Raw genomic sequence first — 55829 nt, 5'->3', positions numbered from 1 at the left:
GCTCGATCCCGGCGGCACGCAAGACATCCAGCCGCGTCCCATCGCCGAAATAGATGCGGAAGCCGAAGGTCGCGGCCTGGCGAACGCGCGCCGCGGAATGATCGATGATCGTCACCTCGCGGCCACCGGCCAGCAGGATCTGCGAGGCGATCTGGCCGAAACGCGAAAAGCCGATCATCAGCACGTCCGCGCCGGCGCCGTCGAAATCCTCCTCGAGTTCCTCCGCCACTTCGTCCTGTTCCTGGATCAAAAGATTGGCGAGCGCCGATGCCGGCGGCGTCAGCGCCATGGACAGCGTCACGATGACGATCAGCAGCGAGGCCCAGCCGCCGGAAAACACGCCGGCTGCCGCCGCCGCTGTGAACAGCACGAAGCCGAACTCCCCTCCCTGCGGCAGGAGCAGTCCGATGCGCACGGCATCATTGTGCGTCGAACCGGTCATGCGGCACAGCGTATAGATGATCACGGCCTTGACCAGCATCAGCGCCGGGACGGCGATCAGGATGATCTCGTAATTGTCGAGGATGACGTCGATCTTCAGCGAAAGCCCAACGGCCATGAAGAATAGGGCCAGCAGCAGGCCACGAAACGGCTCGATATCGGCTTCCAGTTCATGGCGGTATGAGGATTCTGCGAGCAGGACGCCGGCGAGGAAGGCACCCATGGCCATCGATAGACCGGCAAGCTGCATCAGCGTTGCCGCGCCCAATACCACCAGAAGCGCTGCCGCGATCATCACCTCGCGGGCGCCGGTACGGGCAATGATCTGGAACAGCGGATTGATCAGATAACGTCCGGAGATGACCATGATCAGGATGGCTCCAACAGCGATGCCGAAATCCTCCAGTGGCGGACTGGTATCTTCCGGCGCCTGCAGCGCCAAGAGCGGAACCAGCGCCAGCAGTGGCACGATCGCCAGATCCTGCAGCAGCAGCAGCGAGAAGGCTCGCTGTCCGTAACGCGTATTGGTGTCGCCTTTTTCGTCGAGGATCTGCAGGGCAAAGGCGGTGGACGAGAGTGCCAGGCCGAAGCCGGCCATGACGCTGCCGCCCCAATCCAAGAGACCGGTCGCAAAGACGATGGCGGAAACTGCAGCACCCGTCACCAGCACCTGCGCGGTGCCGAGACCGAAAATATCGCGGCGCATCTGCCAGAGGCGGGATGGTTTGAGCTCCAACCCGATGACGAACAGCAGGAAGACGACACCGAGTTCGGCGACGCCAAGAATCTGCTCGCCATCACTGATCTGATGCAGGATCGGACCGATGATGATGCCGGCTGCGAGATAACCGAGAACGGTGCTGAGGCCGAGCTTCTTGAAGATCGGCGCTGCCACGACGGCGCCGCCAAGCAACACCAGGGTTTGTGTATCGATGGCTGTTGTCGTGGACATGCGTCTGTTCTTTCTCGGGCCGCGAACATGTCCGCGGGTACTGTTCATTGACATTGGGATTGCCCGAAATCCGCGATTTCAGGCGGGTACCGGTGAAGAATCAGGATATGCCCTTGATGCCCGTGTCACTGCACAATAAATGGAGCGGGAATGAAAGGCTAAATCATGTCCGATACTCTCGATTCCGGTGTTCTCCAGACCGACGTTTTGCAGGCAAGGGCCGCCGAACTTCTCGATCTCGCGCTGAAGGCCGGTGCCGATCAGGCCGATGCCGTCGTCATCCGCGGCCGCTCCCGCTCCGTGTCGGTACGGCTTGGCAAGGTCGAGGGAACGGAAGCATCGGAAAGCGATGATTTCTCGCTCCGCGTCTTTGTCGGTCGCCGCGTCGCCAGCGTCTCGGCCAATCCGGGCTTCGACCTGAAGATGCTGGCCGAGCGCGCCGTCGCGATGGCCAAGGCGTCTCCTGAAGACCCCTACGCCAGCCTCGCGGACGCAAGCCGGTTGGCGCAGTCCTACCCGGATCTCCAACTCCACGATGCAACCGAAGTCTCCACCGAGGCCCTGACCGCTGCCGCGCTTGAGGCCGAAGAGGCCGCGCTTGCCGTTTCCGGCGTGACGAATTCCAGCGGCGCCGGCGCGTCCGCCGGCATGGGCGGACTTGTTCTCGTCACGTCGCATGGCTTTTCCGGTTCTTACATGGGTACCCGCTTCGGCCGCTCCGTCAGCGCCATTGCCGGTGAGGGCACCCGGATGGAGCGCGACTATGATTTCGACAGCCGCCTCTATTTCGCCGATCTGAAACCCGCCTCCGAGATTGGCCGCACGGCCGGAGAACGCGCGGTGGCGCGCCTCAACCCACGTCAGGTGCCGACCCAGAAGGATGTGACCGTCGTGTTCGATCCGCGCATGGCGCGCGGCTTTGCCGGCCATATTGCCGGCGCGATCAACGGTGCCTCCGTTGCCCGCAAGACGACCTTCCTGCGTGACATGATGGGCAAGCAGATCATGAAGTCCGGTATCCGCGTCACCGACGATCCGCTGATCGTGCGCGGCTCCTCCTCGCGTCCCTTCGATGGCGAGGGGGTCACCGGGCAGAAAATGTCGATGATCGAGGACGGGATGCTGCAGCATTGGTTCCTGTCGACCTCCACCGGCCGCGAACTCGGGCTGGAAACCAATGGACGCGGCGTGCGCGGCGGTCCGTCCGTTTCCCCGGCTTCCACGAATTTTGCACTGGAACCAGGCGATATCTCGCGTGAAGACCTGATCCGCAATGTCGGGACGGGGTTCTATGTGACCGAACTGATCGGTCATGGCGTCAACATGCTGACTGGCGAATACAGCCGCGGTGCATCAGGTTTCTGGATCGAGAATGGCGAGTTGACCTTCCCGGTCTCGGAAGTCACGATTGCCTCGAACCTCAAGCGGATGTTCATGGCCATCACTCTGGCCGACGATATCGATCGCAAATTCGGTGTTGCGGCCCCGACGCTTGCCATCGAGGGCATGACATTGGCGGGCAAATAGCCGCCGCCAGCCAATCTTCAACGCGGCCGGTGGGCCGCGGGAAATGGAAAGATCGATATGAATGCCGTCCGCCCGTCGCCGGAGCAATGGACCAGCGATCTGGAATTGATCACCGTGGCGGCGAAGGCTGCGGGCGAGAAGGCGCTGTCCTATTTCCGCAAAGACCCCGACGTCCAATGGAAGAACGAGGGACGTTCGCCGGTCACCGAGGCGGACTATGCAGCCAACGACGTCCTCAAGGAAAAGCTCCTGACGGCACGGCCGAACTATGGCTGGCTGTCGGAGGAGACCGATGACGACAATGCGCGGCTCGGCTGCGATACCGTCTTCGTCGTCGACCCCATCGACGGAACGCGGGCCTTCATCGCCGGCAAGGACGTGTGGTGCGTCAGCGTTGCCGTCGTTCATCTCGGCCGTCCGGTGGCCGGTGTCCTGTTCGCCCCCGCGCTCGAAGAGCTTTTCCAGGCAAGCGCGACAGGGCCGGCGATCAAGAACGGTGCCGCAATCGAGGCGAAGGCCAGGAACGGCACCGAGGTCCGGATCGCGCTCGCCGAGGACACCGTGAAATTGCTCGAGCCTACCTACAGGACGAGCGTATCGCGCACGCCGCATGTACCCTCTCTCGCCTACCGGATCGCCATGATCGCCGATGGCCGGATTGATGGCACAGTGGTGAAGAAGAACTCGCATGACTGGGATCTCGCGGCCGCCGATCTGATCCTGCAGCGGGCAGGCGGTGGACTTTTCAACCTTGACGGTCAGCCGCTTTCCTACAATCGCCCAAATGTTAGCCATACCGTCCTGTGCGCCGCTGCCATGCCCGCTTTGCCGGCCTTGATTGCCGCTGCACAAGGGTTGGAGGGCCATTGACCTTTCCAGTCGAATGCCGCAAACCACAGGAAAATACGTCAAGAAGAATGGAAGATCTGATGGCTCAGGATTCGGAAAAGAAACAGCGGCTGCACCTGGTGTTCGGCGGCGAACTGACGACGCTGACCGGCGTGGAGTTCCGCGACCTGGAAAAGCTCGATATCGTCGGCATTTACCCGGACTATGACACTGCGCTGACCGCCTGGAAGTCCAAGGCCCAGTTGACGGTCGATAATGCGCATATGCGTTATTTCATCGTGCACATGCACCGGCTGCTGGACCCGGAACAGGCTTGATGCCGTTACAATCCGGACAGATCGGCGCCGGGTCTGAAAAGGCCATGGCGGCAAGTGCGGCGGTTCCTTTGACGGTCGGCCGCGCCAGCGGAGATTTTCTGTCATGAGCCGTACGCTCGCCCGGCTGGCGCTGTCCAGCTATCGCTGGATCGGTTCGGCGATCTATCCCTTCGTCTGGTCCTATCTCGCGGCCCGTGCGGCCAAGGGCAAGGAGGATTCCACCCGTCGCCAGGAACGGTACGGGCACGCCAGCGCTGCGCGGCCCCAAGGCCCGCTGGTCTGGTTCCATGCCGCCAGTGTCGGCGAGACGACGGCGGTCATTCCGCTGATCAGGGAAGTCGCCCGCCGTGGTATTTCGGTGGTTTTGACAACCGGCACGAAAACCTCGGCGCATGTCGCCTCCGAGCGTCTCGGGTCCAACATCATCCATCAATACGTCCCGCTCGATTTCAAGCCGGCCGTCGCCCGCTTCCTCGATTACTGGGAACCGGATCTCGCGATCATCGCCGAATCCGAAATCTGGCCGATGACCATCGTCGAGCTCGGGCATCGCCATATCCCGCAGGTTTTGGTCAATGGCCGCCTGTCGGACCGGACCTTCGGCCGCTGGAAGAAGCGTTTGTGGCTGGCCGATGCGCTGTTCGAGAACCTGGCACTGGTCATCGCCCAGTCGGAACTCGATGCCGACCGCTTCCGCACGCTAGGTGCCCTGCCGGTCATGGTATCCGGCAACCTTAAGGTCGATACCGACGCGCCGCCGCATGACGGCCATGCGCTTCGGCATTATCGCCAGCAGATCCGGGACCGGAAGACCTGGGCGGCAATCTCGACATTCGAGGGCGAGGAGAATGCCGCCGGGATCGTTCATCGCGCCCTGAAGGAGCGCACGGGCCTTCTTACCATCATCGTGCCGCGCCATCCCGAGCGTGCCGATGCGATCGAGTCCATGCTGACGTCGAAGGGCCTGAAGGTCGCGCGCCGTACCCGCAACGATCCGATCACGCCGGAAACGGATATCTTCCTCGGCGACACGATCGGCGAAATGGGGCTTTACCTGCGCATGACGGAAGTGGCCTTCGTCGGGCGCTCGCTGTTTGCCGAGGGCGGTCAGAACCCGCTGGAGCCGGCCATGCTCGGCTGCGCCATACTGTCGGGCGGCAATGTCCAGAATTTCCGCGACACCTACCAGATGCTTGCCAAGAACGGCAGCGCCAAGATCATCCGCGATGTCGAGATGTTGGCGAAGGGCGTCAACTATCTGCTCGTCAACGACGAGGTGCGTCGCAAGATGATCGATGCCGGGCTCGAAACCGTGCATGAAATGCGCGGTGCGCTGTCGGCGACGATCCGGGGACTGGAGCCCTACATCAATCCGCTGACGGTGAAGGCGCGGTTGCAACCGCGCGGCGACAACTGATCTCCATTCTTTTCAAGCGGGATGCCCATGACGACCGACAAGACCATCACCGGCATCCTCTTCGACAAGGACGGCACGCTGCTCGATTACGCGAAAAGCTGGGTGCCGGTGAACTATGAAGTGGCGAGCATCGCCGCCAATGGCGATGACGCTCTGGCGCGCCGCCTGCTGGTCGCGGGTGGTATGGATCCCGACACCGGCTACGTGACGCCCGATAGTCTGCTTGCCGCCGGAAACACGATGGAGATCGCCACCGGCATGGTCGCCGCCGGCGCGCCCTATACTGTCGAGGCGCTGACGGTAAAGCTCGACGGGCTGTTTGCGAATTCGGCCGCCTATGCCGTCCCGGTCACCGATCTCTCGGCCTTCTTTGCCGGCCTGCACGCCAAGGGCTACCGGCTCGGCGTCGCCTCCAGCGACAATGAGCGCTCGATCCGTGAAACCGCCAAGCGCTTCGGCTTCGACGGCTATCTGCATTATGTCGCTGGTTATGACAGCGGCTTCGGCACCAAGCCGCAGCCCGGCATGGTCATCGGCTTCTGCGAGGCGACGGGGCTTGCACCCCATCAGGTCGCGGTGGTCGGCGACAACAATCACGATCTGCACATGGGCCGCAATGCCGGCGCGGGCATGACCGTCGCCGTTCTGACCGGCACCGGCTCGCCGCAATCGCTTGCGGCGGCCTCGGACCATTGCTTGAACGACATCACCGAACTGGAAACGGTCCTGCGCTAGCCGCACCGTTTCCTTCGATCCTATTGGAACAGCTGCATCAGCAGCGACGGTGCATTATTGGCGATGTTCAGCGCCTGCACGGCCAGCTGGACCTGCGACTGGATGGCCTTGAGCTTGGTTGAGGCATCGCTCATGTCGGCATCGACGAGCCGTCCCACACCCTTCTGAATCGTGTCCGTCAGGGTCTTGTTGTAGTCCGTCTGCATGTCGATGCGCATGCTGAGCGAGCCGAGCGTCGCGGCACGGTCCGTCAGGGTCGAATGGATGCCCTCATAGCGCTCGAGCAATGTATCCACCGCGTAATCGACGAGATCGTCCGGGATTTCGCCCATATGGGCGGCGCTGAACATGTCGTCGGTCTGGGCGCCGTTGATGAAAGAAATCTGGGTGTGGCCGTTGAAGGCCGGCAGCCAGGCCGTGGTCTTGGCGGGATCGTCATGGGGCACGCCATTGGTCATGCCATCGGCCTGCGGGGTGTCGACAAGGCCATTCTCGGCGGAAATGGCGCTGTTGGCGTTCTTGTAGCTCGCCGGCCCGAAGACGTTGAGATTGCTGTCGCCGTAGATGTTGATGACGCCGATCCGGCCCTTCGTATAGCTGGCGACGATGCCGCCGAAGACGATATTGGCGTCCGGTGGCGTCATCTCGATATATTTCAGTGTCTTGCCATTACCGTCGACATAGCTTTTCTCGGTGAAGTTCAACTCACCCGGCGCCAGAAGGTTACGGCCGTTGAACGAGGCGGATTGCGTGGTCGAAAGGAACTGCTTCTGCAGCTCGTAGATCTCGGCACTCATCTTGTAGCGATCGATGCCGGGTTCGCGCATGGCAACGATCTTGCTCTTGATGTCGGAGGTGATGTCGACCAGGTCTTCCATCGCCTGGTAGGAAACATCGACCAGGGCTGCGCCCAGTTCCAGCGCGTCAATAACCGTGCTGGTCGCCCTGGTGGTGTTGCGCATGTCGGTGGCGATCGACCAATAGGCCGCATTGTCAGCCGCTTCGGAAATGCGCATGCCCGTCGTCATGACATTTTGAAGCTTGTCGTGGGTTGAATCGTTATGGCGCAGAATCGCCAAAGCGGCGGTGGCCGCCGAGTTGAAGCTGATATTCGTCATGTAAGGTCCGCTACGAAAAACAAAAAACGGAGGTTACCAAGTGTGGTTAATCCAGAGTGCCGCAGACTGGTTAATACTCGGTATAGGCGAGCTTTCTTCCCGCTTGGCGAGAGGATGTTTGTCGCGCCTGGATCGGCGTCGTGACCTTCCCGGCAAGGTGCAAGGCTTGCAATTCCCGTCAAACTGCCGTTTTGTGTCGCCGATCGGGTCAGCTTTTCCGTTGGAAAAAATGTTTCGGCGATGACAGGAATTTTGCCGCGCCCAGAACCCTGAACCGGTGACAGCCGGCGGCGCGGGGAGGATTGATGGTTTCTGATGCACCACCGTTCTGGTGGACCAAGGCGGACTGGCGTGCCTATGGCCTTTGGCCATTTTCCTGGGTTTACGGGCGTATTTCCGGCTCACGCATGGACCATGCCCGCCGTGCTTCCGTTCCTGTTCCGGTCATCTGCGTCGGCAATTTCACCGTCGGTGGCGCCGGCAAGACGCCGACCGCGATCGCGCTTGCCCGGGCAGCCCGCCAGAAAGGGCTGAAGCCCGGATTCCTCAGCCGTGGATATGGCGGGTCGCTCGATGTGACGACCGTGGTCGATCCGGCGCATCACCGCGCCCGCGATGTCGGCGACGAACCGCTGCTGCTGGCGCGCGAAGGGTTGACCGTCATCTGCCGCAAGCGGGTCGAGGGTGCCCGTAGGCTGGTAGCCGAGGGGGCCGATCTCATCATCATGGATGACGGTTTTCAAAGCGCCCGGCTGACCTTCGATTTCTCGCTGCTGGTGATCGACAGTCGTCGCGGGATCGGCAACGGTTTCCTCATTCCGTCCGGTCCGGTGCGCGCGCCGCTCCGCCAGCAGATCCGTCATGCCTCGGCTTTGCTCAAGATCGGCAATGACGACAGGGCCGACGACCTGATCCGCCGCTCCGCCCGCGCCGGCAAGCAGATTTACGAGGCGACGGTCGAGCCGATCGACGATGGCGGTTTGAAGGACGTCCCGGTTCTGGCCTGGGCTGGGATCGCGGACCCCGAGAAATTCTACCGCACGGTGCGAGATATGGGCGCGGTGCTGGCCGAAACCCGCAGCTTTCCCGACCATCACCATTTTTCCGACGACGAGATCGCCGATCTCGTCGACCATGCGGCCGCCAACGGCTACCAGTTGGTGACAACCGCCAAGGACATCGTGCGGCTGGAAGCCGGACATGGCCGCGCCGCGGAACTGTTGAAAAACAGCCGGGTGGTGGAGGTGGAAATCCGGTTCGACGATCCGGCTTCACCGGCCAAGATCATCGACGCCGCGGTGAAGGCGGCGCGACTGCGCAACCTGCGCAAGTCTCCGGCTTGATCCGAAGTCTGATCCGGTTCAGCGTCAGGCCTTCTGGTTGGGCAGGATGCCGGCGCGCTTGTCAGCCTGGAAGGAGGCTTCGGCATCCGCATAGGGCTCCTGCCGGGCGACGCTCCAGTAGCGCAGTTCGTCGACCGCGATGGCCGCACCGGTCACGGCGCAGGTAACATAGGAGCCTGGCAGCACGATCTGGAAGTCGCCGTCGAGATAGCGGATCTTGGCTTCCCGATTGCTGCCGCCTTCAAATCTGTTCATCATCCTTCGACCTCGCATCTCTGTGTCCGCTTTTCCGGATGCGTCCCCGCCGGCATCGGTCACGATGCTATCCGAGGCGCTTGCGTCTTCGGACATCATCTATCGCGATCACCCCTTTGCACGCAACAGCTTCGGCCTTGTGGTGTGCCCAATCGCTTCACCCACGCGCGAAAAATCGCCGTGGTTTTCAAAGAGCAGTTCGGCCGGGACACATCGAGTGCCTGATTGAGTTGGTAAGTAAATGACACGCGATGTGTCCCGTCTCGGTGGTTTTTACCTGCAATTCCGGTTTCTCTGNTCGGCCGGGACACATCGAGTGCCTGATTGAGTTGGTAAGTAAATGACACGCGATGTGTCCCGTCTCGGTGGTTTTTACCTGCAATTCCGGTTTCTCTGCCAGAACGGCACCCCTTGCGGGGGACCACCAGGGTCTGGCGGCATTTGCGCCGCCATCCGGTCTGTTGTGTGCCTCACAGGCACGCCCCGATCGTGTTTCAAACGGGAGGGAAACCACTCTGCAGGCCCTCCGGATCGTGCCTGTGTTTCAAACACAGATCAGGAGCACCGGCCCCACCTCGCCGGCAACGCTTTCCGGTGTATCCGATGGCAGGACGAGGGGAGTATGGCACGGGTAATGGCGGCGGGGATTTTCGTGTGTGGCGAAGATCCCCTCACCAACAAAATCTAACACTTAGCCTTTGGCTAAGATGTTGATTTTGTGTCCTCTCCCACTGGGGGAGATGTAAAGATGCCGGACCTTCGAGCGCTAAAACGTCCCCGTCGTGTGGGATTTTTCTCATCGGTGCAGTGCCCAATCCGCAAAGCCGACTGTTTCCGGCGCGCGTGCAATGCCAGACTCAAAACGCTAACGTTTTTTCGTTACGCAGGGGCATAAGATATGAGCCGGGGTGATCGCACATGAACGCACTTCGCGTTTTCTGGAAATACACGACTGTGAAGGATAAGTTTGCAATAACTTTCTTCGCTTTTTTCATGCCCGCGCTGATCGTTTCTGACGCCTTGGAAAAGCAGAGCCGGGGCGCGGTTGCCAAGGGCTTTTGGGCGTTCAGCGCGTTAGTGTTTTTCTTTTATTATATGGGTATTTTTGCTCTGATTTTCGGTCTTTACCGACAGGCCAAGAAAGCAAAGAACGTTGCTGATCTAACCTGATGTGGGTAACGCAGGAAGATTTCGACTTTCGCCGTCTGTGAGGGCTATGGGCAGCAATGGCATCCTGCGAGACTGGATAAGAGGCAATTTTTTTCCGTTGGGATATCGGCACGGGTCAAAGATCCCCTCAGCAACAAAATCTAACACTTAGCCTTTGGCTAAGATGTTGATTTTGTGTCCTCTCCCACTGGGGGAGAGGTAGAGATGCCGTGCCTTCGCGGCCTACACGTGTCCACGGTTTTGACAAGGAGTTGGCCGCGGATTACCTCTCCCTTTGTGGGAGAGGAAGCAATTTCAACATCTTAGCTTCAGCTAAGTGTTAGAAATTGCAGGTGAGGGGGCGCGCCCCTCGAACCGGACGAACCTAACTCCGCCCGAACAGCCGTTCGATGTCCGAAAGCTTGAGTTCGATATAGGTCGGGCGGCCGTGGTTGCATTGGCCGGAGCCAGGGGTGACTTCCATCTGGCGCAGGAGCGCGTTCATTTCCTCCGGCCGCAGTCGTCGGCCTGAGCGGACGGAGCCGTGGCAGGCCATGGTGGCGGCGAGGTAGTCGAGGCGGCTGGCAAGGCCGTTGGCCGTGTCCCATTCTGCGAGTTCGTCGGCCAGTTGCCGAACCAGCCCGGCGGCGTCGATTTCACCCAGCATGGACGGCGTCTCGCGGATGGCGATGGCGCCGGGGCCAAAGCGTTCGATGCCGAGGCCCAGACGGGAAAACTCGGTGGCGTGGCTGATCAGCCGGTCGCAATCGTCCTCGGGCAGGTCCACGATCTCAGGGATGAGCAAAGCCTGCGCCGGGATCGGGCGTGAATTCAGGCCCTTTCGCAGTTCCTCGAACACCAGCCGTTCATGGGCGGCGTGCTGGTCGACGATGACGAGGCCGTCCTCGGTCTGCGCGACGATATAATTTTCATGCAGTTGCGCCCGCGCCGCGCCCAACGGATGTGGCTTTTCGGGTTGCGGGGCGGAAACGGTTTCTGTCTCGAAGACGGCCGCGCGGGCAGAGGGCGCGGCCATGGTGGCGAAGGCGGCCTGCGGCGCTTCCCTGAAGGCCGGTGACGGCGTGCCGAAATCCATCGGCCGGTAGGGGGATGCGGCGGGGCTCCAGGGCGTTGAAGGGCGGGGTTGCTCCGGACGGAAGGCGCGCATCAGGCCGCTACCGCCGGTGGTCGAGGCGCGGTCGCCGCCTTCGGCCAGCGCCTGGCGGATCGCGCCGATGATCAGGCCGCGGATCACGCCGGGATCACGGAAGCGGACATCGGACTTGGCGGGATGGACGTTGACGTCGACGACATCGGGATCGACCGTGAGCGACAGCACCGCGACGGGATAGCGCCCCTGCGGGATGGTTTCGGCATAGGCGGCGCGGAGCGCCGACCAGATCAGCTTGTCCTGCACCGGGCGCCCGTTGACGAAGGCATATTGCTGCAGCGAATTGCCGCGATTGAAGGTCGGCACGCCGGCAAAACCGGTCAGACGCGCCCCCCCCCGCTCGGCATCGATCTCGATGGCATTGTCGCGGAAATCGCGGCCGAGAACCTGGGCGATGCGCGCCAGCCGGTCATCGCCGGTCGAGGGAAATTCCAGCGTGGTCCGGTCGGAGCCGGACAGCACGAAGCGCACGCCTGGAAAGGCGATCGCCATGCGGCGCACGACATCGGAAATGGCGGAGGCTTCCGCCCGTTCCGTCTTCATGAAATTCAGCCGGGCAGGGGTGGCGAAGAACAGGTCGCGGACTTCGACCACCGTGCCCTGGTTGACGGCTGCCGGTTTCACCGGCTGAAGCTTGCCGCCGAAGACGCCGATTTCGGCGCCATGGCTGGCGCCGGCCGGCCGGCTGGTGATCGTCAGCCGCGCGACGGAGCCGATCGAGGGCAGGGCCTCGCCGCGAAAGCCGAGCGTGCGGATATCGAGAAGGTCGTTGTCGAGCTTCGAGGTGCAGTGGCGGCGGACGGCCAGTTCCAGATCGTCCGGCCCCATGCCGGAGCCGTTGTCGACCACCCTGAGCAGCGTCTTTCCGCCGCCGGCTGTTGCGATCTCGATGCGCGTCGCGCCGGCATCGAGCGCATTCTCGATCAATTCCTTCGCAGCGCTGGCTGGCCGTTCGATGACCTCGCCGGCGGCGATCTGGTTGATGAGCGTTTCGGAGAGCTGCTTGATTGGCATGGCCCTATTGTCCGGGATTCGCGGGCGGATGAAAAGCGGTGAAGGCGGTCTATCCCCGGCTGTGTCGAAGCCGCACACGCGCGACAAAGTCATTCGAATTTAATCTGCCTTTAATACAAAGCTGCGACTTTCGCCAAGAACCTGAATGAGCACGGGTTTTGTCATTTGGAGCCTGCAGCGCAGCTGACCGCGCAGGATTTCGTTCCAGACACGGCCGTTGAAGGCCGTTGGTCAGCATGTCCCGGAACAGAAGCCGCAAGCTTATATGAGGGCTATGCAATGAATGATGTAGCGTCACTCGGCGCGAACATCCAGAAAACCGTGCTCGAAGCGACATCAGACGCGCTCGGCCTCGCTATTCTTGTCTGCGACAAGAATGACGAGATTGTTTTCGCAAGCCGACACATTCTGCAGTTCTATCCTATCCCGGCGCAATTCCTGGAGGCCGGCACGCGGCTGAAGGATTTTCTCGGCGCCATCTTCGATTCCGGCGTACGCAGCGGCACGGCCCCGGAAACCAGCCGCCGACACGCCAATCGCGACGAATGGATTTCCGAAAACCTGTCCCATCACTGGCGCGAACGTTTCGAGGTCGTGGAACGCATCGCCCGCCATCGCTGGATCAGCGTACGCAAGCGCCGTCTTTCGAGTGGCCTTGGCATCGTCGCCATCACCGACGTTTCCGAACAGAAGAAGCGCGAAGAGCAGATCCAGCTCGACATGGAGCGCGTCGAACTGACCGAAGGCATTCTCGACAGCCTGCCGAATCCGATCTGCGTCAAGGATCGCAGCCTCAACTATATCGCCGTCAACAAGGCCTTCTGCGCCATTCACGGCATGACGGCGGAAGCCATTCTCGGACGGTCCGTCTGGGATCTGCTGGAGCCGGAACTGGCCGAGAAGTTTGAACGCTACGATCGCCAGACGCTTGATACCGGAGAGATTCACTTCCTGCCGGAACAACTGGTCCAGGCCGATGGTGATGATCTCTGGGTCGTGACACGCCGCTTCCGGGTCGGTGATCCCGGCAAGTATCTGCTGGTCACCTGCATGAACGATGTGACCGATCTGGTGATCGGCTACAACGATCCGGAAGCACTGGCTTCGGGCAAGTCGCCGCTGGATATCAAGGATTACAGCGCCTTCGAGCCGGGGCAGAACTGTTACGATCCCTTCCGCTCGATCGACATGCAGCATCTGGTCGAGGCGGGTGCGATCATCGATCCGGTCTCCGCCGGCAAGCAGCGTGTTCTGGTCGTCACCAGCGCGACAGCGCTCGAGGTCAACCTCGTGCCGCAACTGCGGCGCTGGGGCTATGATGCCTGCGCGGTGCGCAACGCCGCCGAGCTTTCCGCCTTCAGGAGTGCCTCCAACGCCCGCGGCGTGGAGATCGATGTGCTGCTGATCGATGGCACGATGCCCGACGCGCTGATGGTCGTCTCGGACTGGACATCATCGCCGTCGCTTGTGCTGGCCAAGGACTGGAAGGCCGTCGAACTGCACGCCAATATCCAGGCGCTCTGCGAAAACGGCGTAGGCACGCTGCCATCGGCTGGCGTGGACGGTCCGGTTGACTGGGACATCATCGTGCCGGATGCAGAAATCAGCGGACGACCGGCGCCGGAAGTCGAGGTCGTGGTTGCCGAGGACAACGAGATCAACCAGTTCGTTTTCTCGCAGATCCTCGAGGGGCTCGGCATCTCCTATCGCATTGCCGCCAATGGCGAGGAAGCGGTCAAGCTCTGGCAGCAGTATCGTCCCAACCTCGTGCTGATGGATGTCTCCATGCCGGTGATGAACGGGTTCGACGCGGCGCGCGCCATTCGTACGCAGGAAAAGAGTTCATCCTTCCAGACGCCGATCGTTGCCGTCACGGCGCAGGCGCTGGACATCGATATCGAGCAAGCCAAACAGGCGGGAATGGACGATCACATCACCAAACCGATCAGCCCGGACATGATCGAAAGCGTCTACCGCAAGTTCGTCAACGTGAAGATGGAGCGCATGACCGGCTGAGGAAAATACAGGCCGTAAGTGCAGGAAAGAATGGAGAAAGGGAAAGGTACACGACAGATTTGACCGGTACTGCTGTCAACTCCCCAGAATTGGGGAGGAACATGCGGGAAGTGGGGACGGGAAACTTTCGAAATGTTAACCCTCCATGCCCATCGTCTGTTCGTGACAAAGCGCTTTGAATCCAATCCCGGGAATGCTTGCATGAATTCTGCTGAAACCTCGTCTCAGCACATCAGCCGGAACGACCTGCACACGATGGCCTATACCGATCCTTTGACCGGTCTGGGCAATTCGTACAGGCTGCGCGACAAGGTGCGCGAGATCGCCGCCGAGCGCGCCAGCGATCCCGCGCCGTTCACGATCGGGCTTGCCAATCTTGATGGATTCAAGCCGATCAACGATCTGTTCGGACCGAGCGCCGGTGATGAAATTCTCTGCCAGGTGGCCAACCGGCTCTTGGCCTGCGTTCCCGATGGCGCGACCGTCATCCGCGCCGGCGGAGACGAATTCGCCTTCGTCCTGCCGCTGGTGTTCGAGCGCAAGTCGGCCGAGAAGGTCGGCAACATGCTGAAGGAGGTTCTATCGGCCCCCTTCGATCTCGGCGAACGCAATGTGCGCCTGTCGGCCTCGTTCGGCTTTGCCATCTATCCCTTTGCCGGCGAGGAATTCGAGGACCTGCTGAAAAGCGCCGATACCGCGCTCTATCGCTCCAAGCGTCGCGGCCGCGGACAGATCACCGTTTATTCCCAGGAAATCGCCCAGGAAATGAAGCGCTCGACGCAACTCGAGCAGGCCCTGCGCAATGCCATCATCGCCGACGAAGTCGATGTTCATTTCCAGCCGATCGTCAACCTGAAGACCGATACGGTCGTCGGCTTCGAGGCTCTGGCGCGCTGGTGCGATCCGGATCTCGGCTATGTCTCGCCGGCGGTGTTCGTGCCGCTCGCCGAGGAGCGCGGCTTCATCGATTCACTCTCCGAAACATTGCTGCGCAAGGCCGCCGAAACGGCGCTGCTCTGGCCGAAGGAACTGTTTTTGTCCTTCAACCTGTCGTCCGCGCAGCTGATGGATCCGTCCACCAGTTCCAATATCCTGTCGATCATCCAGCGCTCGGGTCTCGATCCGCGCCGGCTGGAGCTGGAGATCACCGAAACGGCCGTGATGACCGATGCGGATGTGGCGCAGAAGATCGTCACCGAACTGCGGGCTGCCGGCGTGCGGATTTCGCTCGACGATTTCGGCACCGGCCAGTCGAGCCTCGGACGGCTGCGCGATTTCTCGTTCGACAAGGTCAAGGTCGATCGCGCCTTCGTCTCGCGCATTTCCGCCGATCGTGCCTCCGAACATATCGTCAAAGCGATCATTGCCATGTGCGACGGTCTTAATCTGGAAGTGGTCGCCGAAGGCATCGAGGATTTCTCGGAAGCCCTGAAGCTCAAGGGCCTCGGCTGCGGCATGGGGCAAGGCTATTTCTACGGAAAGCCCGCAGACTCCGTCACCACGCTGCGTTACCTTGCTGAAAAATATCAGGAATCTACGCCGGCACTGCCCGTCGCGATCTGATCGGCCAGCATCCCCTTGCGTCCTTCCTCGATCAGCCAGTCGCGCACACGCCGCGCCTGATGATTGAGTTCGCGCGATCGCGGCCAGACCACGTAGAAGGCCAGATCCGTCTTCAGCACATGATTGCCGACTGGCACCAGCGAACCTGCGCGCACCTGGCGATCGATCAGGTGGTTCCAGCCGAGCGCGATACCGTCGCCGGCCAGCACCGCCTGGATCACCAGCACATAGTCGTTGAGCGTCAGGCGCCGCGACTGTGAGGGATAGGAAACGCCAGCGCTGGCGAACCATTCCTGCCAGCTATAGGCGCGCCTGATAGGTTCCTCCAGATGAATCAGCGGATGCCGGAGCAGGTCGACCGGGCGTTCGGGCATGCCGTTGGCCTCGATGAAGGCGGGGGAGGCGACCGCGCTGATCACTTCGCGCGCCAGAAGGGCGGTATGATAGCGCGGCCAGTTGGCCGGATCGCCGCCACCGCGCACGCCGAGCGGGATCGGCTCCTCCTCCAGATCGAGATCGCGCACGCTGGTCTGGATGCGCAGGTCGATATCCGGCAGATCCTCGCGAAGCTTGTTGAGACGCGGCAACATCCACATCGAGGCAAAGGCGGTCGAGGCGGCGAGCGTCACATTGGCCTCGCGCCGCTTGGCGCGGATATCCTCTGCCGATTTCTGGATGCGGGAGAGCCCAAGCGAGACGTCGGCATGGAATTTCTCGCCCGCTTCCGTCAGTTGCACGGCGCGATGGACCCGATGAAACAGCGGCACGCCCAGTTGATCCTCCAGCCCGCGCACGGCGTAGGAAACGGCGGCCTGCGTCATGCCAAGCTCATTGGCGGCGCGTGTGAAATTCTGGTGGCGCCCGGCCGCCTCGAAGACGATCAGGCTGGAGGCGGAGGGTAAAAGGCGGCGCAGGGTATCCATAAATTCAGCTTATATGATGTGTCGATTTTTTCCAGCGTTACATTGGCCCGTTTCGTCATTAGCCTCGACTGAAACGATGGGAGGATCGCATGGAAACGCTGGTGGCTGCCGAAACCGAAACCGCTGAAACCGGAACAGCAAGACGTCCACGACCCGCAAGAGGCTCCCGGCGTGAAGGTGGGGCGAAGACACTCGGCGTTCCCTATATCGTCCGCAACATCCCGACCTACGATATCCTGAGCGAGGAGAACCTCCTCAAGATCGAGGCTGTCGCCGACCGCATCCTTTCCGAAATCGGGATCGAATTCCGCGATGATCCCGTCGCGCTTGAGCACTGGAAGAAGGCTGGCGCCAAGGTCGATGGTTTGCTGGTCCGCTTCGAGCCGGGCATGCTGAACGAGATCGTTTCCAGCGCGCCGGCGCAATTTACCCAGCATGCCCGCAACCCAGCGCACAACGTGGAAATCGGCGGCAAGAATGTCGTCTTCTCGCCGGCCTACGGCTCTCCCTTCGTCATGGATCTCGACAAGGGGCGGCGTTACGGGACGCTGGAAGATTTCCGCAACCTCATCAAGCTCGCTCAGTCGAGCCCGTGGCTGCACCATTCCGGCGGCACGATCTGCGAGCCGGTCGATGTGCCTGTCAACAAGCGCCATCTCGACATGGTCTACAGCCATGTCAAATATTCCGACCGTCCCTTCATGGGCTCCATCACGGCGGAAGAGCGGGCAGAAGATTCGATCGACATGTCGCGGATCGTGTTCGGCCATGATTTCGTCGACCGGAACTGTGTCATCCTCGGCAATGTCAACGTCAACTCACCGCTCGTCTGGGACGGCACGATGACGAAATCGTTGCGCGCCTATGCCCGCGCCAACCAGGCGGCCGTCATCGTTCCCTTCATTCTCGGCGGCGCCATGGGACCAGTCACCAATGCCGGCGCCATCGCCCAGTCCTATGCCGAGACGCTGGCCGGCTGCGCGTTGACGCAGCTGGAGCGCAAGGGCGCGCCGGTGATCTTCGGCAACTTCCTGTCGTCGATGTCGCTGCGCTCGGGCTCGCCGACCTTCGGCACGCCGGAACCGGCCATTGGTTCCATGGTGATCGGCCAGCTTGCGCGGCGGCTGAAGCTGCCGCTGCGCTGTGCCGGCAATTTCTCCAATTCGAAACTGCCGGATGCGCAGGCCATGCAGGAGGGCGTCATGTCGATGTTGTCGGCCGTGCATTGCGGCGCGAATTTCATCCTGCATTCCGCCGGTTTCGTCGATGGTCTGCTCGCCATGTCCTACGAGAAGTTCGTCATGGATACGGATTTTTGCGGCGCCCTGCATTCCTATCTCGCCGGTGTTGTCGTCGATGACAACTCGCTGGCCATGGATGCCTTTCTGCAGGTCGGTCCCGGCAGCCACTTCCTCGGCTGCGACCATACCATGCGCAATTATCAGACGGCGTTTTGGGATTCGGCGCTCTCGGACAACGAGCCGTTCGAGAAGTGGAGCGAGGAGGGCGGCTCGACCGACATGGCGACGCGTGCCAACAAGCGCTGGAAGAAGGTGCTGGCCGAATACGAGGCGCCGCCACTGGATGTCGCTGTTGATGAGGCGCTGACGGAGTATGTCGAGAAGAGGAAGAGCAGCATGGCGGATGCTTGGTATTGAGGGGGATACGCGCTTTTAATCCCTCACCAAGCGCGCCCAGTCACTCAGCTTCGCTTCGTGCGGGCTTGCTATCCTCTCCCGCAAGGGGAGAGGAAAAACCCGCGGCACCAACGGTGCCTCAAGCGCGGCCGGTGTTTGTGGCACCCTACCTCTCCCCTTGGGGGAGAGGATACGAAGACCGCGAGAGGCGAAGCCGATCGCCTGGTCGAAGTTGGTGAGGGGTATTTCTTGTGAACCCTGTTAAACGTAACCAACAAAAAACGGCGGCCCCGAAAGGGACCGCCGCATACTCTAGCCACAAATAGCTTTAGTTGTTTGTCGCGGGCTGCTCAGCCGGCTTCATGTCCGTTGCCGGCGTCGTGGACGACGTGGTCGAGGTATCGACCGGGGCATTGGCGTTCTGCTCGGCAACCTGCTGCGACTTGGTCTTGAACTCTGGAGCAGCCTTCAGCGTGTCAGCCGTTTCCTGGGTCGTCAGCTTGAGGTCGTCGGAATTCGGAACGGTGGCGACCGTGATGGTATCCAGCGGTACGGCAACATTCTTTTCACCGATACCGAGGAAGCCGCCGACACCGATCACGGCAGCTTCGACCGAGCCGTCCTTGGTGAAGATCACGTCATTGATCTCACCGATGCTTTCATCGGACGCATTGTAGACGGACTGGCCGATATAGGTGCTGGCTGCGATCTGGTCTTCAGCCTGCTCGGTCAGATAGCCGGAGCCGGACGCCGGAGCTGCTTCGGCAGCCTGGTCGACAGGCTTTTTCATGGCGTCGGCTGGCTGTTCGCCAGCGGGCTGGACTTCCATTGTCTGCGGCTGAGCGGCCGGCTGCGTGGTGTCCTGAGCGAATGTCATCGGAGCAAATACGGTTACGCCTGCAAAAAGTGCACCTGCAGCGACGGAAGCTACGAGTTTCTTGGTCATGTCAAACCTACCTTTTCGTTCTCTTTGTCGATCAAGGCGCGGGGTTCATTGTGTTCCGCCACACCGGTGATGCTTGAAGAACGTGGAGACTGCGGAGTGGTTCCGTAAAAAAATATGCAACATTGGATGGAACTTTTTGCCCGGTTTTTTATCGGAATTCACGAGTTGAGACAGCAAACCGGTAAGAAAATGCTGCGATATTGTATCTCGCTGCTTGCAAGTGGAGGCCGCCCATCCTTGGCAGGCCGTTCATTATAATTTTACACATTTACTACTCTTCCAGGAAAATCGGGGCGCAGCTTTTCTTATTTTAGCTGCAGCGTATGATGACTTGGACATTGGCTGCATCGAGGGGCTGTCGCTATGTTTGTACCGCTTCATTTCCTACGCATGATCGTTATCGCGATCGCCGTCATGGCGGCGATGGTCGTCTATGAGCATACCGTTCTCGGGCTGAGCTACATTCCCGAGATCGAGCCGAAGCTGGCGGTCTACGATATCATGCGCTCGTTGGTGGCGCTGCTTCTCTCCGTCGCCTTGATCCATGCCCTCTGGGAGGACGGTCGGAAGTTCAGCGCGCCGGCGGCGCCCCGGCTGACCCTGAACGAAATCCTGCCGAGCCTTGGCGTCACCGTGTTTGCCGTATGGTGTGCCTGGCTGTTCGCGCGCAACCCGCAGCTCTTCGATGCCCTGTCGCTGGAAGACGGCCCTTTCGAGTGGCTGTCGGCCTTCTTCCTGTTCGTCGCGTCGGCCTTCTTCGCCATGGTTGCGATCGGCCAGCTTGTCGGCGCGCGGGCCGGTGGCGGCCGTCAGGCATGGTTGGCCTTTCTGGCCGGCGTCTTCTTCGCCTTCATCTTCTTCGTCATCGGCATGGAAGAGATTTCCTGGATGCAGCGCGTTTTCCACGTCGCGACGCCGGAAGCCTTCGTCGAACTGAATGACCAGAAAGAATTCAATTTCCACAACATGTCGACGGGCGTTTCGGAGCTCGTCTACTATTGCGGTGCCTTCGCCCTGCTCGTCCTCATCCCCTTTGCCGGTCTGTTCATCCGCAAGCGGCTCGGCAATGGCCCGATGGCGGCCTTCATGCCCAGCCTGTTCGTGCTGGCTGCCAGCGCGCCGATGGCGGCGTTCAATTGCGGCCGCTGGGGCGTCCTGCCCATTCAGATGTCGATGATGATGACCGTGATCATCCTTCTGGTGCTGGCCAACGGCGCGCTGCGCAACGGCCTCTGGCAGGAATTCTTGCTGTTTGCCGGCGTGGCTATCTCGATCGTGGCAATCCAGGAACTGTTCCTCGTCGAATCCGCCCGCCTGGTGCGGTTGTGGGACCCGACGGAATACAAGGAGCTGTTCATCGGTGCCGGCCTGGCGCTCTATGGTGGGCAGGTCTGGTGGAGATTGCGGGTGGCGCGACCGGCTGCTGTTGCAGTGCATGCGTGACGACAGGTCTTGCAATCGAAAAGAGCCGGGCACGGGCTTAGTTTCGGCTCAGCGGTATCCAAAGTCTCCCGTCATTCCCGTGCTCGTCACGGGAATCCAGTCAGCCCAAAGACTTGGGCTGAAAGAGTCTTTTGACCCGACGGACGTCGGGTCGCTGGACCGCCGCCACGAGGGCGAGGATGAGGGAGCTTGTGGTTTCTGCGTCGCTCAAGGCTTCCCTTGGCACAGAAACGTGGACGCGCCTCAGAGCGTGTAGTTCGGCTCGAAGCGACCGTTGACGGTGATGCCCAGATCGAAGGTCCGGCCGGCATTCGGATCGGTTGCGCGGGCATCCGCATCCATGCCCTGCCAGGCCGAGGTGACCAGGAGGCGGTCTGCCTTGGCGCCGATGAAGGCGGGGCAACTGGACTGGGTTGCGGGGACGGAATAACGCTTCACCTTCGTGCCATCCGGCGTGTAGACATCGACGGCGCCTTGGCCCCAGCGGGCGTTCCAGATCAGGCCGTCCGCATCGCAGACCGCGCCATCGACATCGCCGGGATTGCCGCTCTGGTCGCTGAACACGGTGGTGTCACCGGTCGGCAGGCCCGTCTTCGGATCGAGATCGACACGCATGATATGGTTGACGGCGGAATCGACGAAATAGCCGACGGTGCCATCCGGCGAGAAGCAGATGCCATTGGGAATGCTGACATTGCCGTAGAGCCGCGTCACGGTACCCCGGGCGACATGATAGATGGCGCCGGCGCCCTTTTCGGCACTACGGCCCATCGTGCCGATCCACAGGCTGCCGGATTGATGCACCCGGCCATCGTTGGAGCGATTGCCGGGATTGCTTTCGATCGTGGCATAGGCGGTCAGTTCGCCGGTTGCCGTGTCACGGACAAACAATCCCTTGTCCGAGGCGATGAGTTGCCGGGCGGAATCGATGATCGCGAGCACGCTACCCATGAAGGGCAGGGTATGCGCAGCCTTGCGGCCACTCTCGAGATGCAGTTCGTGCAGTTCGCTGCCCTTGATGTTGAACCACCAAGCGGTGCCGGTTGCCGGATCGAAGGTCGGGCCTTCGCCGAGCTCAAGATTCAGATCGCAAAGCATCGTGCCGGAAAAGGGGATCGTCTCGGTCATGCTCAGCCTCCGTATACTGTGTCATAGGCATTGATGGTGGCCGCTGCCCGCTTGCCGACTTCGGCCGCATCCATGCCGGCCTTGTAGAGGCTGGAGCCGAGGCCGAAGCTCTTCACGCCGATCTTGGCATAATCGGCGAAATTGGTCTCGGAGACACCGCCGACGGCCGCGATTTCCAGTTCCGGCGGCAGGACGGCGCGGATCGCCGAAATGCCGGACGGACCGAGCACGCTGGCGGGGAAGAATTTCAAGCCCGTTGCGCCGGCCTTGGCGGCGGCAAGCGCTTCCGTCGGGGTAAAGACGCCCGGCATCGTCACCATGCCGCGGGCGGCAGCCAGAGCAATCACCGAAGGCTCGACATTCGGGCTGACCATCAGCTTGCCGCCGACACCGTCGAGCTGTTCCACCTGCTCGGTGGTCAGCACCGTGCCGGCACCGATCAGGCAGCCTTCCGGCGCCATCTTCACGGCAATCTCGATCGAGCGGAACGGATCGGGCGAATTCAGCGGGATTTCGATGGCCGTGAAGCCAGCCTCGATCAGCGTGCCGACGACGCCCTGCGTTTCTTCGGGCTTCAAGCCGCGCAGGATGGCGATCAGCGGATATTTCATCGGTGGGAAGGGGATGCGGTTCATGACGTCTCTTTCTTTGGCGGGTCTTGCGGCCTTCAGGCGGGCCAGATGGCTTGCGCGGCGGCGGCGAGGCCGTGGCGGACAGCATCATCGGCGTCGATGGTGACGGGGGTGAGATCGAGGGTGGACAGGGCGGATTGATACAGGGCTGCGAGCGGACCGGAGGCGACAAGGCAAACCTTAGCGCCGGGCTTGGCCGTGCTCAGCGCGCCGGCGATTTCGAGGCCGATCATCGTGCCGGAAAGCCGAGCCTTCGCCGCCGGTGCGGTCAGGCCGTGCAGCAGCTGGCCGCTGCGCACGGTGAAGAGCAGGTTGGTGGCCATTGCCGGGTTTTTGGCGGCGTTTGCCACGGCGCTGAGGAAGCCGGCATCCGCCGCGTCGAAGGCGCCGCCGTCTGCAACGGCATGGCTGAGGATCGAGTGTTTCGAGATGACGTCGAACAGCTCGCCGGTCATGAAGGTCGAAAAACCATCGACGATGCCGCCGGTGACGCGCACCCATTTGCTGTGGGTGCCGGGCATGCAGACGAGATGGCTGCCGCCGCCCAGCTGCGAGATCGCGCCGAGCAACTGGGTTTCTTCGCCACGGATGACGTCAGGCCTGTCCTGGTCACGCTGGGCAAGGCCTGGCAGGATGCGGATGTCGCGGTTGGCATCCGGCACCGTCACCGCCGCCTTGACAATGCCGGCGAGCGGGGCGGGCGTATCGAGATAACCGGCCTCGACCCAGCCCTGGCGGGCGCCGGCCATGCCGCAGATGATCACCGGCAGGTGCGGCGGCGCGGAAACTGCCGCGAGATGCGATTCGAGTATCGCTGAAAAGCCGCTCTGAGCGGCGGTGGTCATGCCTTCGCTGCTGCGGCGTTCGGCCAGAACCGCGCCGCTTTCGCTGATGATCCACAGGCGGAAGCTGGAGGTCCCCCAGTCCACTGCCGCATAGGCTGCTGCCGTCATTAGAATACGCCTCCGTCGATAATCATGGCCTGGGCCGTCATGCGCGCCGAGCAGTCGGAGGCGAGGTACAGGCAAGGGCCGACCAGGTCATCCGCGACGAGCATGTGCTTCAGGCATTGTTTCTGGATCATGCCGGCAATCGCGGCATCGTCGATCCAGAGTTTCTTCTGTCTTTCGGTCACCACCATGCCGGGGAGCACCGCATTGACGCGGATATCATCCGGCCCGAGTTTGCCCGCGAGCGATTTGGTCAGGCCGATAATGCCCGCCTTGGCAGCAGCATAGGCCGGGATTTCGCCCATGTTCAGCATGAAAGCGATGGATGAGAAATTGATGATCGAGCCGCCGCCGGCCCGTTTCATGTGCGGCGTGACCGCCTGGCACATGAAGAAGACATGCCGCAGGTTGACTGACTGACTTTCGTCCCAGCTGTCCACCGTGATATTCTCGATCGATTGCCGGTCATCGCGGGCGGCATTGTTGATCAGCACGGAAATGCCGCCGATCGCTTTGGCTGCCTGATCGACGATGGTGGCAAGCTTTTCGGCCTCGCGCAGGTCGGCGGGGAAAAACACTGGTGCATGCTCGACCGACGGCGCCAGCGATTGGACGAGCGCCCGGCTGTCGTCTTCGGCAATATCGAGAAAGGCGACGCGGGCACCCTGCCGCGCGAAACCTTCGACCAGCGCAGCGCCGATGCCCGATCCACCGCCGGTGATGATGATGCCGCGCCCCTTCAGGTCGTGGAATTGTGCGGCCGGCAAAGCCATGATGTCTGCTCTCCCCGATGCGGCCGGCCCGGCATATTGGACTTGCATTCGCATCCATGTTGTTCCATTATTTGGAACAAGCTCTTATTATGTGGAATTATCGCGCTTCAGGCTTCGCCTTGTCAAGATCGAAGCCGCGCTGGCGAATGATGCAGGACGGATTTCATGAAACGGGATGAAGCGGGCGATACCCGTCCCGCGACGGCAGAGACTAGCGGCACCGGCACGCTGGGCAAGGTGCTTTCGGTTCTGGAGACGGTGGTGACGGCGGAGGCTCCGCTTCGCTTCAGCGACATTCTCGCCCTGTCCGGCCAGCCGCGCGGTACGCTGCACCGGCAATTGTCGCATCTGGTGGAGGAGGGGTTGCTGATCCAGCGGCGGGATCTCTGCTACGAACCGGGCTTCAGACTGCTGAAATTCGCCTACCGCGCCTGGTCGAAGAACCAGTTCCGGGCAATCGCGGGGCCGCACCTGCAGAGGCTGCACGAGGAAACCGGAGAGACGGTTCATCTTGGTGTCCTGCGCGACACCGAGATCATCTATGTCGACAAGGTCGAGAGCCGGCAGACGGTGCGGATGGAATCGCAGATCGGCAATGCGTCCCCGGTCTACTGCACGGGGCTCGGAAAGGCCGCCCTTTCGGTGCTGCCGCCGGAACGGCTGGAGACGACGATCGGCCGGCTGGCCTTCCATCGCTTCACCGCCAATACACACCTTTCTGCAATATCGCTGAAACGCGATCTGGACGATGTGCGCCTGCGGGGCTATGCCTTTGACCGGGAAGAGCATGAAACGGATATCCGTTGTGTCGCGGCCCCGATCCATGATGCGGGCTTTGATTTCGTCGCCGGAATTTCGGTGACCGGGCCGGCATACAGGGTGACCATGGAGCAACTGGAGGCCTGGGCGGGCGTGGTTCGCCGGGCCGCAATAGCGATTATCGAGGACGTTCAGATCCGTCTCGGACCCGGACATTAGTCTTTGGTGGTGCTTTACGGTTAATTAGGTAAATCGACTGGACGCCGAAGGAACGGGTCTGTAGCGTTAATATATCAGATTCTACCGTTGCCGGCCTTCGATCCCGCTTCGAAAATCGGTGCCGCCAGAATGGAACGGAAACAACGCGCTCGCTGCGGCGGATCGAACCGCCGAAAAGGCAGGGCGAATCGGCCGGAGAGGCTGGAAGAAGTAGAAAAATGGTCGACTTCAGCGGAAATCTGTCATCCATCGCGCTTGCCCATGACAAGCGCGTCGTCGGGAACATGACGAAGGAAGCGGATATCCGCAAGGCGCTGGAACAGGTGACGAAGGCCTATGGCTTCCACGGGTTCCTGGTGATGGTCGTGCCGGCAAAGACCTGCCGCGCCCTGTCGGAATGCGTTGTCATGACCAACTGGCCGAAGGATTTCCTTCGCAGCTACGACGAGGCGAGCATGATGGCGGGTAGCCCGGTCATCGAGCGGCTGCGGCGCAGCACCATTCCCTTTACCTACGACACGACGCTCGATTCCCGCCGCCGTTCGGATGGCAAGGCCAACGCGGTCATCAACCTGTTCGAGCGGGTCAATCTTCGCCGCGGCGTCTATGTCCCGGTTCATGATATCCATGGCACCTGCGGCGCGGTGGCCTTCGGCGGTGACCGCGAGTGCGTTGCCCCGGCCGAAGTCACGGAACTCACTTTCCTTGCCGGATATCTGTTCAGCTGCCTGAGCGACCTGAAAGAGTTGCGCACGCGTGCGCCGGGCGGCCTTTCGCGGCGCGAGATCGAATGCCTGCACTGGGCGGCAGAGGGCAAGACCACCACGGAAATGTCAAAAATCCTTGCTCTTTCGGAATATACCGTCAATCACTATCTTAGCCGTGCAACACGCAAGCTGGATTCCGTCAATCGCGTGCAGACCGTCGCCAAGGCGATCCGTGCGGGATTGATCAACTGAGACTATATGATGAATGCAGACAGGACACCGGAATGCTGAATGAGGGGCAAAAGGGGCGGGACGGATATCTGCTCTCCCGGCAATCCATGCAGCCGTATGGCGGAGCCCGCGAATGCGCGATACTTTGATGGCAGACCCAGTGGAAACGGAACAGCCGCGCGGCGGAGACTTCGCCGCGGAGATTGCCGCGCTGGAAACGCAGTTCGATGCGATCCGCTACATGAAGCGGACGACCCAGGCATTCGGTTTCAAGGCCTTCATGATCTGTGTGGTGCCGACATTCGATGCGGAAAAGCTGGCGGCAGCCTCTATCCTGTCGAACATGCCGACGGAACTGATCAACAAATACGACAGCATCTCGCTGCTCAAGCATTCCACCGGTATCCGGCGGCTGCGGGAAACCACGACACCGTTCCAACTGACGCTCGAGGACTGGGAAAAGGAAAGCGGCCGTCCGCCGCAGGCCAACGAATATATCGCCATGCTGCGCGATCATGGCATCTTCCAGGCGAACTACTTTCCGGTCCACGATGCCGACGGCAGCCGTGCGACGGTCATCTTCATGGGCAAGCGCAGCGACCTGCCGATGTCCGCGATGATGGAACTGCAGATGATCGCGATCCACGTCTATAACCGGCTGACGGAGATCGGCTCGTTCTGGAAGGATACGAGCGTGGCTCTGTCCGAACGCGAAATCCAGTGCCTCAACTGGACGGCGGCCGGAAAGACCAGTTCGGAGATTGCCGGGATTCTCGGCCTGTCCGAGCATACGGTCAACCACTACCTCAACCATGTCAGCAAGAAGCTCGACGCGGTGAACCGCACCCAGGCCGTCGTCAAGGCGATGAAGAAGGGGTATATCAGCTGAATTTCCACGTGATGATTAAGTGGAAGTTATGCTTCTGGCTCGTATTTTAGACGATCATTAATGTTTGCGGTGCACCCTCGTCGCCGGTGAAATGATTTCATCGGGAGGGCACCCATGGTTCCCGTCGCTGGCAAATCTCCGGCGAGGGTTACCGAAGCGCCTGGCAGTTCCGGCGGATTTATCCGTCTCAAGGGCTGGCAGCGCCATCCGGCACATATCCTCCGTATTTTTTCAAAAAATGACGTCATGCGGCGATTCAGGAAGAACCATCCGTTGCCGCCGCGCTTTCGAGGATTTGAGATGCTGTTCAAGACTGCGACCTCCCGGAATATCTTCTCCGTCGTTGCCACCGGGCTGCTTGCCACGGTCGTGACGGCCGGCACGTTGTTTGCCATTTCCTATACGGAGGTAAAGCGTCGCAGCGTCGAGGAAATGAATGCAGCCGCCCAGCTGACCGCCGCCGATCTCAAGGCGCAGATGTCGCAGGGCCTGCAACTGGTTCACGGTTTCCAGAGCGTGTTCGGAGCGATCGAGAAGAACGGTGCCGCCGACCGTGCGACGGCTGATGCAATGCTCAGGAAGGCGCTGGAAGACAATCCGTTCGCCCTTGGTGTGTGGAGCGGCTGGGAGCCGAATGCCTTTGACGGCAAGGATGCGGAATTCGTCAACAAGCCGGGCCACGATGCCACCGGCCGTTATGTCCCTTACTGGGTCCGCTCGGGTGACAAGATCATCGTCGAGGCCCTTATCGATTATGACAAGGACGGCCCCGGCGACTACTACCAGATCCCGTTCAAGACCCAGAAGATGACGGTGATCGAGCCCTACAAATACGCGATCGACGGCAAGGACGTGCTGATCACCACGCTGGTCGGCCCGGTCACGGTCGATGGCAAGCCGCTCGGCGTCACCGGCATCGATATCGGTCTCGACAGCCTGACGTCCAAGCTCGCGGAGATGAAGCCGCTTGGCGATGGCAATGTCGCGCTCGTATCCCAGAACGGCAATTTCCTCAGCCATGTCAACGCCGCCAATCTCGGCAAGGCGTTCAAGGATAGCAGTGTCGATGCCGCCGCTTGGCAGCAGATGATCGACAATCCCGGCAAGCCCGCCGATACGGTCGGCGAGGATGGCACCGACTTCATTTCCGTTGCCGTTCCCGTCCAGCTTCTGCCCGATACGGCCTGGTACGCGGTCGTTTCGGTGCCGAAGGCCACCGTTTTTGCCTATCTGACCCATATGGCATGGGTATCCGTCATCATTATCGCCGGCGCCTCGGCCCTTCTCGTCCTGCTTGGCGTGCTGATTTCCAATCGCTTCCGTCGCCGGATCGAAGCCGTTGTTCATGCAGCCGGTGAAATTGCCCAAGGCAATACCAGCATTGCCATCGCCGATGCCGACCGTAACGACGAAATCGGCGGTATGGCCCGTTCGCTCGCGATCCTGCGCGATGCCGGCATCGAAAAGCAGCGCCTGGAGGCGGAAGCTGCCCAGAGCCGCACGCTCGGCGAGGAAGAACGCCAGCGCCGCGCCACCGAAACCCAGGAAAACGAGCGCCAGATGCGCTTTGCTGTCACCGAACTCGGCACTGGCCTGCAGCGCCTGGCCGAAGGCGACGTGACCTTCCGTCTTGCAACGCCGTTCATCGGTTCGCTCGATGCCCTGCGTGAAGACTTCAACTCCTCCATGAGCACGTTGCAGCAGACGCTGCAGTCCGTCGGCACCAACGCCAAAGGTATCCAGGCCGGATCGGCGGAAATTCGCTCCTCAGCGGACGATCTCGCCAAGCGTACCGAGCAACAGGCAGCCTCCGTCGAGCAGACGGCCGCCGCACTCGACGAAATCACCGCGTCCGTCCGGGACTCGACCGTTCGCGCCGAAGAAGCCGGCCAGTTGGTTGCCAAGGCAAAGTCCGGTGCCCAGACCTCGAGCGCGGTCGTCAAGAACGCTATCGATGCCGTTGCCCAGATCGAAAGCTCGTCGCAGGAAATCAGCAGCATTATCGGCGTGATCGATGAGATCGCCTTCCAGACTAACCTTCTGGCGCTGAATGCCGGTGTCGAGGCCGCGCGTGCCGGTGAAGCCGGCAAGGGTTTTGCCGTCGTCGCGCAGGAAGTGCGCGAACTGGCCCAGCGTTCGGCCAACGCCGCCAAGGAAATCAAGGCGCTGATCTCCAAGTCCGGCAATCAGGTGAAGACGGGTGTCGATCTGGTCGGTCAGGCCGGCAAGGCGCTGGAAGTGATCGTTCACGAGGTCGACGAAATCAACCTGCGCGTCTCCTCGATCGTCGAGGCAGCCCGCGAGCAGTCGATCGGGTTGAACGACATCAACCGCGCCGTCAATGTCATGGATCAGGGTACGCAGCAGAACGCGGCCATGGTCGAGGAATCGACTGCCGCCAGCCATACCCTCGCCGCCGAAGCTTCCGCGCTGACATCGCTGCTTGAGAACTTCAAGCTCGGAAACGCATCCGAAGCCGGCCTGCAGAGGGCGGCACCGGCCACGAGTCATCACCGCGCATCACCGGCGCCGGTTCGCAGTGCGCCTGTCTCGCGCCCGGCAATCCGCCCGGCATCGGCCGTGACGCCTGCGGTCCAGTCGCCGGCCCGTTCGCTCGGGCAGAAGCTGGCAGGCGCCTTCGGACATACCGGCGGCACCCCGTCGCCGGCGAACGATGGCTGGGACGAATTCTGACGAAACCCAGGGCGTTGCATTCCGACGCCCTGTTTCAAATTCCGGCAATCGAAGAGGGATTGCCGCGCAACTGCACAATAAGTGAGCGCAGCCGACGTTGCGCTGCAGCATGACAGGCCCCAATCGCCCGCAATCCAGGACGAATCGCCAACTGGCACGCTTCCTGCTTTGTAAAAGGCATGTCCAGAGGGGACTGTAAAAATAAGACTGCGCCCACGAAGGTCGCGACAGAGAAGGCCGCTTTCAGCCAAGAGTGATCCCGGATGTACGGACACTTGGAGCTGAAGGCGGTCTTTGCTTTTGCGCGCATGTTTTTCCACGCTGCCGCATTGGCGAAAGTCCCCGGCTCGATTATCTAAAGTCCAGCACATCGCGCATTGAAGACAGGCAGCAGGGCAGCCAGCGGCGCTGGCGGCAGGAGTGAATGACATGACCGAGATCACCAAGGAGCAGGTTCTCACCAAGCTAAAGGGCGTTCGTGGCCCGGACATGGAGGGAAACATTGTCGACATGGGTCTCGTCTCCGATGTCTTCATCTCCGATTCCAAGGTCTATTTCTCGATCACCGTACCAGCCGAACGTGCCCGTGAGCTCGATCCGTTGCGCGCTGCCGCCGAGCGGGTGGTCAAGGAGATTCCGGGCGTCAAGGGCGCCATGGTGGCGCTGACCGCCGACAAGAAGGGCGCGTCTTCGACAGCGCCGGTGCAGCGGCCCGCCGCGGCTCCCTCCCACGCGGGGCATTCCCATGCCGGCCATTCGCATGCAGGTCACAGCCATGCGCCGTCGCCGACGCAACAGCGTCCGGCCGCACCGGCCAAGTCCGGCATTCCCGGCGTCGGCGCGATCATCGCGGTCGCGTCCGGCAAGGGTGGTGTGGGTAAGTCAACCACCTCGGTCAACCTGGCGCTGGCGCTGAAGGCCAATGGTCTGCGGGTCGGTATTCTCGATGCCGATATCTACGGCCCCTCCATGCCGCGCCTCCTGAAAATGTCGGGCCGGCCGCAGCAGATCGAGGGCCGCATGATCCGGCCGATGGAAAATTACGGCATGAAAGTCATGTCGATGGGCTTCCTCGTCGACGAGGAAGTGGCGATGATCTGGCGCGGGCCGATGATCCAGTCGGCGCTGTTGCAGATGCTGCGCGAGGTTGCCTGGGGCGATCTCGACGTGCTGGTGGTCGACATGCCGCCGGGCACGGGTGACGTGCAACTGACCATGGCGCAGCAGGTGCCGCTCGCCGGCGCCGTCATCGTCTCGACGCCGCAGGATCTGGCGCTGATCGATGCCCGCAAGGGGCTGGCGATGTTCCGCAAGGTCGAGGTGCCGGTGCTGGGGATCATCGAGAACATGAGCTATTTCATCGCGCCCGATACCGGCAAGCGCTACGATATCTTCGGTCATGGCGGGGCGCGCAAGGAAGCCGAGCGCATCGGCGTGCCGTTCCTCGGCGAAGTGCCGTTGACGATGGGTATTCGCGAAACATCCGATGCCGGCACGCCGGTCGTCGTGTCGGAGCCCGACAGCGAGATCACCCGTGTCTATCGCGACATTGCCACCAAGGTGTGGAGCCAGGTCTCGGCGAGCCAGGCCGACACGTCACGCGCGGTGCCGAACATCGTCTTCGAATAGGCGTTCAACAGGTTGCTTGGTGTTCGAGACGCGTCTCCTGCGCGTGAAGAGTTGACATCCGGCCGCGCCGCGTCATTAAGTCTTTAGGCGAGATTGTGGCATTTGGCCACTTTCCACATTGATTTTGCGTTTGCCTTGTTCCATATGCCTCCCCGCATCTGAGAGGATGTACCAGCGGTGCTGCCCTCCGTCGGGCTCCGCATGACCGTGATGACCGTTTGAGGTTTTGTCGTAAACGACGAGAGTTTCCATATGGATCTGCCGCGCGCAGCTTTGAATTCAGACGAACGGTCCCTTCCGCTCGCACATTTGCTCAATCGCATCCCCGTCTGTCCCGGCGACGGGGTGGCCTCGAACCGTGTCGATCGCGAAGCCACCAGCAAGAAGGCAGCCGCATGATCACTGCCTATCGGGCCAATGGCGAAGCCGTCGTCATCAGCGCGGACAAGCCGCCCGCATCCATGCCCGCCGAGATCGTCTGGCTCGACCTGCTTCGCCCGGACAAGGCGGAGGACCTCCTGGTCGAAAGCTTGCTCGGCATAGAGGTGCCGACGCGCGAGGACATGAAGGACATTGAGCCTTCCAGCCGGCTCTACACGGCAAAGGATGCGGTGTTCATGACCGCTTCCCTTGTCTGCAAGGTGGATAGCGGCCAGCCGGAACTGACGGATGTCGCCTTCGTGCTGACGAAGGGGCTGTTGATTACCATTCGTTACGAGGAGCCCAAGGCTTTCGACCTGTTTGTCGCAGCCATGCATCGCATCCCCGGCGGTTGCGCCACGGGAACGATCCTCGTCACGCGCCTGTTCGAAACGATCGTCGACCGTACCGCGGAAATCCTTGAGATTGCCGTGACGAAGATCGACGCCCTGTCACTTCAGGTGTTTGGTGACCGCAACGTCGGCAAGCGCCGGCCGCCGCATTATCTCGAAGCCAAGTTGCTCGATGTCGCCGCCCATCACCGCCTCGTATCAAAGACCCGCGACAGCCTGGCTTCGCTCTCCCGCGTCCTGACGTTTCTCTATACGGTGCCGACCATTCAGGAGCATCGTGACGCGCGCGAACTCTGCCGCACGATTTCGCGTGATATCCAGTCCCTGTCGGAACATGCTTCGTTCATTTCCGGCAATATCACCTTCCTACTCGATGCTTCGCTTGGCCTGATCAGCGTCGAGCAGAATGCCATCATCAAGATCTTCTCGATCGCGTCCGTGGTCTTCCTGCCGCCGACGCTTGTCGCCTCCTTGTACGGCATGAATTTCGTCCACATGCCGGAATTGCAGTGGACCTTCGGTTATCCGCTGGCGCTGCTCGCCATGGTGGTTTCCGCGATCATACCGTTCTACTTCTTTCGCTGGAAAGGCTGGCTGTAAAAGCCGGAAATATTCAGATGTCCCATTCAGCCGCAAACTCCGGAACGCGCGATCAGCAGATGCGCAAGCTGCTTGCCTTGTCGCTTGGCTCGATCGGAGTCGTTTATGGCGATATCGGCACGAGCCCGCTCTACGCCTTCCGTGAAGCTCTCCGCCCAGTCGCGGAAGACGGTGTCACTCGTCTCGAGATCATCGGCCTGATTTCACTGATGATCTGGACGCTGACGATCATCGTGACGCTGAAATATGTGCTGTTTCTCCTGCGTGCCGATAACAATGGCGAAGGCGGCACGTTGTCATTGCTGGCGCTTCTGATGAAATATTCCAGCAAGCGTGCCAATCGCCTGTTCTTCCTCGGTATCGCCGGCGCTGCCCTTTTTATCGGTGACGCAATCATCGCCCCGGCTCTGTCGGTTCTTTCGGCGGTCGAGGGCCTGAAGCTGGTGACGCCGACGCTGTCGCCCTATGTCGTGCCGATTTCCGTGGTGATCCTGCTGCTGCTGTTTGCGGTGCAGTCGCGTGGGACGGCGGCCGTCTCGAAGTTCTTCGGCCCGATAATGGTCGTCTGGTTTCTGGTGCTTGCGATCGCCGGTATCAGCCATATCAACGACGATCTGGGCATTCTGGCCGCTTTCAACCCCTATTATGCCGTCAATTTCCTGATCCATGCCGGCTATGTCGGCATCGTCGTGCTCGGCGCTGTGTTCCTGACGGTGACGGGTGCGGAAGCGCTTTACGCCGACCTTGGTCATTTTGGCCGCAAACCCATTCAGTGGGCCTGGATCGGCCTGGTCTTTCCGGCGCTGGCGCTGAACTATCTGGGGCAGGGCGCCCTGGTGCTGAAGCATCCGGAGGCTATGTCCGACCCGTTCTATCTGATGTTTCCGGAATGGGCGCTGCTGCCGGTCGTCATTCTCGCCACCTGCGCCACGATCATTGCCGCGCAGGCCGTCATCACCGGCGCCTTCTCGCTGACACGACAGGCGATCCATCTCGGCTTCCTGCCGCGCATGGCGATCTTCCACACCTCGGAAACCCAGACCGGCCAGATTTATCTTCCCAACGTCAACCTGCTCCTGATGTTCGGCGTCATGGTGCTGGTTTTTGTCTTCGAATCATCCGAATCGCTGGCGACCGCCTACGGTATTTCCGTCACCGGTGCGATGGTGGTCGATACGTTCCTGGCTTACGAGTTCGTGCGGTTGCGCTGGAGATGGCCGATTTCCTTCGCGATCGCTGTCCTCCTGCCGCTGCTGATGCTCGAAATGATCTTCTTCGGCGCCAATATGCTGAAGATCCATGATGGGGGCTATGTGCCGGTGCTGATCGCGGCGACCATCATCGTGATCATGTGGACGTGGAAACGCGGTACAAAGATCCTGCACGACAAGACGCGCCATACTGACATTCCACTGGCATCCTTCGTCAAGTCGATCGAGCGCAAGAGCGAGCATGCGCCAGTCTCTGTTCCGGGAACCGCGATCTTCCTGACCAGCGACCCGGAATCGACACCGGCCGCGCTGTTGCACAACATCAAGCACAATCACGTCCTGCACGCGCAGAACTTCATCCTGACGATCCGCACGGCAAACACGCCGATCGTCTCGAAGGATCACCGGGTGACGGCTTCCAGCCTGTCGGAGCGCTTCAGCCTGCTGGAAATGAACTTCGGCTATATGGAAACCCAGAACGTTTCGCAGGCGCTCGGCCTGTTCCGCAAGACCGGCCTGAAGTTCGATATCATGTCTACCTCCTTCTATCTCGGGCGGCGCAAGCTGGTGCCGGACGCGCAATCGGGCATGCCGCACTGGCAGGACAGACTGTTTATTGCGCTCGCCAATGCCGCCATCGACCCGTCGGACTATTTCCGCCTGCCGACGAATCGCGTCGTCGAGCTCGGCTCGCACGTCATCATCTGAGATCCACGCCGTTTCCAAACTGCCACGGACACCTCTCCGGCCACTGCCGGGGAGGTGTTTTGCTGTTCCAATCCCTAATTCGCCGATGCCGGCATTAACCAACCATCAAGGTTAATGCTTCATTGTCATCGCATGGTTGAAGCGGAGTAGGCGCCTTAGGCGCGATGGTCCGCTTTCATGATTCACTTCTGCGGGGAAATGCAGGCCGGCAGCGTTTTGCCGGGTGAGAACCCGCGTCTGCCAGTGCGTGGAGTACGGTTGGTGCGTAACAGTAAGCAGTCCCATCGCAAGTCCCGTTTGTCGCCTGCGCGCTGGACTGTTCCGCTGATGCTCGGCATCGGGCTTTTCGCCGGCTTTCCCTCCGTTTCCGCCCATTCCGATCTGGCCACGTTCCTCTCCGGCATCAACCGTGGCGGCGAGCGCTGGCGCATGGTCATGACCCGTTCGCCGGCGGGATCGCTGCATGATGTCGACGTGGTCTTCAACGATCCCATCACCACCGGCGCCATCGGCGATGGGGCAGGGATCAAGATGCCGGACGGCGAAACCGTTTCGCTGATGACCGACAACAAGCAATCCGATCCGCGCACCGACGAGGAGCGCGTCAATCGTCGCGACAAGAAGGGCCGCATCATCGCCGTCGCGCCCGTTACCCCGCCAAAGGATTTCACTGCCGGTTCGATCCTGCAGCGGACCAGTTCGCTGATGGTCCCGGCCTTCGACAACGAAGAGCGCATGGCTTTCACCAAGCCCGAGATCAAAGGCAAGGAAATCGAGATCGCGACGGCGTTCTACAAGAAGAAGGCGCCGAAGATCGATGCCGGCATGTCGCCGATGCTGGCGAGCCTGGTGACCAACCCTTCCGCCGATATCCTGGCGACCGCCTATGCGCCGGCTGAACCCGACTATGCCCGCCAGTCGCCATTCGATTCGATCCTGCGTGAAGACAAGACCGGCGGCCGGTTCATTCCCGAGATTTCTCCGGAAGACCATGCCTGGGCGGCCAATCCACTGCCGGCCGATGTCTTCTCCGAAGCCGAGCAGAAGTGCCTGACTTCCGGCATCTATTTTGAAGCGCGGGGCGAATCGATGAAGGGCCAGGCTGCCGTGGCGCAGGTCATCCTCAATCGGGTGCGCAACCCGGCCTATCCGGATACGATCTGTGGCGTCGTCTACCAGAACAAGGGCTGGTACAATCGCTGCCAGTTCTCCTTCGCCTGCGACCGCATCCCCGATATCGTCTGGTCACGCTCCGCCTGGGCGACTGCAAAGGAGATCGCGCTCGCGGTGACCGCTGGCAAGATCTGGTTCCCGGAAGTCGGCTCCGCCACCCACTACCACGCCACTTATGTAAAGCCGGATTGGGGTCCGACGATGAAGCGGGTTTCGAAGATCGGCAAGCACATCTTCTACCGCACCTATGGCGGCGGCTGGAGCTGAGGGCGGTCTGCCACAATCGCGCTCCGGACGGCGATTCCCTCCGAATCCCCGCAGCGTTGCTTGGAAATATGACAAGTAATTGTTTTTAAATAATAATATTGTATGGCAACAAGCGCCTTTGGTGCCTTGACTATGCCAGCCCCTAAAACTATGTTGCGGCCGACTTCAGAACGGGCCGAACACTGGCTTCAAATCCGGCCTTTGTGTGACCAATCTCATGGTTTATGACCTGGGGGGAACAAAGGGAGGATGCCAGATGACGGAAAACCCGAAAGAAGGTCTGGAAGACCGGCTGAAACGCCTCGGATCCGAGCTGTCTGAAAAGCGCGGAGAAGATTCGAAGCTTGCTGCGGACGAAGCGCGCGCAGCCGAAAACCGCAAGGGCTATCAGGTCGCCGTCAAGCTTTCGAGCGAATTTGTGGCGGCCATCATAGTCGGTGCACTTCTGGGCTATCTTTTGGACCATTTTGCGGGTACAGGGCCGTGGGGGATGATAATCCTTCTCCTCCTCGGATTTTGTGCCGGCGTTTTGAACGTGCTGCGTTCGGCGGGCATGGTGGCGACGCCCCATCCTGCGGATCGGCGGGCCGGAAAGAACAAGAGCGACGGCCTCTAGGCTGTTGCAGGGTGAAATGTCCGCCTCAGTGGCGGTCCAGAACGAAAGAGAACGGCTGTGGCAGGCGACAAGGTAGATCCGGTACACCAGTTTGTGGTCAACAAGATCATCCCGATCGAAATCGGCGGCATCGATTTCTCTTTCACCAATGCCTCGCTGTTCATGGTGGCGACGCTGGCCGTTGCAACGGGCTTCCTCTATTTCACGACGTCGACGCGCAGCCTGGTTCCGGGCCGCATGCAGTCCGTCTCGGAACTGTCCTATGAATTCATCGCCTCGATGCTGCGCGAAGGCGCCGGCTCGCATGGCATGAAATTCTTCCCGATGGTGTTTTCGCTGTTCATGTTCATCCTGACGGCAAACATGCTCGGCATGGTTCCCTACTTCTTCACCATTACCAGCCAGATCATCGTCACCTTCGCGCTTGCGCTGTTCGTGATCGGCACGGTTCTGTTCTATGGTTTCTATAAGCACGGCCTTGGCTTCCTCAACGTGTTCGTGCCCTCTGGCGTACCCGGTATCCTTCTGCCTTTGGTTATTGCAATCGAAGTGATCTCCTTCCTGTCCCGTCCGATCAGCCTCTCGGTTCGTCTCTTCGCGAACATGCTGGCCGGCCATATCACGCTGAAAGTGTTCGCAGGCTTCGTCGCCTCGCTTGGAACCATGGGCGCGCTGGGCATCGGTGGAGCCATCCTTCCTCTCATCATGACCGTGGCCCTTACGGGTCTCGAATTCCTCGTCGCCTTCCTCCAAGCCTATGTCTTTGCGGTGCTGACTTGCATGTACCTCAACGACGCAGTGCATCCGGGTGGCCACTAAGGAATAAAGTCGTGGGGCTTTCTCCGGTTCTGATCGGGAAAGGTCCAAAGTTAGCCGCAACAACCATTTCGAAGGAGAAAATCATGGACGCGGAAGCAGCAAAGTACATCGGCGCAGGTCTCGCTTGCCTCGGTATGGCCGGTACGGCTCTCGGCCTCGGCAACATTTTCGGCAGCTACCTCTCGGGCGCCCTGCGTAACCCGTCGGCCGCTGACAGCCAGTTCGGCCGTCTCGTATTCGGCTTCGCCGTTACGGAAGCTCTCGGCATCTTCTCGCTGCTCGTAGCGCTGCTGCTCCTTTTCGCCGTCTAATATCGGCTTGAAGGCAGGGCCGCGGCAAAAGTCGCGGCCCGCATTTTCTGACAGACTATCTTTGCCAGACTACTTTGAATGCACCTGGAGGTGAGCATGTTCGTGACTTCGGCATATGCCCAGTCGACCACCACCGAAGGCGCAGAGACCCACGACGCCGCTGCCGGCGAGGTCCACACCGAAACCGGTGTTGCCCATGAAGGCGGACATGGCTCTGGCGTGTTCCCGCCCTTCGATTCTTCGACATTCGCATCGCAGCTTCTCTGGCTGGCGATTTGCTTCGGTCTTTTCTACCTTCTGATGTCGAAGGTCGTCATGCCGCGCATCGGCAGCATTCTCGAAACGCGCAATGACACGATCGCGCGCGATCTCGATGACGCCGCCCGCTCGAAGGCCGAGGCTGACGCAGCCGTTGCGGCCTACGAACAGGAGCTGGCCGCTGCAAAAGCCAAGGGCAACGCGATCGCATCCGCTGCGCGCGAAGCCGCCAAGACCAAGGCTGCAGCCGACCGCACCGCGGTCGAGACCAGCCTGAACGACAAGATTTCCGCCGCTGAATCCCGCATCGCCGATATCAAGGCGAAGGCGCTGGCCGATGTCGGCTCGATCGCCGAGACAACGGCAACCGCCGTCGTCGAGCAGCTGATCGGTGGCAAGGCAACGAAGGCCGAGATCGCTTCCGCGGTCAAGGCATCGACGAAGTAAGGAGCCGCATCATGGATTTGACCTCTCTGGCCACATTCTGGGCAACCGTCGGCCTGGTTCTGTTCCTCGCTCTGACCGTCTATCTCAAGGTTCCGGGCATGCTGGCCAAGTCGCTCGACGAGCGCGCCGCCCGCATCACCAACGAACTGGCTGAAGCCAAGCGCCTGCGCGCCGAAGCCCAGAGCCTGCTCGCCGAATACCAGAAGAAGCGCAAGGAAGCCGAAGCTGAAGCCGCCAACATCGTTGCCGCAGCCGAACGCGAAGCCGAAGCGCTGACCGCGGAAGCCAAGCAGAAGACCGATGAATTCGTCGCTCGCCGCACGGCTCTCTCGGAACAGAAGATCAAGCAGGCCGAAGCCGACGCGATCAACTCGGTCCGCGCCGTCGCCGTCGACATCGCCATTGCCGCCGCTGAAAGCGTCATCACGACCAAGTCGGACGCTGCCACGCAGTCGGCCCTGTTCGCCAAGGCGATCAGCGACGTGAAGACCCGCCTGAACTGATCGATCGCTTCCAGGAAATGATTAGAAGCCCGGCCTCGTGTCGGGCTTTTTGTTGTTTGGGGGGATGTCGCGGAGGACGGTTTGCAGGGGAAATGGACGGCAGCGCGGGAGACCCGCGACGAATTCCCTCTTCTCCCCAGCGGTAAGAAGTGCCGAGCATAGCGAGGCGATGAGGGGGCGGTGGCGTAAGCCGACGAGCGAATTTACTTCGAAGGTGGCCTTCGGCCCCCCTCATCCGGCCCTTCGGGCCACCTTCTCCCCGGCGGGGAGAAGATATCGGTGGAGCCTCAATTCCCCGCCTGAGCCGACGGAGCCATCGTCAGGCAGGCTTCTTCGAATTCGCGCATGGTTTCCGGGCTGTTGTCTTCGGGGAGAACGGCGTCGGTCGCCATGTCGGTTTCGTCGGTGACCTGCTGGCCGTCATACATGAAGGACTGGATGTAATAGGCAAGCCCGCCCTTCCAGACCTTGCGGCCGTCGATATCCTTGCAGGAATAGGCCGTCTGCAGGTCGGCCTGCATGGCATCGACCGTGGGTTGCTCCGTCGTGGAGACGTCGGCGGCTGCGGTGGCAGCCATCAGGATCAGACCAAAGAGCAAGTTTCGATCCTTTCATAGAATCGCGGGCAAACAGTTCGCTTGAACCTATATCCCGTCCGCTTTGCCGTTTGTTACCACGGGTACCGGTGACACAAGAAAAATTCGACCTGTGTCTTCGGTGCCGCTGCCGGATGTCGAGGGTCAATGTTTGAGGTAGATTGTTGTTCCCGTAAAAGGTCAGGAAGGGTCATCCTCGATGGGTTCAGCACCGTCCTTCCGCAGTGGCCGGAAGCTCATCCGGTGCAGCGGGCAGGGGCCGTGGTCGGTGATGGCGGTGCGGTGGCGGCGGGTGGCGTAACCGGCATGCACGGCAAAGCCATAGGCGGGGAAGACGGGGTCGGCACGGGTCATCATCCGGTCTCGCGCCACTTTGGCGACGATCGAGGCGGCGGCGATGGAGACGGAGCGGGCATCGCCCTTGATCACCGCCTTGCCCTGGCAGGGAAGCCCCGGCGGCACGTCACGGCCATCGGCCAGCACCAGCGCGGGGCGGCTGGAAAGACCCAGCACGGCCCGGCGCATGGCATCGAGGCTGGCCTTGCGGATATCCGTCACATCGATACGTCCGGCGCCTGAGGAGGCGATCGACACGGTGGCGCAGGCGAGGATAATGTCGAACAGTTCCTCGCGCCTGGCGATCGACAGCTGCTTGCTGTCGTTCAGACCCTCGGGGATATTGTCGGGATCGAGGATGACGGCAGCGGCGACCACAGGACCGGCCAGTGGCCCCCGACCCGCTTCGTCCGTTCCCGCCACCGGCCAGAGCCCATCGCGGCGGCCCGCCAGCTCGAAGCTGAAATCCGGGCCGTCGATCGTCTCGAAAAGAAAAGGGGAATCGGGCGGCGTGCGTCTGGTCATGCGGCGGACCTTGCACACAAGCCCGATTCCCTGCAAGTCCTCCGGCTTGAGGCGGCTGCCGGAGGAGGGCCGATGTGCCTCGGGGCAAGAAACAGCATCGGCATGCCTATCTCCGGCGCGGGAGCTCCGGAGATAATCGTGTGATCAGAGCAGCGACAACTGCACGCCCGTCCCGAGCGGTGGCACGAACAGGTCGCAATTCAGCGGCTTGCGGGCGACGTTCAGTTCCAGCCGCTTTGCCGCCATTTCGAACCGCCGTCCGATCTGCCAGGCATAGGGACCGGCGCCCTTCATCCGCTTGCCGAACTCGGCATCATAATCCTTGCCGCCGCGCATCGAGCGGACCAGCGACATGACGTGGCGATAGCGATCCGGATAGTTGCGCAGCAGCCAGTCGCGAAACAGCGGGCTGACCTCCAGCGGCAGACGCAGCAGCACATAGCTCGCATGGGACGCACCTGCAGCCTTGCCGGAATCCAGAACCCGCTCGATCTCATGGTCGTTGAGCGCAGGAATGATCGGCGCCATCATCACGGTCGAGGGAATGCCGGCCTCCGACAGCGCCTTGATCGCCTCCAGCCGCTTCGTCGGCGTCGAGGCGCGCGGCTCCATCAGGCGTGCCAGCTTGCGGTCGAGCGTGGTGACAGACAGGCCAACTTTTGCCAGGCCCTTCTCCGCCATTGGCGCCAGGATATCGATATCGCGTATGACCATGGCCGACTTGGTGACGATCATCACCGGATGATCGGCGGCCTTCAGCACTTCGAGGATCTGGCGCATGATCCGCCACTCCTTCTCGATCGGCTGATAGGGATCCGTGTTGGTGCCGATGGCGATGGGTCGAACCTTGTATCCCGGCTTTGCCAGTTCGCGCTCCAGGAGCTTGGCGGCATCCGGCTTGGCGAAAAGCCTGGCCTCGAAATCGAGCCCCGGCGAGAGGCCCATATAGGCGTGCGTCGGCCGAGCGAAGCAATAGATGCAGCCATGTTCGCATCCCCGATACGGATTGACCGACCGGTCGAAGGGGATATCCGGCGAATCGTTGCGGCTGATAATCGAGCGCGGCTTTTCGATCTGCACGTCAGTCTTGAATTCCGGCAGATCCTCGATCGAGTTCCAGCCGTCATCCTCCAGTGTTCGCGATACCGGCTCGAAACGTCCGGATGTGTTGAGGGCAGCACCGCGTCCGAGTCGACGGTCGACCTCGATGCGGAGCCCCGAACCGGCGATCATCGCTTCGGCCATATCTGCCGTGTTGGCAGGCGCCAAGGCACCCTGCCTGATGTGAGACAGCTCGTTCATGGGATTCTCCGGGAATGCCGATAGTGGGCACTCCAAATTTTCTGATTATTTTCCTATCGCGAAAACGAGAACAATGCAAGAACAAAATCAAGCGGTCAGATTTTCGACAGGTAACCCGGCGGCAAAAAGACGGTTCATTTGCGTGCGCATTCATCATGAATGAAAAGTAAATGGCCTGGAAACGAAGGCTTTATGGAAATTCGGTGTGCAATGCGGTATGGACGGCGATGCTGACGATCATCATGGAAACCCGCAACAACGAAGCCGAATTGGCGCAGACTCTGTCCGCGCTGGTGGCGGGTGCCGTGGAAGGACTGGTCAGCGACGTGATCATTCTGGATCATGCCTCGCGCGACGGTTCCAGCCGGGTCGCGGATGCTGCCGGTGCGCGGTTCTGTACCAGCTGGGACATGAAGGATATCGTTCGCTCGGCGCGCGGAAGCTGGCTGCTGTTGCTTGAGCCGGGGGCACGGCCGTCCGGACGCTGGATTGACGATATCGCCGAATACATGACGCTGAGCAAGGTGCCGGCGCGTTTCTCGCCATCGCGCCTGCATCGCCGGTCTTTCCTGCGCCGGATCATGACGCGCACGGCACCGCTGGAACTCGGTTTTCTTTTGTCGCGTCAACAGGCGACGGCGATCGCGAAATCCGGCATGCCGCTCAGCGATTTCGCCACGGGCCGGGCCGTGCGGCGGCTCGGCAGCGAGCTCGTCCCTGCCTGGGTGGCGGTCAACAATCGCCTTGGGGCTGACGAGGCCTGAACGGGCCAACCAGAGAAGAGCCAGGAAAAGAGGCGGACCCTTTTGGGGTCCGCCCTGACTTCACTGAAATATCGCCTGTGAAAAGGTCTTGTCGCTTCGGCCGCAGCCAAGGCGTCGTATCGCTTCCCTGAGCGGCGACCTAGAGAATGAAGTCCGCCGCGTTCATGCTGCTCACATTGATGCCGATCTGAAAGTCGGCCGAACCGTTGCCGTCCACGTCGGCAACGATAATGCCGCCGGTGAAGCGCAGTTCGCCGGCCGTATGGCTGAAGGCAGCGGTTCCGATGAACTTGAAGGCCTGGTTGCCGCTGACGAGGCTGTTGGCGTCGATGGTGGACAGATCAACCTTGTCGCCTTGGGCGCGGCTGAAATCGACGATGACATCGCGGTTCGCGCCCGTGCCGCTCTCGCTTTTTGAATTGAAGTCGAAGGTGTCCGCGCCCGCACCGCCGTGCAGTTCGTCGCGTCCGGTTCCGCCGATGAGACGATCATTGCCGTCGAGGCCCGAAAGGATGTCGTTGCCGCCGCGTCCATTCAGGGAGTTGGCGCCGTTGGTGCCGATGATGGTGTCGCCGACATTGGTACCGGCGGCCTTTTCGACGCTGATCAGCGTCTCGAAGCGGTTGGCGCCGGTCTGGGCAAAGCCCTGGCTAAGGTCGATGCCGACGCCCGTGCCGCTGAGCGTTCTGCTGTCATCGCGCGGCTGGTAGCTGATCGTATCGGAGCCGGCGCCTCCGCGGAAAACATTCTGCCAGCCCTCGGAGTAAAAAATGTCGTTGCCGGCATCGCCGGAATAGTCGCTGTGAAAGGTCGTGACGGCGATCGTGTCATTGCCGTTGCCTGCACGGACGATGTCGACGCTGCCGCCGCTGAAGGCGAAACCGCGGCCGACATAGGTGTCGTCGCCATCGCCGAGCCTAATATCGTTGTCGCCCTCGAATGCGTTGACAACACCGTCGTCACCCGCGCCCGCATCGACGAAATTGCTGCCGCCGAGATCGTCGGAGCGGTTGAGATTGATGACGTCATTGCCATCCTTGGCAAAGATGTCGAGGAAGGCGCGGCTGCCCTGGTCGATGCGGTCTACGCCGTTCGTGCCATCGATCCGTATCCGTGCCATGTCCGCTCTCCTCACGATGTCTTATCGTTAGGACAGTTTTATCCGGATGGTTGGATTGCCGCTGTTTCGAATGGAACAGGGAAAACAAGCGGTTGCTTGAAAAGCGTTGTCTTGGCTATCGGTGATCAGCCGCGCTTCAGGTGTTCGTCGAGCCTTGGCATGATCTCGACGAAATTGCAGGGCATGTGCCGGTAATCGAGCTGTTGCCTGATGATACCATCCCAGGCATCCTTGCAGGCGCCGGGCGAACCCGGCAGCACGAAGATGAAGGTGGCATTGGCAACACCGCCGGTGGCGCGTGATTGGATCGTCGATGTGCCGATCTTGTCATAGGACAGTCGGTGGAAGACTTCGGAAAAACCGTCCATGCGTTTTTCGAACAGCGGCTCCAGCGCCTCGGGTGTCACGTCTCGTCCGGTGAAGCCCGTGCCACCGGTGGTAATTACCACGTCGATCGCCTTGTCCAGCGTCCACGCCTTAACCTGGGCGGCGATCGCTTCCTTGTCGTCGGCCACGATGGCACGTGCTTCAAGCCTATGTCCGGCTTCCTCGATCCGCGCCACCAGTGTATCGCCCGAGCGATCGTCGGCGAGGGTGCGGGTATCGGATACGGTCAGGACGGCGATGCCGACGGGAATGAACGGCCTTGTCTGCTTAGTCTCGGCCATCATGGTCTTCCTTTTTGCCCACACTGCTGCAGGCCAGAACGTACCAGTTCGGGTTTTGCCGCGAAAGCGTCCCGGCGGCCGCATCGCGCCCTTCCGCCGTGGCAAAAAGCCCAAAACAGCTGGCCCCGGATCCCGACATCCGTACGAATGCGGCGCCGGTCTTTTTCAATGCATCCGAAACGGCCGAGATCGCCGGTTCCAACTGCCGTGCCGGCGGCTCGAGGTCATTGCGCATCTCGCCAAGGGCGCGCATCCAGCCAGCCTGTCGCGTTCGCGTGTCCGGCATGTTCAGAGGCGGGTTGGTCTTGCTCGTCAGCATGCGAAAGATGACCGGCGTCGAGACCGCCTTCAGCGGATTGACGAGCAGCATCGGAAAGGATGGGAAGTTTGGTAGAAGCGCGATATCCTCGCCGATGCCGCGTGCGAACAGCGGCGTACCCTTGAGGCACATCGGCACATCGGCGCCGAGTTTCAGCGCGATGTCGAGCAGGCTGTCTGCGGCGACGGGTGCTTCCCACAGATCCATCAAGCCGAGCAGTGTCGCGGCGGCATCGGCTGAGCCGCCACCGATGCCGGAAGACACCGGCAGGTTCTTTTCGAGATGGAGGTGAACGGGGCCGGTCGGTATGCCGGTTTCGGCCAGATTTGCCCGCAGCAGATCGCGGGCCTTCAGCACCAGATTGTTCTCGGCGCTTGCATCATCCGCCGCCGGAAGATCGGCGGCAAAGCGGCCCGAGATCGTCAGGCGATCCTGATGTGAAATGGAAAAGCCGATGCGGTCTCCCGCATCGGCAAAGGTCACGAGGCTGTCGAGAAGATGATACCCATCCGCTCGCTGACCGACGACATGCAAGGCGAGATTGATCTTCGCGGGCGCCACCCGGTTAAGCGCGAAGCTCCCGATCCCTGCATCACGGGTCATGGTCGGCCAGAATCAGGATTTCTTGCCCGGCGCGGTCGCGTCCGGCGTTATCTTCTTTGGCTGGCTGCCATCCGTCGCATCGGCGGCGGCCGGAACCTTGGCGGTGACCGGCGGCAGGCCGTTCTCGATCTTCGCCTTGATCTTCGGAATCTCCGCTTCTTCCGGCTTCAGGGCCAGCGTCTGGTTCCACTGGAATACGGCCTCCAGCTTGCGTCCGACACGCCAGTAGGCATCGCCCAGATGATCGTTGATCGTCGGATCGCCCGCCATCAGTTCGGCAGCGCGCTCAAGCTCGACGACAGCATCGTCGAAACGGTTCATCCGGAAATAGGCCCAGCCGAGCGAATCGACGATGTAGCCATCATCCGGCTTCAGGTCGACGGCCTTGCGGATCATCGTCAGGCCTTCTTCCAGGTTGATGTTCATATCGACCCAAGAATAGCCGAGATAGTTCAGGACCTGCGGTTGGTCGGGATTGAGCTCCAGCGCCTTCTTGAAGCTCGGTTCAGCCTTGTCCCAGATCTTCTGGCGCTCATAGGCGATGCCGCGCTGGAAGAAGATGGTCCAGTGACTGCGCTGCGGAACCGGTCCGATCTCATCGGCCGCACGGTCGTAGAGCAGGCCCATTTCCTTGTAGTCCTTGGCATCGGACAGCACGCTGCCATAAGCGATGTAGCTGCGCATATCCTTCGGATCGACATCGATCAGCGCCTTCAGATGCTGCTTGGCTTCTTCCGTCTTGCCGATCGAGGCAAGGGTCAGGCCCAGCTGCATTTCGGACAGACGGCGCATCGGCGAGTTTTCCGGCACGCTCTTGTAAAGCTCGATCGCACGCTCCGGCTTTTTCAGGTTTTCTGCAATGCCGCCGAGCATGACAAGGATGTCGGCGCTGTCCGGATCAACAGCGCGGGCCGTCTGCAGATAGAGCGAGACGATATCTTCGGCGCCGTCGCGATTGAGGGCCGCACCAATCGAAAACAGCACTGCGGCAGCACCCTGGGCGGCGCTTCGAACCTGCTGTTCCTGCGGTTTGCCTTCCTCGATGCTCTTGCGCAGCGCGCCGAGAGGCGCATAGTTGCTGATGAAATTCTCGCCGACGGAAACGGCATCGAGCGCCTTCTGCTTGTTGCCGTCGCGCGCTTCGAGCTTGGCCAATGCCACGACCGCGCGCATGAATGTATCGGGAGCGGCGGCACCACCCTCACGGTCCAGAACTGCGTCGTTCAGCTTCGAACGTGCGGTTGCCTTGTCACCGGCGGCAAGCGCGATGGTGCCTGTGTGATAGGATTTGAAGATCTTGAACCATTCCGGGCCTTCCATGGCATCGATCGCTGCGATCGCGTCCTTGGGCTTGCCTTCGCCGGCCTTCGCCCAGCCAAGCAACAGGCCGTTCATCAGCCGGTCGAGATCGTTCGGGCCTTCGTAATTCAGGATCTTTTCGGCGTGACGGTATTCCTTCTTGCGGATCGCCTCGACCGCGCGCGCGATCGTCGTGATGCGCTCGACAGAACCGTCGGTCTTCAGTTCCTCGGCGATCTTCACGCCATCCTCGAACTGGCCGTTCATCAGCAGCGTGATCATCAGCCGCTGCTTGACGTCGTTATTGTCCGGTTCGAATTCCAGCGCCGTGCGGTAAAGCCTCGTCGCGGTATCGAGATCCTTGTCGACATCGGCCGTGCGGGCGGCGAGAAATGCGCCGGAGAAGCTGTTGACCGAATTGACGTCGAAAGGCTTGCTTTCTTCTACGGCAGCCTTGTCCTCGGCGAAGCTCTGGGGCGCGCCGGTCAGGGACGCCAAGGCCAGGAATGCTGCGCCGCTGAGCAGGCGAAGAAGGTGTTTTTGCCGCATGACAAGCCTTTCGTTACGGGCAGCGCCGTTTGCGCCATCGCCGGATTCGCGCGGAATCAGTCCCAAATCAATAACGCATTACCCTGCAAACCGGAATCGGTTTGAGCGCAGGATAAAGCCGCAATTCGACACGCCGGAGCACGTTCTCGTGAAGGGAATCACGCGACCGCAGAACCGACCTGCGCCAAGCATTCATGAACAGAATGGCTTTTTTGGCGCAGTGCGGCAAGAATTTCCTCTTCGGCGTGCAATCGCTGTGGGTTGCGGGATCAGCTCACCCGCTCGATGCAGAAATCGATCACTTCCAGAAGCGCCGATTTCCAGGGGGATTGCGGCAGAGGCGCGAGCGCATCGCGGGCAATCGTGCCGTAATGCTGGGCGCGCGCGATCGTATCGGTCAGGCCACCATAGCGGGTGATGAGGCCAAGCGCCTTTTCCAGATTCTGGTCGTTGCTCTCGCCGCCCTCGATCGCCTCGCGCCAGAAGCTGCGCTCGTCCGCTGTACCGCGGCGATAGGAGAGGATAACGGGGAGCGTGATCTTGCCTTCGCGAAAATCGTCGCCGACATTCTTTCCGAGATCGGCAGCCTTGCCGCCGTAATCCAGCACGTCATCGACCAGCTGGAAGGCGAGGCCCAGGTTCATGCCGTAGGATTTCAAGGCGTTGCGGCTGGCCTTGTCTGTCTTGGCGACGATCGGGCCGACTTCAGCGGCGGCGGCGAAGAGGGCGGCCGTCTTAGCGCGAATGACGGAGAGATAATCGTCTTCCGTCGTCTCCATGTTCTTGGCGACGGAAAGCTGCAGCACTTCGCCTTCGGCAATGACCGATGCGGCCGTGGAGAGGACATCGAGCGCATCGAGCGAACCGACATCGACCATCATGCGGAAGGCCTGGCCGAGCAGGAAGTCACCGACGAGAACGCTTGCCTGGTTGCCCCAGATCATCCGCGCCGTCGATTTGCCGCGCCGCAGATCGCTTTCATCGACCACGTCGTCATGCAGAAGCGTAGCCGTATGCATGAACTCGACGGAGGTTGCGAGCTTGACATGGGCATCGCCGGTAAAGCCGAACATGGAGGCGGATGCCAGCGTCAGCATCGGCCGCAGGCGCTTGCCACCCGACGAGATGAGGTGATTGGCGACCTCCGGAATCATCTGGACGTCGGACCCGGCCTTGGAAAGAATAAGCTGGTTGACGCGCTCCATGTCCGCCTTGGTCAGGTCGACGAGCGGCTTCACGGATGCCTGTTTGTTTTTGCTGTCTTCCAGCGGTATCACTACGCCCAACTCAAGGCACTCCTGTTCAAATTCCAGTTCGGACAATAGAAAGGGGGGCTAGTGGCGGCAAGAGGCGAATTGTCCCGGCCCCTCAAATAAGGCAGGAAAAAGAACCGGAATGAAGGAATTGATCCGCACAAACGATGCCGTCGTACTCTCTTTCGCGGAAAGCCTGATGAAGGAAGCCGGCATCGCCTACCTCATCGCCGATCAGGGCATGAGCATTCTGGAAGGCTCTCTCGGTCTCTTGCCGCGCCGCTTCCTGGTGGACGAGGATGAGGCCGACGAAGCGCGGCAGATCCTGGTCGATGCCGGACTTGAGGCGGAATTGCGGGAGTAGCGCGCTGCAATGAACCTCTCGCCCAGTCACCCCCCTCTGTCGGCGTTGCCGACATCTCCCCCTCAAGGGGGGAGATCATTCTTTTTCCTCGACAGCCTGGAGAGAGACGAAAATCGGGAGCACTCGGGGTTCACGGTAGTCTCCTCCCTTGAGGGGGAGATGTCACGAAGTGACAGAGGGGCGTATCCCGGCCCAGGACTCGGAGCCGACTCCGCATGACCACCGAAACCATCGACAGTTTCCATCGCGGCCGGTTCCATGTGATCCAGCCGCTCGGGCAGGGGCATCGCTCCGGCATGGACGCCATGCTGCTGGCCTCACTCGTTGCATCGCCAAAGCCCTGCCGCGTCGCCGATCTCGGCGCAGGCGCTGGCGCCGCTGGCATGGCGGTGGCTTCGCGGATGGACAATGCCGAGGTGCTGCTGGTCGAGCGATCGCCGCTGATGGCGCAGTTTGCGCAGCGGAGCCTCACGATTACGGAAAACAGCCGCTTCGCCGAGCGTGTTTCGGTTCTGGAAGCGGACGTTTCGCTGGCGGGGCGGGCACGGGTGACGGCGGGGCTGGCCGATGATGTCTTCGACCATGTCATCATGAACCCGCCCTTCAACGATGCCAGCGACCGCAAGACGCCGGACGCGCTGAAAGCCGAGGCGCATGCGATGACCGATGGTCTGTTCGATGTCTGGATCCGCACGGCAGGCGCGATCATGAAGCCGGGCGGGCAGCTGTCCCTGATTGCCCGGCCGGAATCGATCGCCGACATTATTTCCGCATGCGGCCGCCGGTTTGGCGGCATCGAGATCACCGCGCTGCATCCGCGTCCCGGTGAAAACGCGGTCCGGATCCTGGTCACAGCGATCAAGCAGAGCCGCGCCCGCCTGACGCTGAGGGCGCCACTGATCATGCATGAAGAGGGAACCCACAAGTTCTCGTCCTTCGTCGACGATCTGAACAACGGCCGCGCCGCCTATGCCCGCCGGCGATGATTTTTGGGTGTCGCCATTGCGTTTGGCGCGCCAATGCATACATGCCAGAACGCATAATCACGATCATATGACAGGGAGTTTCGATGGCCGGGTTGTTGAGGAAGCTGTTGCCGAAGCGTTTTCGCAAGGAGGGCGTGACGATCCCGGTCGTCCGGCTGCACGGTGCGATCATGGCGGGCGGCAGCCAATTTCGACCGGCGCTGAACCTTGCGACCGTCGCGCCCGTGCTCGAAAAGGCCTTCTCGATGAAGGGCGCGCCGGCTGTTGCCATCTCGGTCAATTCTCCGGGCGGCTCGCCCGTCCAGTCGCGGGCAATCTACCAACGCATCCGTGATCTCGCGGAGGAAAAGAAGAAGCGCGTCATCATCTTCGTCGAGGACGTCGCGGCCTCCGGCGGTTACATGATCGCGCTGGCGGGTGACGAGATCATCGCCGATCCGACGTCGATCGTCGGCTCCATCGGCGTGGTTTCGGGCGGCTTCGGCTTTCCGGAACTGTTGAAGAAGATCGGCGTCGAACGCCGCGTCTATACTGCCGGTTCCAACAAGGTCATGCTCGATCCGTTCCAGCCGGAAAAGGAAAAGGACATCGAGTTCCTCAAGGGGCTGCAGCTGGAAATCCATGAGGTCTTCATCAACATGGTCAAGGCGCGGCGTGGTCATCTGCTCGCCGACACGCCCGACATTTTCTCCGGCCTGTTCTGGACGGGCAAGCGGAGCCAGGAACTCGGGCTGATCGACAGCCTCGGCGACATGCGCGGCGAACTGAAGAAGCGGTTCGGCGAAAAGACGCAGTTGCAACTGGTCTCCGCATCGCGTGGCCTGTTCGGCCGCCGCCAACCGGGAGCATCGATTGCCAACGGCATGGCCGAACGCTTCGCCGCCTCCGCCGTATCCGGCCTTGCCGACATGGCCGAGGAAAGAGCACTATGGGGCCGCTTCGGCCTTTGATCTCAGCGGAAGAGGGGGACGCACATGCCGCAATTGATCCTACTGCTGTTGTTCGCCGCCATCGCCTGGTTCGGCTACCGCAAGTTCGTGGCCGACGCCGAAAAACTCACCCGCCGCCAGCAGGAAGCCCGCCGCCAGCAGGAGACGGGGACGCAGGGTACGCTGGTGAAGGATCCGGTGACGGGGGAGTATCGGTTGAAGAAGCCGGAGTGAGGCCGCGATTTATTGATTGGGACGCATCGTGGTGATATACATGGGGTTCAGTATATCATGAGGATTGTCGATGCAGGTTTCAAAATGGGGTAACAGTCTTGCTATCCGTATCCCGTCTTCGGTCGTCGAAGTCCTGCAGCTAAAAGAAGGCGACGAGGTGGCCGTGCGTATCGCCGATGAACGGACCTTCGAACTCGAGCGAGATACGTCCCGGCAGGAGGCACTTGAGCGTATAAAGGCTTTTGCTCGACCTCTGCCAGCCGACTGGAAATTCGACCGCGACGAGGCGAATTCCCGGTGACAGTGCCGCTGCTTGATACCAATATAGTTGTCTATGCTTTCACCAACGACGCCCGTGCCGCAAAGGCACAGGAAATTCTGTCCGGGCCTTTCATCTTGAGTGTTCAAGCCTTGAACGAATTTGCGAATGTGGCGCGGCGAAAAATTGGTATGACTTGGGTTGAGGTGCAGAGCGCAACGCACGACATAAGCAGGCTCGCCCTGTCGATCCAACCAATAGATCGTGAATGCATTCGCGCGCGCTCGATCTCGTCATGCGCTTCAATCTCTCGATCTATGATGCACTGATGATTGCCGCTGCTCTTCAGGCGGATTGTCACGAAATTTTCTCCGAAGATATGCAACATGGGCTGGTCATCGATGGAAGGCTGACGATCTCCAATCCGTTTTGGATATGAGCAAATAGTTCTCGTCTATGGCAGCCGGCGTTCAGAGCCACCTTCACGCCCCTTGACCCCCTTCGTCCGTCATGGCACCAGACAGCCAGCCGAATTCAAGCTGGACTGATGCCATGACGACCGCCGCTCTCCCGGACCATATGAACCCGAAGCGTTCCTTCCAGGCGCTGATCCTGACGCTCCACGCCTATTGGGCGGACAAGGGATGCGCGGTCCTGCAGCCCTATGACATGGAAGTCGGCGCCGGTACGTTCCATCCGGCAACGACGCTGAGGGCGCTGGGTCCGAAGCCATGGCGGGCTGCCTACGTGCAGCCGTCGCGCCGTCCGACCGACGGGCGTTACGGTGAAAACCCGAACCGCCTGCAGCACTATTACCAGTATCAGGTCATCCTGAAGCCCAATCCGTCGAACCTGCAGGAGCTCTATCTCGGTTCGCTCGAGGCGATCGGCCTTGATCCGCTGCTGCACGACATCCGCTTCGTCGAGGACGATTGGGAAAGCCCGACGCTCGGCGCCTGGGGTCTTGGCTGGGAATGCTGGTGCGACGGCATGGAAGTGTCGCAGTTCACCTATTTCCAGCAGGTCTGCGGCATCGAGTGCTCGCCGGTCTCGGGTGAACTGACCTATGGTCTCGAACGCCTCGCCATGTATGTGCAGGGCGTCGATAATGTCTATGACCTGAACTTCAACGGCCGCGAAGGCGACGAGAAGATCACCTATGGTGACGTCTTCCTCCAGGCCGAGCAGGAATATTCACGCCACAATTTCGAATATGCCAACACGGTGATGCTGCATCAGCATTTCATCGATGCGGAAAAGGAATGCGTGGCACTCCTGGCCGCCGGCGCGCCGGATGCCGGCGCCAACGCGACCCTGCACAAATGCGTCTTCCCGGCCTATGACCAGTGCATCAAGGCCAGCCACGTCTTCAATCTTCTCGATGCGCGCGGAGTGATGTCGGTGACGGAACGCCAGAGCTATATCCTGCGCGTCCGCACGCTCGCCAAGGCCTGCGGCGAAGCGTTCCTGCTGACGGATGCCGGTGGTGTCAATCTGGTCAACCAGGCGGCGTAAGCCGCCCTCCAGGCTCTAGCACCAGGCGCGGCCGCGCCGGCGTGGATAGCCGGCCCAGAGGGGAGCGGGGGGCAAAGCCTTGCCCGTATTGTCCTGAGATGTCAGCGCTGGCCCGGATAGCGGACTCGGACCGGAACCAGGCTCTGCTGCTTCTGTTCCTGCTTCTGCGTGCGCATCGCCGCCAGATGGCTCATGCAGACGAGAACGAGCGCCGAGAGAGTGATCATGGATATGATGGTCATGTTTCAAGTTTCGCACTTCACCGATGGTTGGGCGGGTCGCTTTTTGCCCTGCGTCGCGCCGTAAGGTTTCGGAGCGGCCTTCATGGCCAGAATGCACGGAATCACAATGTCCGTGCTACGCGGAAAACATGGGTGAAGAATACGCCCAACAGGGATTGTCGCAATCCCGAGTTATAACTAGGCGAAGAAATATGCCATTGCCTTATACTGCGTGAAAACAACAACCTGTCACTTGTTTCGCGCGTGATGTACACGATCCGCGCGCAAGATCGAACCATGGATACCCTTTTAGTCTCAGCAACCTCTTAAAGGTTTTGCTTTAGGGTGGCGGCACGCGAATAATCAGGATGCACAATGGAAGACGAGGATATCCTCCCGCCGGAAGTCTTGGCCTCGATGCTGATGCGCATGTTCGAGCATGCGCCGATTGCGATGTCGATCACCACGAGCGACACGAAGACATCGAGCTATGCCAAGGTCAACGATGCCTATCTGAAGCTGACCGGCCTGAAATGGGAAAATATCCGCGGCAAGAAACTGACCTCGGAAGGAGCCGCGATCGATAATCCGGCGCGCGACCGCCGCCATCGCATGCTGGCGGAAGAGGGCTCCTACGAACTGGAAGAAGTCGACATCACCTATGCCGACGGCACGATCATCCCGACGCTCATCTCCGCGCAGCGCACCGTGGTCGACGGCGTCTCCTTCGATGTCGAGGTGATCGTCGATGTCTCGGCCCGCGTGCGCCAGCAGCGCGAAATCGAGAACGCCCTGAAGGCTTCGGCGCGCACCGATGCCCTGTCCGGCCTTCCGAACCGGGCCTGTTTCGACGAGGTCGTCACCGAATCCGTCGCGCGCAGCATGTTGAACGATCGCAAGCTGGCGCTCGCCTTCATCGATCTCAACGGCTTCAAGGCGGTCAATGACACCCTGGGTCATGCCGCCGGCGACGAGGTGCTCAGAACCATCGCCAGCCGCCTGCGCGAAAGCTTTCGCGCCACGGATTTCATCGCACGTGTCGGTGGCGACGAATTTGTCGTTCTGCTTGATGTCGATCTGAAATTGGCCGGTGATATCCAGCAGAACCTGCAGGATGCGATGGAGCGTGTGTTCAAGCCGATCCCGATCGAAGGTCATGTGACCTACACCGGCGCTGCCGTCGGCGTTACCTTCCTGCGCCCGGACGATACGCCGGCCTCATTCATCAAGCGGGCCGACGAATACATGTATATCGCCAAGACGACGGAGCAGCGGGTGGCGGTGGTGTGTTTCGGTCAGATTATGGAAATGCACGAAACGCCAATGCACCGGCCAAGCGCCACGCGGCGTTAAGGCTTCGGATCAGGTGGTATTGCACGCGCCGCCTTTATCTTTCATGCAAATCAGATCAGATCGCTGGCATCGACGCCGATCTGCCAAACCGGCTTCAGGGTCGGGTAGGTGCCGGTCGGCAGCTGGCCGGCATAGGTCTGCAGGGCGCGGCGAACGCCGGTCGGCTTTTCCGTGGTGCCAACGCTCGAATAGGCAAAGAACAAGGCCGTGAAGGCGATAATGTTGATGAGGGTTGCGAGCGTTTTCATGGTGGCCGGTTCTTTGTGTTGGGCGTTATTCGATGAGCCCACTATCGGCGAAACGGCATTTTCCCGCGGTTCCCCGCGGAACAGGGAAAGACGGCTTGTTATCGGAAAAGAACGGGGAGTGATTGCGCCTCTTAGAATTGGCTTTCAACGGCGGCGAGTGCACTTTAAGCTTTGTGAAAACACATATTCCCGGAAGGAAAACCGATGATTGCCTTGGGCGTTGCCGCAGTCGTGATCCTCTATCTGATCTTCGTCTATAACGGCCTGGTCAAGGCGCGGCAGGTGAAGGAGGAGGCATGGTCCGGCATCGACGTCCAGCTGAAGCGCCGCGCCGACCTGATCCCGAACCTGATCGAGACCGTCAAGGGCTACGCCGCCCACGAAAAGGGCACGCTGGAGGAAATTGTCTCGCTGCGAAACCGGGCTCAAGCCGTGCCGGCGGGGGACGTGGCGGGGCGTGCTGCGGCTGAAGGCATGCTGAGCCAGGCGCTCGGAAAGGTTTTCGCGCTGGCGGAAGCCTATCCGAACCTCAAGGCCAACCAGAATTTCTCCGAGTTGCAGCAGTCGCTGGAAGAGATCGAAAACGAAGTGCAGATGTCGCGCCGCTATTACAATGGCGCCGCCCGTGACCTCAACGTCAAGGTCGAAAGCTTCCCCTCCAATCTCGTCGCTGGCCCCTTCGGTTTCACCAAGGCCGCCTATTTCGAAATCACCAACGAGGCCGATCGTGCGGTGCCAGTGGTGAAGTTTTGATCTAGCCCGAAACGGCTTTCCGTCGTAGACGACTTTCCACCATCGACAGGAGTTCGCGGCCCGTCTTCAGGCCGTGCGGAAGGCATAAAGAGACATGAGCAAAAGCAACGCAGACCAGAAACTGACCATCCTGCCGCCAGGACATCCGCTGAAAGGTCGCGTCAGCCCGCCGGGGTCGAAGTCGATCACCAACCGGGCGCTTCTTCTTGCAGGCCTTGCCAAGGGCACGAGCCGTCTGACCGGCGCCTTGAAGAGCGATGACACGCGCTATATGGCGGAAGCGCTGCGTGCGATGGGCGTGAAGATTTCCGAGCCCGATGATACGACCTTCGTGGTCACCGGCACGGGCAAGCTGCTGCCGGCCGACAAGCCTTTGTTTCTCGGCAATGCCGGCACGGCGACACGCTTCCTGACGGCGGCCGCGGCTCTGGTCGATGGCACCGTGGTCGTCGATGGCGACCAGCATATGCGCAAGCGGCCGATCGCGCCGCTGGTCACGGCTCTGCGTTCGCTTGGCGTT

Annotated in this window: 57 protein-coding genes (2 of these 57 running past the window's edge); 36 read left to right on the top strand and 21 right to left on the bottom strand. The window is 61.0% G+C overall.

Annotated features, from left to right (window positions below; translation table 11 throughout):
- A protein-coding gene (locus tag ASG68_RS01645) for a monovalent cation:proton antiporter-2 (CPA2) family protein (RefSeq protein ID WP_062583644.1) crosses the window boundary here: on the bottom strand, positions 1 to 1393 show its 5' portion. Its footprint begins 464 nt before the window's first position; only the first 1393 of its 1857 coding nucleotides appear in the window; the start codon lies at positions 1391 to 1393; its stop codon lies beyond the left edge, outside the window.
- A gap of 165 nt (positions 1394 to 1558) precedes the next feature.
- Here ASG68_RS01645 and ASG68_RS01640 point away from each other — a divergent pair, with 165 nt between their 5' ends.
- The 5 genes from ASG68_RS01640 (at position 1559) to ASG68_RS01620 (ending at position 6238) form a co-directional block, all read left to right on the top strand.
- A complete protein-coding gene (locus ASG68_RS01640) occupies positions 1559 to 2920 on the top strand; it encodes a TldD/PmbA family protein (protein ID WP_062583645.1) in 1362 nt (453 codons plus the stop codon).
- A 57-nt stretch (positions 2921 to 2977) separates the two neighbouring features.
- Positions 2978 to 3790, top strand: a complete 813-nt coding sequence (locus ASG68_RS01635; RefSeq protein ID WP_062583646.1) for a 3'(2'),5'-bisphosphate nucleotidase CysQ — start codon at positions 2978 to 2980, stop codon at positions 3788 to 3790.
- Between the two features lie 59 nt (positions 3791 to 3849).
- Positions 3850 to 4086, top strand: a complete 237-nt coding sequence (locus tag ASG68_RS01630; protein WP_062583719.1) for a DUF4170 domain-containing protein — start codon at positions 3850 to 3852, stop codon at positions 4084 to 4086.
- A gap of 103 nt (positions 4087 to 4189) precedes the next feature.
- Positions 4190 to 5503 (top strand): lipid IV(A) 3-deoxy-D-manno-octulosonic acid transferase, encoded by a 1314-nt coding sequence (gene waaA / locus ASG68_RS01625; protein WP_062583647.1) that lies wholly within the window; start codon positions 4190 to 4192, stop codon positions 5501 to 5503.
- 27 nt (positions 5504 to 5530) lie between these two features.
- Positions 5531 to 6238 carry an HAD family hydrolase gene (locus ASG68_RS01620; protein WP_413813979.1) on the top strand — a complete coding sequence of 236 codons (708 nt, stop codon included), beginning with the start codon at positions 5531 to 5533 and terminating at the stop codon, positions 6236 to 6238.
- A gap of 20 nt (positions 6239 to 6258) precedes the next feature.
- On the opposite strand, the gene ASG68_RS01615 is transcribed toward ASG68_RS01620, so the two are convergent.
- Complete coding sequence (locus tag ASG68_RS01615) at positions 6259 to 7356, bottom strand: flagellin (RefSeq protein WP_062583649.1); 1098 nt, start codon at positions 7354 to 7356, stop codon at positions 6259 to 6261.
- 305 nt (positions 7357 to 7661) lie between these two features.
- Here ASG68_RS01615 and lpxK point away from each other — a divergent pair, with 305 nt between their 5' ends.
- Positions 7662 to 8699, top strand: coding sequence for a tetraacyldisaccharide 4'-kinase (lpxK, locus tag ASG68_RS01610; RefSeq protein WP_062602621.1), 1038 nt, complete (start codon positions 7662 to 7664; stop codon positions 8697 to 8699).
- Positions 8700 to 8723: 24 nt separating this feature from the next.
- Here lpxK and ASG68_RS01605 read toward each other — a convergent pair whose 3' ends face one another.
- Complete coding sequence (locus ASG68_RS01605) at positions 8724 to 8954, bottom strand: DUF2093 domain-containing protein (RefSeq protein WP_062583720.1); 231 nt, start codon at positions 8952 to 8954, stop codon at positions 8724 to 8726.
- A 918-nt stretch (positions 8955 to 9872) separates the two neighbouring features.
- Here ASG68_RS01605 and ASG68_RS01600 point away from each other — a divergent pair.
- Positions 9873 to 10124: a hypothetical protein gene (locus ASG68_RS01600; RefSeq protein ID WP_062583651.1), complete on the top strand. Its 252-nt coding sequence runs from the start codon at positions 9873 to 9875 to the stop codon at positions 10122 to 10124.
- Between the two features lie 364 nt (positions 10125 to 10488).
- Here ASG68_RS01600 and mutL read toward each other — a convergent pair whose 3' ends face one another.
- Positions 10489 to 12288 carry a DNA mismatch repair endonuclease MutL gene (mutL, locus tag ASG68_RS01595; protein ID WP_062575829.1) on the bottom strand — a complete coding sequence of 600 codons (1800 nt, stop codon included), beginning with the start codon at positions 12286 to 12288 and terminating at the stop codon, positions 10489 to 10491.
- A gap of 279 nt (positions 12289 to 12567) precedes the next feature.
- Here mutL and ASG68_RS01590 point away from each other — a divergent pair, with 279 nt between their 5' ends.
- Positions 12568 to 14304 carry a response regulator gene (locus ASG68_RS01590; protein ID WP_062575830.1) on the top strand — a complete coding sequence of 579 codons (1737 nt, stop codon included), beginning with the start codon at positions 12568 to 12570 and terminating at the stop codon, positions 14302 to 14304.
- Positions 14305 to 14505: 201 nt separating this feature from the next.
- On the top strand, positions 14506 to 15867 hold the full coding sequence (locus ASG68_RS01585) for a putative bifunctional diguanylate cyclase/phosphodiesterase (RefSeq protein WP_062576536.1): 1362 nt from the start codon (positions 14506 to 14508) through the stop codon (positions 15865 to 15867).
- On the opposite strand, the gene ASG68_RS01580 is transcribed toward ASG68_RS01585, so the two are convergent.
- Positions 15831 to 16790, bottom strand: coding sequence for a LysR substrate-binding domain-containing protein (locus ASG68_RS01580; protein ID WP_062575831.1), 960 nt, complete (start codon positions 16788 to 16790; stop codon positions 15831 to 15833). The two genes, ASG68_RS01585 and ASG68_RS01580, sit on opposite strands and share 37 nt — an antisense overlap.
- Positions 16791 to 16879: 89 nt before the next feature.
- Between ASG68_RS01580 and ASG68_RS01575 the strand changes: the two genes are divergently transcribed.
- A complete protein-coding gene (locus ASG68_RS01575; protein WP_062575832.1) occupies positions 16880 to 18448 on the top strand; it encodes a trimethylamine methyltransferase family protein in 1569 nt (522 codons plus the stop codon).
- Positions 18449 to 18755: 307 nt separating this feature from the next.
- On the opposite strand, the gene ASG68_RS01570 is transcribed toward ASG68_RS01575, so the two are convergent.
- Positions 18756 to 19373 carry a PRC-barrel domain-containing protein gene (locus ASG68_RS01570; RefSeq protein ID WP_062602623.1) on the bottom strand — a complete coding sequence of 206 codons (618 nt, stop codon included), beginning with the start codon at positions 19371 to 19373 and terminating at the stop codon, positions 18756 to 18758.
- Positions 19374 to 19736: 363 nt separating this feature from the next.
- On the opposite strand from ASG68_RS01570, the gene ASG68_RS01565 reads away from it, so the two are divergent.
- A complete protein-coding gene (locus tag ASG68_RS01565) occupies positions 19737 to 20816 on the top strand; it encodes a hypothetical protein (RefSeq protein WP_062575834.1) in 1080 nt (359 codons plus the stop codon).
- A 243-nt stretch (positions 20817 to 21059) separates the two neighbouring features.
- On the opposite strand, the gene ASG68_RS01555 is transcribed toward ASG68_RS01565, so the two are convergent.
- From ASG68_RS01555 to ASG68_RS01540, 4 genes are read right to left on the bottom strand one after another with little or no spacing between them, the layout of a single operon-like run.
- Positions 21060 to 21944: an SMP-30/gluconolactonase/LRE family protein gene (locus tag ASG68_RS01555; RefSeq protein ID WP_062575836.1), complete on the bottom strand. Its 885-nt coding sequence runs from the start codon at positions 21942 to 21944 to the stop codon at positions 21060 to 21062.
- Positions 21945 to 21946: 2 nt separating this feature from the next.
- Positions 21947 to 22579, bottom strand: coding sequence for a 2-dehydro-3-deoxy-6-phosphogalactonate aldolase (locus ASG68_RS01550; RefSeq protein WP_062575837.1), 633 nt, complete (start codon positions 22577 to 22579; stop codon positions 21947 to 21949).
- A gap of 32 nt (positions 22580 to 22611) precedes the next feature.
- Positions 22612 to 23529 carry a 2-dehydro-3-deoxygalactonokinase gene (locus ASG68_RS01545; RefSeq protein WP_062575838.1) on the bottom strand — a complete coding sequence of 306 codons (918 nt, stop codon included), beginning with the start codon at positions 23527 to 23529 and terminating at the stop codon, positions 22612 to 22614.
- On the bottom strand, positions 23529 to 24299 hold the full coding sequence (locus ASG68_RS01540) for an SDR family NAD(P)-dependent oxidoreductase (RefSeq protein WP_062575839.1): 771 nt from the start codon (positions 24297 to 24299) through the stop codon (positions 23529 to 23531). The genes ASG68_RS01545 and ASG68_RS01540 overlap by 1 nt, the downstream gene beginning before the upstream one ends.
- 165 nt (positions 24300 to 24464) lie before the next feature.
- Here ASG68_RS01540 and ASG68_RS01535 point away from each other — a divergent pair, with 165 nt between their 5' ends.
- The 4 genes from ASG68_RS01535 (at position 24465) to ASG68_RS01520 (ending at position 29798) form a co-directional block, all read left to right on the top strand.
- Positions 24465 to 25277, top strand: a complete 813-nt coding sequence (locus tag ASG68_RS01535; protein ID WP_062575840.1) for an IclR family transcriptional regulator — start codon at positions 24465 to 24467, stop codon at positions 25275 to 25277.
- Between the two features lie 218 nt (positions 25278 to 25495).
- Positions 25496 to 26236, top strand: coding sequence for a helix-turn-helix transcriptional regulator (locus ASG68_RS01530; RefSeq protein WP_062609108.1), 741 nt, complete (start codon positions 25496 to 25498; stop codon positions 26234 to 26236).
- Positions 26237 to 26348: 112 nt separating this feature from the next.
- Positions 26349 to 27104, top strand: coding sequence for a LuxR family transcriptional regulator (locus ASG68_RS01525; RefSeq protein WP_082478267.1), 756 nt, complete (start codon positions 26349 to 26351; stop codon positions 27102 to 27104).
- 300 nt (positions 27105 to 27404) lie between these two features.
- Positions 27405 to 29798 carry a methyl-accepting chemotaxis protein gene (locus tag ASG68_RS01520; protein ID WP_062576538.1) on the top strand — a complete coding sequence of 798 codons (2394 nt, stop codon included), beginning with the start codon at positions 27405 to 27407 and terminating at the stop codon, positions 29796 to 29798.
- A gap of 34 nt (positions 29799 to 29832) precedes the next feature.
- On the opposite strand, the gene ASG68_RS31990 is transcribed toward ASG68_RS01520, so the two are convergent.
- Entirely contained in the window at positions 29833 to 30108 is a 276-nt protein-coding gene (locus ASG68_RS31990; RefSeq protein ID WP_062575843.1) for a hypothetical protein, read from the bottom strand.
- A 119-nt stretch (positions 30109 to 30227) separates the two neighbouring features.
- Between ASG68_RS31990 and apbC the strand changes: the two genes are divergently transcribed.
- The 9 genes from apbC to ASG68_RS01475 all read left to right on the top strand — a co-directional run bounded on the left by apbC (position 30228) and on the right by ASG68_RS01475 (position 39113).
- Complete coding sequence (apbC, locus tag ASG68_RS01515; RefSeq protein ID WP_062575844.1) at positions 30228 to 31427, top strand: iron-sulfur cluster carrier protein ApbC; 1200 nt, start codon at positions 30228 to 30230, stop codon at positions 31425 to 31427.
- A gap of 395 nt (positions 31428 to 31822) precedes the next feature.
- Positions 31823 to 32800 carry a magnesium transporter CorA family protein gene (locus ASG68_RS01510; RefSeq protein ID WP_062575845.1) on the top strand — a complete coding sequence of 326 codons (978 nt, stop codon included), beginning with the start codon at positions 31823 to 31825 and terminating at the stop codon, positions 32798 to 32800.
- A 17-nt stretch (positions 32801 to 32817) separates the two neighbouring features.
- On the top strand, positions 32818 to 34719 hold the full coding sequence (locus ASG68_RS01505) for a potassium transporter Kup (protein WP_062575846.1): 1902 nt from the start codon (positions 32818 to 32820) through the stop codon (positions 34717 to 34719).
- A 261-nt stretch (positions 34720 to 34980) separates the two neighbouring features.
- Positions 34981 to 36159 (top strand): cell wall hydrolase, encoded by a 1179-nt coding sequence (locus tag ASG68_RS01500; protein ID WP_413813978.1) that lies wholly within the window; start codon positions 34981 to 34983, stop codon positions 36157 to 36159.
- 256 nt (positions 36160 to 36415) lie between these two features.
- A complete protein-coding gene (locus ASG68_RS01495) occupies positions 36416 to 36775 on the top strand; it encodes an AtpZ/AtpI family protein (protein WP_062575848.1) in 360 nt (119 codons plus the stop codon).
- A 57-nt stretch (positions 36776 to 36832) separates the two neighbouring features.
- Positions 36833 to 37594 carry a F0F1 ATP synthase subunit A gene (locus tag ASG68_RS01490; protein ID WP_062575849.1) on the top strand — a complete coding sequence of 254 codons (762 nt, stop codon included), beginning with the start codon at positions 36833 to 36835 and terminating at the stop codon, positions 37592 to 37594.
- Between the two features lie 83 nt (positions 37595 to 37677).
- Positions 37678 to 37905 (top strand): F0F1 ATP synthase subunit C, encoded by a 228-nt coding sequence (locus tag ASG68_RS01485; protein WP_037106138.1) that lies wholly within the window; start codon positions 37678 to 37680, stop codon positions 37903 to 37905.
- 96 nt (positions 37906 to 38001) lie between these two features.
- A complete protein-coding gene (locus ASG68_RS01480; protein ID WP_062575850.1) occupies positions 38002 to 38610 on the top strand; it encodes a F0F1 ATP synthase subunit B in 609 nt (202 codons plus the stop codon).
- 11 nt (positions 38611 to 38621) lie between these two features.
- Positions 38622 to 39113: a F0F1 ATP synthase subunit B gene (locus ASG68_RS01475; protein WP_062575851.1), complete on the top strand. Its 492-nt coding sequence runs from the start codon at positions 38622 to 38624 to the stop codon at positions 39111 to 39113.
- A gap of 287 nt (positions 39114 to 39400) precedes the next feature.
- On the opposite strand, the gene ASG68_RS01470 is transcribed toward ASG68_RS01475, so the two are convergent.
- From ASG68_RS01470 to ASG68_RS01460, 3 genes are all read right to left on the bottom strand, one after another.
- A complete protein-coding gene (locus ASG68_RS01470) occupies positions 39401 to 39712 on the bottom strand; it encodes a hypothetical protein (RefSeq protein WP_113577335.1) in 312 nt (103 codons plus the stop codon).
- A 177-nt stretch (positions 39713 to 39889) separates the two neighbouring features.
- Positions 39890 to 40570 carry a ribonuclease HII gene (locus tag ASG68_RS01465; RefSeq protein ID WP_200943252.1) on the bottom strand — a complete coding sequence of 227 codons (681 nt, stop codon included), beginning with the start codon at positions 40568 to 40570 and terminating at the stop codon, positions 39890 to 39892.
- Positions 40571 to 40714: 144 nt separating this feature from the next.
- Positions 40715 to 41872, bottom strand: coding sequence for a PA0069 family radical SAM protein (locus ASG68_RS01460; RefSeq protein WP_062575852.1), 1158 nt, complete (start codon positions 41870 to 41872; stop codon positions 40715 to 40717).
- Between the two features lie 227 nt (positions 41873 to 42099).
- On the opposite strand from ASG68_RS01460, the gene ASG68_RS01455 reads away from it, so the two are divergent.
- On the top strand, positions 42100 to 42636 hold the full coding sequence (locus ASG68_RS01455) for a hypothetical protein (RefSeq protein WP_062576543.1): 537 nt from the start codon (positions 42100 to 42102) through the stop codon (positions 42634 to 42636).
- Between the two features lie 139 nt (positions 42637 to 42775).
- Here ASG68_RS01455 and ASG68_RS01450 read toward each other — a convergent pair whose 3' ends face one another.
- The 5 genes from ASG68_RS01450 to ASG68_RS01430 all read right to left on the bottom strand — a co-directional run bounded on the left by ASG68_RS01450 (position 42776) and on the right by ASG68_RS01430 (position 48480).
- Positions 42776 to 43756 carry a calcium-binding protein gene (locus ASG68_RS01450; protein WP_062575853.1) on the bottom strand — a complete coding sequence of 327 codons (981 nt, stop codon included), beginning with the start codon at positions 43754 to 43756 and terminating at the stop codon, positions 42776 to 42778.
- Between the two features lie 125 nt (positions 43757 to 43881).
- On the bottom strand, positions 43882 to 44424 hold the full coding sequence (moaB, locus tag ASG68_RS01445; RefSeq protein WP_062575854.1) for a molybdenum cofactor biosynthesis protein B: 543 nt from the start codon (positions 44422 to 44424) through the stop codon (positions 43882 to 43884).
- A complete protein-coding gene (locus ASG68_RS01440; RefSeq protein ID WP_062575855.1) occupies positions 44411 to 45346 on the bottom strand; it encodes a 4-(cytidine 5'-diphospho)-2-C-methyl-D-erythritol kinase in 936 nt (311 codons plus the stop codon). Before ASG68_RS01440 ends, moaB begins: the two co-directional genes overlap by 14 nt.
- Before the next feature lie 12 nt (positions 45347 to 45358).
- The gene (locus ASG68_RS01435; RefSeq protein WP_062576545.1) at positions 45359 to 47194 is read right to left on the bottom strand and encodes a tetratricopeptide repeat protein; all 1836 of its coding nucleotides are present in this window, start codon (positions 47192 to 47194) and stop codon (positions 45359 to 45361) included.
- Between the two features lie 269 nt (positions 47195 to 47463).
- On the bottom strand, positions 47464 to 48480 hold the full coding sequence (locus ASG68_RS01430) for a polyprenyl synthetase family protein (RefSeq protein WP_062576547.1): 1017 nt from the start codon (positions 48478 to 48480) through the stop codon (positions 47464 to 47466).
- Between the two features lie 109 nt (positions 48481 to 48589).
- Between ASG68_RS01430 and ASG68_RS01425 the strand changes: the two genes are divergently transcribed.
- The 8 genes from ASG68_RS01425 (at position 48590) to ASG68_RS01400 (ending at position 52734) form a co-directional block, all read left to right on the top strand.
- On the top strand, positions 48590 to 48811 hold the full coding sequence (locus tag ASG68_RS01425; protein WP_062575856.1) for a DUF2007 domain-containing protein: 222 nt from the start codon (positions 48590 to 48592) through the stop codon (positions 48809 to 48811).
- A 215-nt stretch (positions 48812 to 49026) separates the two neighbouring features.
- The gene (locus ASG68_RS01420) at positions 49027 to 49797 is read left to right on the top strand and encodes a tRNA1(Val) (adenine(37)-N6)-methyltransferase (protein WP_062575857.1); all 771 of its coding nucleotides are present in this window, start codon (positions 49027 to 49029) and stop codon (positions 49795 to 49797) included.
- Between the two features lie 83 nt (positions 49798 to 49880).
- Positions 49881 to 50747 carry a S49 family peptidase gene (locus ASG68_RS01415; RefSeq protein ID WP_062575858.1) on the top strand — a complete coding sequence of 289 codons (867 nt, stop codon included), beginning with the start codon at positions 49881 to 49883 and terminating at the stop codon, positions 50745 to 50747.
- 24 nt (positions 50748 to 50771) lie between these two features.
- Entirely contained in the window at positions 50772 to 50960 is a 189-nt protein-coding gene (locus ASG68_RS01410) for a hypothetical protein (protein ID WP_062575859.1), read from the top strand.
- Positions 50961 to 51030: 70 nt separating this feature from the next.
- Positions 51031 to 51261 (top strand): AbrB/MazE/SpoVT family DNA-binding domain-containing protein, encoded by a 231-nt coding sequence (locus tag ASG68_RS01405; RefSeq protein WP_062575860.1) that lies wholly within the window; start codon positions 51031 to 51033, stop codon positions 51259 to 51261.
- Positions 51258 to 51548: a PIN domain-containing protein gene (locus ASG68_RS32925; protein ID WP_200943254.1), complete on the top strand. Its 291-nt coding sequence runs from the start codon at positions 51258 to 51260 to the stop codon at positions 51546 to 51548. The genes ASG68_RS01405 and ASG68_RS32925 overlap by 4 nt, the downstream gene beginning before the upstream one ends.
- A complete protein-coding gene (locus tag ASG68_RS31790) occupies positions 51515 to 51658 on the top strand; it encodes a hypothetical protein (protein WP_200943278.1) in 144 nt (47 codons plus the stop codon). The genes ASG68_RS32925 and ASG68_RS31790 overlap by 34 nt, the downstream gene beginning before the upstream one ends.
- A gap of 113 nt (positions 51659 to 51771) precedes the next feature.
- On the top strand, positions 51772 to 52734 hold the full coding sequence (locus ASG68_RS01400) for a glycine--tRNA ligase subunit alpha (RefSeq protein WP_062576549.1): 963 nt from the start codon (positions 51772 to 51774) through the stop codon (positions 52732 to 52734).
- Positions 52735 to 52835: 101 nt separating this feature from the next.
- Here the strand turns inward: ASG68_RS01400 and ASG68_RS31055 are convergent, their stop codons facing one another.
- On the bottom strand, positions 52836 to 52976 hold the full coding sequence (locus ASG68_RS31055) for a hypothetical protein (RefSeq protein WP_156373781.1): 141 nt from the start codon (positions 52974 to 52976) through the stop codon (positions 52836 to 52838).
- 354 nt (positions 52977 to 53330) lie between these two features.
- On the opposite strand from ASG68_RS31055, the gene ASG68_RS01395 reads away from it, so the two are divergent.
- Positions 53331 to 54308, top strand: coding sequence for a sensor domain-containing diguanylate cyclase (locus ASG68_RS01395; RefSeq protein WP_244484072.1), 978 nt, complete (start codon positions 53331 to 53333; stop codon positions 54306 to 54308).
- 50 nt (positions 54309 to 54358) lie between these two features.
- On the opposite strand, the gene ASG68_RS01390 is transcribed toward ASG68_RS01395, so the two are convergent.
- A complete protein-coding gene (locus tag ASG68_RS01390; protein WP_062576554.1) occupies positions 54359 to 54556 on the bottom strand; it encodes a hypothetical protein in 198 nt (65 codons plus the stop codon).
- 204 nt (positions 54557 to 54760) lie between these two features.
- Here ASG68_RS01390 and ASG68_RS01385 point away from each other — a divergent pair, with 204 nt between their 5' ends.
- Together ASG68_RS01385 and ASG68_RS01380 are read left to right on the top strand one after the other, a co-directional pair.
- Positions 54761 to 55309 (top strand): LemA family protein, encoded by a 549-nt coding sequence (locus ASG68_RS01385; protein WP_062575861.1) that lies wholly within the window; start codon positions 54761 to 54763, stop codon positions 55307 to 55309.
- Between the two features lie 94 nt (positions 55310 to 55403).
- On the top strand, positions 55404 to 55829 hold the 5' portion of the coding sequence (locus ASG68_RS01380; RefSeq protein ID WP_062575862.1) for a 3-phosphoshikimate 1-carboxyvinyltransferase. The gene runs 849 nt beyond the window's last position; the window shows 426 of its 1275 coding nt (coding positions 1–426); it begins with the start codon at positions 55404 to 55406; its stop codon lies off the right edge, out of view.

Source organism: Rhizobium sp. Leaf453 (assembly GCF_001425605.1).
Lineage (GTDB): Bacteria > Pseudomonadota > Alphaproteobacteria > Rhizobiales > Rhizobiaceae > Pararhizobium.
Note: the sequence above shows the minus strand (reverse complement) of the source record. Positions and strands in the feature narration are given on the sequence as shown.

Coding starts and splice junctions, on each gene's coding strand:
- ASG68_RS01475 (WP_062575851.1), top strand. CDS start 38,622: ATGGATTTGACCTCTCTGGCCACATTCTGGGCAACCGTCGGCCTGGTT.
- ASG68_RS01550 (WP_062575837.1), bottom strand. CDS start 22,579: ATGAACCGCATCCCCTTCCCACCGATGAAATATCCGCTGATCGCCATC.
- ASG68_RS01540 (WP_062575839.1), bottom strand. CDS start 24,299: ATGGCTTTGCCGGCCGCACAATTCCACGACCTGAAGGGGCGCGGCATC.
- ASG68_RS01530 (WP_062609108.1), top strand. CDS start 25,496: ATGGTCGACTTCAGCGGAAATCTGTCATCCATCGCGCTTGCCCATGAC.
- ASG68_RS01390 (WP_062576554.1), bottom strand. CDS start 54,556: ATGAAAACGCTCGCAACCCTCATCAACATTATCGCCTTCACGGCCTTG.
- ASG68_RS01620 (WP_413813979.1), top strand. CDS start 5,531: ATGACGACCGACAAGACCATCACCGGCATCCTCTTCGACAAGGACGGC.
- ASG68_RS01460 (WP_062575852.1), bottom strand. CDS start 41,872: ATGAACGAGCTGTCTCACATCAGGCAGGGTGCCTTGGCGCCTGCCAAC.
- ASG68_RS01605 (WP_062583720.1), bottom strand. CDS start 8,954: ATGAACAGATTTGAAGGCGGCAGCAATCGGGAAGCCAAGATCCGCTAT.
- ASG68_RS01405 (WP_062575860.1), top strand. CDS start 51,031: ATGCAGGTTTCAAAATGGGGTAACAGTCTTGCTATCCGTATCCCGTCT.
- ASG68_RS01520 (WP_062576538.1), top strand. CDS start 27,405: ATGCTGTTCAAGACTGCGACCTCCCGGAATATCTTCTCCGTCGTTGCC.
- apbC (WP_062575844.1), top strand. CDS start 30,228: ATGACCGAGATCACCAAGGAGCAGGTTCTCACCAAGCTAAAGGGCGTT.
- ASG68_RS01590 (WP_062575830.1), top strand. CDS start 12,568: ATGAATGATGTAGCGTCACTCGGCGCGAACATCCAGAAAACCGTGCTC.
- moaB (WP_062575854.1), bottom strand. CDS start 44,424: ATGGCCGAGACTAAGCAGACAAGGCCGTTCATTCCCGTCGGCATCGCC.
- ASG68_RS01385 (WP_062575861.1), top strand. CDS start 54,761: ATGATTGCCTTGGGCGTTGCCGCAGTCGTGATCCTCTATCTGATCTTC.
- ASG68_RS01575 (WP_062575832.1), top strand. CDS start 16,880: ATGGAAACGCTGGTGGCTGCCGAAACCGAAACCGCTGAAACCGGAACA.
- ASG68_RS01525 (WP_082478267.1), top strand. CDS start 26,349: ATGCGCGATACTTTGATGGCAGACCCAGTGGAAACGGAACAGCCGCGC.
- ASG68_RS01400 (WP_062576549.1), top strand. CDS start 51,772: ATGACGACCGCCGCTCTCCCGGACCATATGAACCCGAAGCGTTCCTTC.
- ASG68_RS01635 (WP_062583646.1), top strand. CDS start 2,978: ATGAATGCCGTCCGCCCGTCGCCGGAGCAATGGACCAGCGATCTGGAA.
- ASG68_RS01435 (WP_062576545.1), bottom strand. CDS start 47,194: ATGCGGCAAAAACACCTTCTTCGCCTGCTCAGCGGCGCAGCATTCCTG.
- ASG68_RS01600 (WP_062583651.1), top strand. CDS start 9,873: ATGAACGCACTTCGCGTTTTCTGGAAATACACGACTGTGAAGGATAAG.
- ASG68_RS01535 (WP_062575840.1), top strand. CDS start 24,465: ATGAAACGGGATGAAGCGGGCGATACCCGTCCCGCGACGGCAGAGACT.
- ASG68_RS01505 (WP_062575846.1), top strand. CDS start 32,818: ATGTCCCATTCAGCCGCAAACTCCGGAACGCGCGATCAGCAGATGCGC.
- ASG68_RS01480 (WP_062575850.1), top strand. CDS start 38,002: ATGTTCGTGACTTCGGCATATGCCCAGTCGACCACCACCGAAGGCGCA.
- waaA (WP_062583647.1), top strand. CDS start 4,190: ATGAGCCGTACGCTCGCCCGGCTGGCGCTGTCCAGCTATCGCTGGATC.
- ASG68_RS31790 (WP_200943278.1), top strand. CDS start 51,515: ATGCGCTTCAATCTCTCGATCTATGATGCACTGATGATTGCCGCTGCT.
- ASG68_RS01485 (WP_037106138.1), top strand. CDS start 37,678: ATGGACGCGGAAGCAGCAAAGTACATCGGCGCAGGTCTCGCTTGCCTC.
- ASG68_RS01510 (WP_062575845.1), top strand. CDS start 31,823: ATGATCACTGCCTATCGGGCCAATGGCGAAGCCGTCGTCATCAGCGCG.
- ASG68_RS01455 (WP_062576543.1), top strand. CDS start 42,100: ATGCTGACGATCATCATGGAAACCCGCAACAACGAAGCCGAATTGGCG.
- ASG68_RS01555 (WP_062575836.1), bottom strand. CDS start 21,944: ATGACCGAGACGATCCCCTTTTCCGGCACGATGCTTTGCGATCTGAAT.
- ASG68_RS01580 (WP_062575831.1), bottom strand. CDS start 16,790: ATGGATACCCTGCGCCGCCTTTTACCCTCCGCCTCCAGCCTGATCGTC.
- ASG68_RS01465 (WP_200943252.1), bottom strand. CDS start 40,570: ATGACCAGACGCACGCCGCCCGATTCCCCTTTTCTTTTCGAGACGATC.
- lpxK (WP_062602621.1), top strand. CDS start 7,662: ATGGTTTCTGATGCACCACCGTTCTGGTGGACCAAGGCGGACTGGCGT.
- ASG68_RS01545 (WP_062575838.1), bottom strand. CDS start 23,529: ATGACGGCAGCAGCCTATGCGGCAGTGGACTGGGGGACCTCCAGCTTC.
- ASG68_RS01420 (WP_062575857.1), top strand. CDS start 49,027: ATGACCACCGAAACCATCGACAGTTTCCATCGCGGCCGGTTCCATGTG.
- ASG68_RS01585 (WP_062576536.1), top strand. CDS start 14,506: ATGAATTCTGCTGAAACCTCGTCTCAGCACATCAGCCGGAACGACCTG.
- ASG68_RS01640 (WP_062583645.1), top strand. CDS start 1,559: ATGTCCGATACTCTCGATTCCGGTGTTCTCCAGACCGACGTTTTGCAG.
- ASG68_RS31055 (WP_156373781.1), bottom strand. CDS start 52,976: ATGACCATCATATCCATGATCACTCTCTCGGCGCTCGTTCTCGTCTGC.
- ASG68_RS01565 (WP_062575834.1), top strand. CDS start 19,737: ATGTTTGTACCGCTTCATTTCCTACGCATGATCGTTATCGCGATCGCC.
- ASG68_RS01615 (WP_062583649.1), bottom strand. CDS start 7,356: ATGACGAATATCAGCTTCAACTCGGCGGCCACCGCCGCTTTGGCGATT.
- ASG68_RS01440 (WP_062575855.1), bottom strand. CDS start 45,346: ATGACCCGTGATGCAGGGATCGGGAGCTTCGCGCTTAACCGGGTGGCG.
- ASG68_RS01630 (WP_062583719.1), top strand. CDS start 3,850: ATGGCTCAGGATTCGGAAAAGAAACAGCGGCTGCACCTGGTGTTCGGC.
- mutL (WP_062575829.1), bottom strand. CDS start 12,288: ATGCCAATCAAGCAGCTCTCCGAAACGCTCATCAACCAGATCGCCGCC.
- ASG68_RS01570 (WP_062602623.1), bottom strand. CDS start 19,373: ATGACCAAGAAACTCGTAGCTTCCGTCGCTGCAGGTGCACTTTTTGCA.
- ASG68_RS01495 (WP_062575848.1), top strand. CDS start 36,416: ATGACGGAAAACCCGAAAGAAGGTCTGGAAGACCGGCTGAAACGCCTC.
- ASG68_RS01425 (WP_062575856.1), top strand. CDS start 48,590: ATGAAGGAATTGATCCGCACAAACGATGCCGTCGTACTCTCTTTCGCG.
- ASG68_RS01415 (WP_062575858.1), top strand. CDS start 49,881: ATGGCCGGGTTGTTGAGGAAGCTGTTGCCGAAGCGTTTTCGCAAGGAG.
- ASG68_RS01450 (WP_062575853.1), bottom strand. CDS start 43,756: ATGGCACGGATACGGATCGATGGCACGAACGGCGTAGACCGCATCGAC.
- ASG68_RS31990 (WP_062575843.1), bottom strand. CDS start 30,108: ATGCGCGCAAAAGCAAAGACCGCCTTCAGCTCCAAGTGTCCGTACATC.
- ASG68_RS01410 (WP_062575859.1), top strand. CDS start 50,772: ATGCCGCAATTGATCCTACTGCTGTTGTTCGCCGCCATCGCCTGGTTC.
- ASG68_RS01395 (WP_244484072.1), top strand. CDS start 53,331: ATGGAAGACGAGGATATCCTCCCGCCGGAAGTCTTGGCCTCGATGCTG.